Source organism: Porphyromonas bennonis DSM 23058 = JCM 16335 (assembly GCF_000375645.1).
In the GTDB taxonomy this organism is placed as follows: Bacteria; Bacteroidota; Bacteroidia; order Bacteroidales; family Porphyromonadaceae; genus Porphyromonas_A; species Porphyromonas_A bennonis.
In genome coordinates this window covers 1-57,671 of record NZ_AQWR01000001.1, presented here as the reverse complement: position 1 = coordinate 57,671, position 57,671 = coordinate 1, and the positions used below count along the sequence as shown (strand labels likewise).

The window sequence follows — 57,671 nt, the reverse complement described above, 5'->3', positions numbered from 1 at the left end:
TGGATTATATGATGGGGATGGGGCTGCTGGTGCTGGTGATCCTCTTCCAGGACGACATACGGCGCTTCCTCACCCTGCTGGGCTCGACGAATAAGTGGCTCTCTCCGGAGAAGATCTTCCGTCAGCGCAAGCGCGACCAGGCGAAGCAGCAGGAGGCCTCGTACATTGCGATGATGACCTTTGCCTGCCTCCGTATGGCGAAGAAGAAGGTGGGGGCGCTGATCGTCATTGAGAATAACGTCGACCTAACACCGATAGCACACACCGGTGAGCTGCTAAATGCGGATGTCAACTCGCGACTACTGGAGAACATATTCTACGAAGGGTCTCCGCTCCACGACGGAGCACTGATCATCCGGGATCGGCACATCCTCGCCGCAGCCTGCATCCTGCCTGTCGCCCATGGCAGCTCGCTGCCAAAGGAGATGGGCCTGCGCCATCGCTCCGGACTGGGGGTAAGTCAGCAGTCGGATGCTCGCGTCATCATCGTCAGTGAGGAGCGCGGGGAGATCACCATAGCGTACCGCGGGGAGATCGTTCGCCAGGTCGACTCCGACGGACTGCGCCGCTTCCTCTCTTCAGACTTCTCCGATCTCTCGACTATTGGACCGATACTGGCTCCGGCAGCAGCGTGAGATCTTACATTGGAACAATAACTTTTTGATACAAAGAAATGAAAGGATTTATACAGTCTGAGGAGCCGATCCTCACCCGACACTCGCAGTATGACCTCAATGACTCCCATCCTACCGGGATCGAGAAGGTGGAGGAGCTGCTGGGGAATATTCTACTCACTACCCCATCAGCCTTTAATTCTCAGCCGGTCCGTATGGTACTCCTCACCGGGGCTGCGCACCGCCGTCACTGGGATCTGATCAAGAGTCTACTCATCGAAAAGTTAGGCGAAGAGAAGTATGCCGACGGCACTGCAGATAAGATCCGAGGGTTTCGTAATGCAGCAGGTACAGTGCTTTTCTTTGACGACGAGGAGGTGACGAAGTCACTTCAGGAACGCTTCCCGACCTATGCGCACAATTTCCCCCTATGGGCTGAGCAGGTGCAGGGCTCACACCAGTATGCCGCTTGGCTGGGACTGGTTGGGCTGGGCCTTGGCGCCAATCTCCAGCACTACAATGGTCTCGATGACGATCGGGTGCGAGAGGATGCTGGGGTGCCGTCGGAGTATCGATTTATTGCTGAGCTGGTCTTTGACGGGATGAATAGCGACACGGGTGAGGAGAAGGAGAAATTGCCACTCTCGAAGACCCTCCGCGTGGTCTCCGAGTAATCCTTGTACGCTTAGCACATAGTCATCGTGCGGCGGGTATTAGTCTTAGCATTTATGGTGACACTTCTTGTCACCCTCACGCCGGCACTGCTCTCAGCAGAGACAGTGCCGGCGTCTGAGGACTACCCCGCCCAGAGGGACAGTTTCCTCATCACCACGCAGGACTCGGTGCCGCTCTCCTTCACCATACCCAATATTACCGTGGAGATGCCACGGGGGAAGTACAGGAAAGAAGGAAATCCTGCCATCGCACTGGTGCTTGATGCGATGGAGAGTGAGCGAGACAGGCGAGACAGCATCGACTACAGCTACCACCTCCGTGGGGCTGATCGGCTGACCCTCTCGCTTGCCAACTTTGACCTGAAGGCAAAGTGGCTGAATACTCTCTTCCCCTTTTTCCCTAAGTACGTCACCCGCTCCCGGTTAGATGGGAAGTGGGTCCTACCCCTCTCCATCAGAGATCGGATCTCAGACTACGGGTATAGCGCCGAGGATAGTCAGTGGCGGGAGGTGATCCGATACTCTCGCCACACTGGGCTGGACCAGACCCTTGATGACGGGACAATGACCGTAGCGATCGAGGAACTCTTCCCGGAGGTCGATCTCTATGGCAGGGATGTCCGACTGCTCCAGACTCACTTTGCCAGTCCCCTCAGCCCCGACGGGCTCAGTCAGTACAAGTACTACCTCACCGACACGCTCGTCATGCGAGGGCAGGTGGCACAGACGGTTACCTTCTTCCCCTTCGTACCGAGTGATCCCACCTTCCGAGGGCATCTCTACTTCACCGTCACTGATCCGCCGCGCCTACTGAGGAGCGAACTCATCGTCCCTCAGTCCACCAACCTCAACTTTGTCGATGCACTCTCCATCACACAGGAATACGATCCCGCTCAGCCGGATAGGAGACAGGTGAGCGAGGAGACCCTCAGTCTCTCCTTCAGACTCTACTGGCGCTTGCTCTCACTCTACGTGGAGCAGACGAGGCATTATGACAACCACGAGGTGGTCAGCCCGGGGACTCCGACAGCCGGGTCAGACACCCTTCTCTACAGCGCCCCTCAGGCGATTACCGACCTCTCGTCCGACTCCACCGCAGTGCGATACAGACCGGAGACGGAGCGGATGCTCGCCTCCGACCAGGGACTCAAGGACTTCCTTGCCGAGGTTAAGGCAATACCGCTCTACCGCTTTCTCTTAGATGCGGCGGACATGATATCGCTCGGATACATAAGGACACAGTACGACCGGTACAAGCTCTTCGGTGGAAGCCACTTCGACATCGGCCCGATCACTAAGATGATTGGCTTCAATGAGGTGGAGGGTACCCGGATCCGGCTCGGCGGTCGGACGACCGGCTACATCTCTCCGCGATTCTTCCTCGAGGGGTATCTCGCTTACGGTTTCAGAGACCGGGAGCTGAAGCACTCCCTCTCCGTCATCTGGTCGTTTCTCCCGAAGGGGTACTTCCGGGAAGAGTTTCCGAGGGACGAGCTCCAGCTCTCCTACAGCCACGACCTCTTTACCCCCGGTCAGCTCTATGCGACCGACCCACAGGACAATACCTACTACCACTTCGGCACCACCTATCTCACCAACCGCTCCTACCGGAATATCTGGCAGCTGCAGTACCTCCACGACTACGGCTCCACACTGTCGCTGAGGGTCTACCTGCAGCATGTGACCGACACCCCGGCGGAGCACGGCTTTCCTTACCTGAAGGTGCAGCGGGATGGAGACCTGCTGCGCCAGTGGTCGATCACAGACTCCGCCGCCGGAGTGGAGGTTCGCTGGGCGCCCGGAGAGAGGATCCGTCCCGGGTCGATGGAGCGACACTCGCCCTTCAAGGACCTGATCAAGCGGGAGTACCCGGTGCTCTTCCTCAAGCACGAGACCGCCGCCCGCGTACTCGGGGGGGAGTACCTCCGACACCGAACGGAGATCCGACTGGAGCAGCGGTTGCCATTGGGCATCTGGGGACGCATGGATTACCAAGCAACGGTGGGCAAGCTATGGAATACGGTTCCCTTCCCTCTCCTGTACATTCCGCCGACCAATAGGGGCTTCTCCCTCCACGACAATGGATTTAAGATCCTCTACCCACTGGAGTATGTGGCAGACGAGTGGGCGACACTCTTCGCACAATGGCATATGAGGGGACTGATACTAAATAGGATCCCGCTGCTAAATAAGCTGAGCTTACGAGGTGTCTGGAGTCTCAACTATCTCTACGGCAACACGTCTAAGCTTAATCAGCAAGCACATGCGACGGACATTTTCATCCTTCCCACGATTGCCACAGAGATGCGCCACCAGAGCTATGTAGAGGTCGGTTTCGGTCTGGAGAATATCCTAAAGCTGGGACGCATCGATGTCTATCGCCGACTGACGGCACCGGGTGCGTACAGTCAAGGATCACCTTGGGCGGTCCGCGGCACGCTTCGAGTTGACTTTTAACGTAACATTCAGATGCGCTACCCTCTCCATAGACTCACTGTCGCAGTTCTCCTCTTACTGTTGTTACCACTTGCGGCTACTGCTCAAGAGACGAATCACCTCACTCTCTCTGCTTCGGCCGGCGTTGTTGCCCCCCAACTCCACCCAATCGGCGAAGTCAGTCTTAGGGGAAGCAGCACCCTATTCACCCCAAGGCTCAATATCGACTACAACCTCTCGTACAAGGACGGGACTCAGACCGATGATGAGATGAGGGCAAACTGGACCGGGGGACTGCACAATCGCTATATCGGAAACTATCAGCTGAGACACACTAAAAGCCGTCGGATGGGGCTCTTCGCCGGAGGGACTCTCCACTGGATCGTCTCCAATCGGGACTGGGTCAACCTCAGCGGCAACCTCAAGCTTCAGGACACCTGGGATCAGCGGTATCACCTCGGGATCAATAATATCGTACCTCTTGAGGTAGAGGGTCATACCACGTACTCAGGCGAGCTGGAGCGACTGACTCGAGCCGGCGGGGCTCTACCAGACCGCTACCCCGGATGGAACGGTGCACGACTGAAGCAAAAATGGACCGGCGGGCTTACTCTCTCCGGTGACCACCGTCTGCCAAGCTCCTCGGCACATCTCTCCTGGTCGATCGACCATCAGCTCTATGAGGAAGACTGCCCCAATGAGCGGGTGGTCGCTCACCACCTGCCGGACACTGAGGTAAGGACTGAGATCGGAGCCAGACACCTCCCTCGACTATCGTATGAGGAGGTAAGCGAGCGGTCGTACGGTTTCCGCAAGATCAGTGAGAAAACAACTCACCTCGGTGAGATCAGCTACGGTGCTAAGGCAAAGCTGAATGTAGAACTGGCAGAGGGCGTTCTGACCCTCCTCCTCTCCGGTAGGCGTCTGCACGCTTCGGAGAACGACACATCTGAGAAGGTCTATCCACTGCTCGGCGCCCACTTCCCTACCTTTGCCTCCATGCCGAAGCGAGATCTCACTGATGCCGCCTACCTCGGCGGAAGAGGGGTGCTCTACAGTCTCGGCTCCCTAGTAGATCACCGATATGTGCACGACTTAGACACATGGGACGAGAAGAGTTTCTCTCGCTCGCCAAATATCCCCAGCTATCTACCTGCTAGCTTCGACGTAGTGACCAATCAGGCTGAGGGGCTGGTCGAGTGGCGACGTAACCTGCTCGCCGATCGGCTTTCCTTGACGCTCGGGAGCACCATCAGAGGCTATCGACTCAGTTATCTCTGCCACACAGTGGTGGAGAATAGAGCAGGCGATGATGTCTCCGACGCCAGGCAGTACCTTGCCCTCCTCCCCTACCTCTCCCTTGACCACACCGCCGACAGCGGCTGGCTCTCCTCTCTCTCCCTCTCCACCGATCAGGTATTGCCTCCCTACAAGGGGATGATCCCCTACAACAAACACTCGAGTACCGACCACACTGTGGAGATGGGGCAAAGGGGACTGCGACCCGAGTATCGGATGTCTATCAGCGCCGCCGTCCGTAAGGAATGGGAGGAAAACCATCTCTCTGCCTCATTCGACTGGATCGGATCGCAGGACTACCTCTACAGATATGTGGATCCGGACCTCACTCGAGAAGACTTCGGCAAGGTGATTCCTCGACAGAAGAGTGCAGTTCCCACGGATGGGCACTGGTCGCTGGAGACAATTTGTAATGCGCCCTTTGCTCAGTCTCTTGGACTGACCCTGGAAGCGCGCTACAAACTGAGCCACCTGCCCTCTCCGCTACTGAGACCGATCGGGGTGAGGCTGAAGTACCGACTTATAGGATCGGACACTTCGCCCGTAGAGACCCTACATTATGCCCGAAGAGAGCGAATCCCCCTACTTGGTATTGCGGGCCATAGCCTCATCAGCTCCATAGACTACACGACTGAACTGTGGGGCGTGACGGTCACAGGGGACTACGCCTCAGACCGGTGTGTCAGTGTGGGAGAGAGTGCCAGTGATGATCTCTACGAGAACTCATCCCTACGCCTCTCCACAGAAGCACACGCCAGATTCTCAGATCGTATCCTACTTGTCTTCCGTGGAGACAACCTACTTAATACCCCTACAAAGCTCTACCAGGGGTCAGGCAATTACCTCTATCATCTTGCCTACGACGGACCAAGGCTGATGATAGGCTTTAGCTACACCCTTCCAGACTGATCCTATGACTAATCACACACTTAGCCTGCTGGTGTCAGCAGTTCTTATCCTCCTCACGGGGTGCAAAATGGATCCCGACTACACCCTGCCTGGTGGCGAGAGTAGCGAGGCGATCCTCCTCGGCGACATCACCGAGGACTTTGTGCTCAGTACTGGGAGATACCACCTCGAGGGGACGGTTCGGGTCCGAAGGGGCGCTACACTGACGATAGAGCGAGGGACGGTGATCGGCTCGATGCCAGGCTTCGATAAGTACATCCTAGTGGAACAAGGGGCAAAGATTCGGATCCTCGGAACAGCTGAGGAGCCAGTAGTCCTATGCGCGGACAAGGGGTACGATCTCCCCGGCTACTGGGGGGGACTGATCATCAATGGGAATGCCCCCATCTGCGGTGCCACTCACCGGGTGGCGGAGGTGGATGAGGCGGAGCGCGACCAATACTATGGCGGGGACGACCCCGATGATGACTCCGGGGAGATACACTACCTGATCATCGACAGCCCCGGTGCAAGCCTGACGGCGGACGTGGAGCACAATGGACTCACACTCAATGGCGTCGGCTCCGAGACCGAAATCGACCACGTAGCGATCCTTAGTTCAGGAGATGATGGGCTGGAGTGCTTCGGAGGGACAGTGTCACCCCATACGATCCTTGTGAGAGGGGCGGAGGATGACTTGGTTGACCTGACGGACGGCTACCGCGGCTCCATCAGTCGTCTCTATGGCATCTATAGCTCGGAGAGCAGGGAGAGAGGGGAGGAGAACCTCTGCCTGATTGAGGTAGACGGCAATCTGGATGGGCGCTATCCCGATGCGGCAGGGATGACCTCAGCAACAATCACAGACTGCACTCTGGAGGTGAGAGGGAAGGGTCCTGACTATGGGGTATTCGTGCGTCGCGGGGGCGCCATCGACCTGAGCAGGTGTGAGTTCCTTGGGTCCGGCAGGGTAGGACAACTCCTCCGATGCGAGAGCGAGGAGGGACGATCCACGATCACCGGCACTTACTCCAGCCGCCTGACTGCCTCCCACCCCGGCTCCATGGTAGGCATCACGGCTCAGGAGTCTGAGCAGATCACCGGCTGCGACCTCAGCTTATTTGATTGGGTAGAGCGTTACTATCAGCGTGCAGAAGCGGCCGATCAGAGGTAAGCGACCCTTCAGGCTCAGGGATTTTTCTTTTACCGATATTAGATGACACTAATACCGGTAAAAGATTCACCTAATATCGGTATTAGATTTATCCCACATTTTCATCTGCTCGGCACGCTGAAGCAAGCGTCCGGAGGAAAGAGCGTATGCCGAAAATTGGGTAACTTTAGCCCCGGAAATAAAGGCTTGACACATGACCTCTAAGCACCCTATATATATCTACGTAGCCATCATCCTCGGTGGGGTCGTCGCCCTACTCTCCGGCTGTCATCCATTTGGGACAATCGGACCTCTGGAGAGCAACAAAACGGACTTCCAAAACGTTGCCGCCGAGGGCGATACGCTGAAGGTGATCATCTCCTCCGACCGAAAGTTCGTCCCCGTAACGGAGACTGACTGGCTATCGGCCAACCTTCCCACCGGCAGGAGTCGGAACAAGGTTACCATCAATGTACGTCCCAATCTCTCCGACAAAGAGCGTGTCGGAGAGATAGCCTTTGTAATAGCCGAGGACGAGGAGGGAGAAAAGGACAAAGTGAGCATCACGGTCCATCAGCGGGGTCGCGACCAGAGTTTTGCCATCGACAGCGTCATGTACGAGATCCCGCTCATCTTCCACGTCATCACCAATCCTGAGGACATTGCCAAGAAGGATGCTCAGAATAACGACAACGATCCGAATAATGACTATACGAAGGTGACCGGTTCGTCTCTACAAAAACTGGTCGAGCAAGTGAATCAGCTCTACTCCGGCAATCCTCCCTATCCTAAGGCTATGATGAAGGGGAAGGAGTACAACAGAGCCGGTCTTACGAACTCCAGGATCCGTTTTGTTCTCGCCACCAAAGATCCTGACGGCAAGCGACTGTCGCCCTCTGGAATCACCTCACATGATATGACTGAGCGGGCTCTCGACCCGGCCGCAGTGATGCAGGACAAGAAGGGCGGCACCTACCACTCGATGAGCTACCCGATCAGCAGATACATCAATGTCTATGTCTTCCCATTTAAGCACGGTAAAGATGTGGGTCAGATCACTCTGGGGAGCTCCCATTTGCCCTATCTTGTCACGGAGCACAAGCTGGAGGGACTCGGTACCTGGGACAGGGTTATCAAGGGATTCGACAACTATAATCACTGCATTGTGCTGAACTATCAGCAGTTTGAGAACCGCGTCAAGGAGACTCAGTCGATCAGTAGGATCCACGAGACACTCACACCTGCGGCGGTGACACTTGCCCACGAACTGGGGCACTACCTCGGACTGGGCCATGTCTTTGCGGAGAAAAAGTCGGAGGGAGAGACAAGCGTCCTACAGCTGACTGAAGAGTGTATCGACAGCGACTTTGTGGATGACACGCCGTCATATAATCGGATCGCCTACAATCGGGTGATGAGTGAGCAGATCGCGGCTCTAGAGTCAAGCCAGGGATCGACCGCCCAGTCTGTCCTCACCTCTCTACTAGCCCGCGACCTATGCGACGGGAGGTTCAATCAGACCTCCTTTAACCTCATGGACTACGAGGTCTCCTATAACGACCGCTTTACCCCGGGTCAGATATCCCGGATGAGACAGGTGCTCTACTATAGCCTCACGGTGCCGGGAGACAAACTGGTCAGCCCGACGAGATCGACTCTCAGGGCGCATGAAGTGAGTGCCATCGGTCGTCCGGTGGCGGTTGAGTGCAAGACACATATCCTTACTAAGCCAATACCATGAGACGAAGACGATCACGCGTTGTAGCACTACTCCACGGGAGGCGGGACCTACTCGTGTACCTCCTGGTGATGCTCCTCCTGGGATTCTTCAGCCTCTACGGTCTGGGAAATGCGACTCCGAAGGAGAAAGCGACAGCCGGTCTGGTGGAGCAACTGTGTCTACTGGATAAGGCCGGAGAGCTCACGACCACTGATCTCCTTACCCGAAGCACCTCACCGATCTACGAGGGCTCCGTGCTCCTGATGCATCAGATGATAGATAATGGCGATGATCCGATATCGCTCGCAGCGCTACGGATGCCGACTCTGCTTGCTGCGATTCTCCTCGGGGTCTTTTTCTTCATCTTCATCTGCCGAGAGCGCAGCCGATCTATTGCTCGAGTGTCGCTATTTTTCCTCATAGCCACGCCCCTTTTTCACTACTTCTTCATCACTGGCGGTCCGGCTATGCTGGGTGCTCTCTTCGGGACCCTCGCCCTGCTGGTCTGCCACGACGTGGTGGCAAGTAAGAGTAAGCATCCGGTGGGTCCCATACTGCTCTGCGGCATTCTCCTCGCTCTCGCCGGGCTGTCGGTGGGATCCGGGGGAGTGGTCATACCGGCACTTGCTGTGCTCATATGGGGCCTACTCGGGAGCGAAGGGGCTAAGGGGCGACTCTGGATACCTATTACATCCATTGTCTTGGCCGTACTGCTCGTAGCACTTGCCGCAATCTTACCGGGTGAGTGCCACTGGCTAACGCATGAGTCTGGACGGTGGTCCAGCCGTGGTCTCTGGGGATGCCTTCTGACACTTTTGCCCTGGGGAGTCGTGGTCCTGATGAATGAGAAGAAGCACAGTCTGCGGCACCTGTCTGCGGAGGGACTGGCTCTTCTGACGATTATCTCTGCTCTTGTCTACAACCTCGTCTCCGGGACAAGCGATCCGACGCCCTCCCTTGTCGTAGCTCCATTCATCTGTCTGATTGCCGGTGAGTCCTTCCGCTCACTTCTGAGTAGCAGAGCTAAGCGACTCAACACCTTCTCTCTCGTGATCAATGTCCTGGGACTGGTGGTGCTGGGGGTACTGATCTTTGTCCTCACTGGTCCGAGTGAGTCGGTCAACACCTTCATCTCCACCCTCAGCGGATCCCAGGGTGCTATCGGTGTCGCTGCTATGCGTGAGGCAGTCAGAGCGCACATGGCTCTCTGCCTACTCCTCATGGTAGGACCTGGTGTGGCCGCGCTAACTATGGTCTACCAGCGTGTCCGGGGGAGTGAGACAAAGCAGGCATACAGCAGTATCCTGATGGTGATCCTGATCACTCTGGCGACTGACCTGCCCCTGCTAGCTCTCATGGGTTCGCTATAGGTCCATGACCAGGTCCAGAGGTAAGATACTCTTCTCGTCTCTTCTCTTCTGTGCGATACTCTTCGTCACAGGAGGAGGCTGTCAGTCACACCGTCCTCCTCTCGGTGAGATAGTGATAGACACGGATCTACCGGTCATCTCTGAGGAACCTCTTGCTCTGGGGATCACCCTTGACATCGGGTGTGGAGGTAGAGACCTCCTGTCACCAAACTTGATCCCTAATGCTGCGTTTGAGTTGGCTCCTCCGCTGACTCATTGTGGCTACGACCCGAAGACATCCACCCTGATCACGCCAAACGGATACAAGACCTTTTACCCCACTCCAAACTCCCTCTATGGCTGGGGAGCTATCAGTGGTGAAGTATCTGTAGGGGAAGGGAGGACCTTCTACAAGGAGTCGTCACACTACCTTACCCTTAGGCCGAAAGACACGGACTCTATACCTTGCAGGATAGTGAGCACGCTTGATCCGTTAGAGGTAAAGCATGGAGAACGCTACCGACTCAGCTGTTTCCTCAGTAGTGACCTGGCGGAGCTAAGAGCGACTTTAGTCAGGGACACGACATCCATGAACCCTGTCTCATCAGTCGCTACCATCAGGGGAAATGTCTATTGGAGCCGTCAGGAAGTAGAGCTGGAGGTGACTTCCGACTCTGATACGGCATACCTGATGCTTGAGTCGAAGCCGCTGATGCGATCAGCGGAAGAGTCCGGATTTCCCCAGCCACGAGGTTATGTCTCTATTGATGAGCTTTGGCTCACAAGCATAGCAGACCATTCGGATCCTGAGGTTCCTTTGCCCAATCATCTGATAAAGCTACTCAGGGGACTTTCTCCTGCCTTTGTCCGATTTCCAGGCGGCCGGACAGCTAATGGATACTACCCCGGTAGCTATCCGATACCCCACTACGGGCGACAGGACACCTTATCGCTCTGGACCATAAGTGGCACAGAGTACACGGGAAACTTTGGTCTCTCTAAGCTCATCAAAGTCTCTGACCGCCTTAATGCCAGACCGATGGTAGTAGCCAATGCAGGAATTACCGATCCGACCGCATTCCCGAGGTACGAAGACCCATCAGAGATCGAGAAACGAGCTCAATACCTGTCACGATTAGCCATAAACCCTAAACTGCTCATCCAAATCGGCTACGGACTCTCATCGGCAGAGTATAGAAGACGCTTCCGACTCTATGCCACTACCATCGCTCAGGACAATCTTGTAGCAGCAGGTCCTCTGACAGACTCGACCACCCACTTCAGCGACTTTGCCTTCAATCTCAATCTCTCGGACATCAGTACGCCACGCCTTCTCCCCTTACTCCCTGACGCAAATAAGAGTCTACAGACCAGGAGGCAGAAGATGATGATCGGGGAAGCCACCTTTGCTGACCCGCAGTCACTGCCGGTCTTCCTTCCCCCTCTGGTCCAGAGAGCTGCATTTCTCGTAGAGGCGGAGCGGAATACTCCACTCCTGGAGGGTGTCGGCATCGCTCCCCTTCTTTCTGCTGACCCTAATGACTATCCACTGATAGTAGTAAGGGGAGCTCAGTATCATCCCACTACCATCTACGACTTTGTTTCCCTTTTCCAAGAGACCAGAGGGGATCAGGTGCACGAGATAGAGAGTCACGATGACATCTGTCTCTCACTGACCTCTGACCGCGACAGGAAGCACTACTATCTCCGAGGTGTTAATCTCACAAGACACCCACTCACATACAGGGTGAGAGTAACAGGAAAGAGACAGAAGGTCAGTAAGGTACGGATCACACGCTTTGCTCCCAGCGCCTCGACTACAACTTCTGATCTATCAAAGTACAACAACTATGTGCACACCAGTGAAGAACTCAGCCTGCCGCTCAAGAAGGGGTTTGATCTGACGCTGGATCCGTACGAAGTGGTATTGCTGGATTTATCAGAGTAGTCCATAGAAGATGCGATAATTCATGGAACAGAGATTGGCTATGTCAAAACTACTTTCTATATTTGTCCGAGTGTATTACCACTAGTTATAATCATCGTATATGAAAACTATCATTGTTTACGGTTCCTCTACCGGAACCACCAAAGACATCGCTGACCGCATCGCCGAAAAGTTTGGCGTAGCTGCTGATGACGTACGTGACGCTGCTGACTTCGATGCAGAGGATGTAGCTAACTACGACCTTCTGATCTTCGGAAGCAGCACCTGGGATGATGGCGAGCTGCAGGACGACTGGTCCGACCTCGTAGAAGACATTGCTGACCAGGATCTCTCCGGCAAGAAGGTTGCCCTCTTCGGATGCGGCGACAGCGAGGGCTACGGAGATACCTTCTGCGATGCTGTGGGTATCCTCAAGGAGGAGCTCAGCAACAGCGGCTGCACCTTCGTAGGTGCTATCAGCAAGGATGGCTACGAGTATGAGGCAAGCCGTGCCGAGGAGGGTGGCAAGCTGGTAGGCTGCTGCCTCGACGAGGACAACCAAGATGACCTCACCGACGAGCGTATCGACCGCTGGGTAGAGGCTGTCAAGAGTGCCCTTTGATAGCTGATCCGTAGATCAATCCTCTATATATAGCAAAGAGGCTGCATGCTATTAAGCATGCAGCCTCTTTTTTTTCGTCTAATCCGAGGGATTACTTCTTCTTCAGCTCATCACGGATCTCGCGGAGCAGCTGGATATCCTCAGGCGTAGGTGCCGGCTCAGCAGGCTTCTCAGCCTCCTTCCGCTTAAAGCTATTGACCGCCTTGACCATTAGGAAGATTGCCCAGGCGATGATCAGGAAGTCTACCACCGTCTGGATAAACTGACCATACATAATGGCAGCCTCAGGCTTGACGATCTCTCCATCAGCCCCAATAACAGCAGGGCTGAGGACAGCCTTCAGGTCCGAGAAATTCACCTTCCCGAGGAGCATCCCGATGGGAGGCATCAGCACGTCATCCNCAAAGGAGGAGACAATCTTACCGAAGGCTCCGCCGACGATGACACCGACAGCCATATCAAGGACGTTACCGCGCATGGCAAACTCCTTGAATTCTTTCATCATACTCATATCGTGATCTAAGTTTTGAATTAAAAAATCTTGAATCTTAGTATTATTACCCATTCCAATCAGTCATTACATCGTAAACCCTCCCTGATCGTCAGAGAAACCTCCTCCCGAGAGCGGGTCGTCGACAGACGGACCGTTTATACTTGAGGAGAAGGTAGACTGGTAGTCGTCATTGATATTGCTATCCAGTGCGGAGGAGAAGCGGATGAGATCACCCTCAAAGCGAAGGTAGACATCCCCCACCCGACCATTACGGTGCTTGGCGATGATGATCTGAGCCAGGCCTCTCATATCGCGATTGTTCTCATCCGTAAGTATGCCGTAGTACTCAGGTCGGTGGATGAAGATGACCATATCCGCATCCTGCTCGATCGCCCCCGACTCACGCAGGTCTGAGAGCTGAGGGCGGCGACCCTCCTTATTCCGCTTCTCCAGCTCACGATTGAGCTGAGAGAGAGCAATGACAGTGATGCCGAGCTCCTTAGCAAGCTGCTTCAGCGAGCGAGAGATAGTGCTCACCTCCTGCTCACGATTGGCATTATTCTTCAGCCCACTGGCTGTCATCAGCTGCAGGTAGTCGATGAAGATCACCCGCACGCCATACTTCCGCACCAGCCGGCGGACTCTGGACCGGAGGTCAAAGATCGAGATGCTTGCCGTGTCGTCGATGATTATGGGCGCCTCCTCCATCGGACCGAGTCCATAGAAGAGTGTATGCATCTGCTCATCCGTCAGGGTTCCTCTCTTGATGTCCTCATTGGGGATAGAGGTATGCATCGAGATAAGACGCTTCGTCAGCTGGTCCTCTCCCATCTCGAGTGAGAAAAAGGCGACCGGCACCTTGTAGTCCATCGCCATATTGAGGGCCATGGAGAGGGCAAAAGCGGTTTTACCCATCGCCGGACGAGCTGCGAGGATCACCAGATCCGTAGGCTGCCAGCCAAAGGTGATTTCATCCAAGTCCCGGAAGCCGGTATTCACACCGCTCATACCATCCTTCCTCTCTGCAGCATTGCGGATCTCCTGCAGGGTATTAGGCAACAGCTCCTTGATGGTCTTCATCTCGTTGCTATTGATCCCCTGAGAAATATTGAAGAGCTCCTGCTCCGAGTCCTGCAGGAGATCCCCTACCCCGATCTCCTCATCGAAGGAGTTTTGGATCACCCGGTTACCGAAGGAGATAAGGTTACGCTGCACCATCTTATCATAAAGAATGCGTGCGTGATAAGGCAGATCAGCGGTGCTATTGACGATCGAGGCGAGCGTCGCGATATAGCCCATCCCCCCGACAGAGCGTAGCGTGCCATTGAGCTTCAGCTTCTCCACCACCGTCTGCGTGTCCACCGGGCTATCCTCCAGCGTCAGCTGCTGGATGGCCTCGAAGATCATCGCATTCTTTGGGTCGTAGAAGCAGTCCTTCACCAAGACCTCATCGATCTGGGCAAAAGCCGACCGCTCAAGTATCAGCGCGCCAAGTACGGTACGCTCCAGCTCAAGGTTGTGCGGTGGCACACGACTGGCGAGGATGCGCGAGAGACCCTCCCTCACGAAGGTCGAGTCCTGCGGTGTCGCCTCCCCTTGGGGCGGGACCGGTGCCGATGGCGTAGCAGTTGTATCCTGATCAGACATAGTTTTCTCTCAGTCTTCGTCCAGTTTAAGTACGGTGAGGAAGGCCTTCTGTGGCACCTCCACCTTACCGATACGCTTCATCCGCTTCTTTCCCTCCTTCTGCTTCTCGAGGAGCTTACGCTTACGGCTCACGTCACCACCGTAGCACTTTGCGGTCACATCCTTGCGCAGCGCCTTGATCGTCTCTCGGGCAACCACCTTAGCACCGATGGCAGCCTGCACGGCGATATCGAATTGCTGCCTCGGGATCAGCGTCTTGAGTTTCTCACAGAACTTCCGTCCCATCGTCTGAGCATTGCCGCGGAAGGTCAGCATACTGAGGGCATCGACCGGCTCACCATTGAGGAGAATATCCACTCGCACGAGGTCTGAGGTGCGAAGGTCGGTGACGTGGTAGTCAAAGGAGGCATACCCACTGGAGACGCTCTTGAGCCGGTCGTAGAAGTCGATCACGATCTCCCCGAGCGGCATATCGAAGAGGAGCTCCATCCGATTGCCATAGAGGTAATTTTGCTTGATGAGGATCCCCCGCTTAGCGAGGCAGAGTTCGATGATCGGACCAATGTAGTCCATCGTCGTGATGATCGATGCGCGGATATAGGGCTCCTCGATGTGGTCGATCTCTGCGGGATCGGGGAGACCGGATGGATTGTGCACCTCCATCACATCTCCCTTACGGGTGTAGACCATATAGGAGACGTTGGGGACCGTAGTGATGACGGACATATTGTACTCGCGGTCAAGGCGCTCCTGGACGATCTCCATATGGAGCAGCCCGAGGAAACCGCATCGGAAGCCAAAGCCAAGGGCAGCGGAGCTTTCGGGCGAGAAGGTCAGCGAGGCATCGTTGAGCCTCAGCTTATCGAGTGAGGTCCTGAGGTTTTCATAGTCCTCCGGGGCGACCGGATATACACCGGCAAAGACCATCGGCTTCACCTCCTCAAACCCCTTGATCGGTGCCTGAGCAGGACTTTCCACAGAGGTGATGGTGTCGCCCACCTTCACCTCCCCTGAGTCCTTGATCCCCGAGATGATGTAGCCCACGTCTCCACACTTCACCTCCTCTTTCGGGACCATATCCAGCTCCAGAGTACCCACCTCATCGGCATCGTACTCGGTATCGGTCTGCATAAATTTCACCCGCTCACCGGAGTGGACCGATCCATTCACCACCTTATAGTAGGCAATGATCCCTCGGTAGGCATTGAATACGGAGTCAAAGATGAGCGCCTGCAGCGGAGCCTCCGGATCACCCACAGGAGCGGGGACCTTCTCCACGATGGTATCAAGGATCTCCTTTACACCCACTCCGGAGCGACCACTGGCGAGCAGGATATCCTCCCGGTCACAGCCCAGGAGATCTATCACCTCATCCCCGGCGAGGTCGACATTGGCACTATCGAGGTCAATCTTATTGAGCACCGGGATGATCGTCAGGTCGTGCTCGATCGCCATGTAGAGATTGGAGATCGTCTGCGCCTGTACCCCCTGTGAGGCATCGACCACAAGGAGCGCTCCCTCACAGGCCGCAATGGAGCGCGAGACCTCGTACGAGAAGTCGACGTGTCCGGGGGTGTCGATGAGATTGAGTATATACTCCTCACCCTGATACTCATACCGCATCTGTATCGCGTGGCTCTTGATCGTGATGCCACGCTCACGCTCCAGATCCATATTGTCCAGCACTTGATCCTCAGAGCGATTGGCGACCGTATTGGTGTAGTCCAGCAGACGGTCGGCAAGCGTACTCTTACCGTGATCGATGTGAGCAATGATGCAGAAGTTTCGTATATGTTTCATGTAAGGGTCTAATGTATATCAGCTACAAAGTTACCTAATTTCCGACTGGCCGCAGATCGACTGAGACAGGGCAATTGAGGAGAGTAAGGCGACAAACAAATCGTCACTCAAGAGTTTGGTTTTCATTAAAATGCTATCCGTCCCTTATATTACCGATATTAGTCTTGTCTATTACCGGCATTAGTGTTCACTATTATCGGTAATAGTTTTACCTAATACCGACATTAGTCTGAGGTCACCAATATGTGATTCGAATCCTCTTGTTCTGTGTGCGGAGAGTGGCGTACCCATTAGAAACAATTTAGCGAACTTTGTCTCTGAGTAAAAACCAATCCACAAACCAAGTAACGATGAGAAAGAGAATAACCGCTCTCCTGGCAGGACTGCTGTCCCTAACGACCGCATATGGTCAGTATCCCGTGGAGAGCTATCAGGAGCTACCCAATCCCACACCGACAGACCGGTCCCTCTGGCAGTCGCTTAGCGATCCCGTCATCGGCTGGGGAAGCATCGACATCCGTTACCCCAAGGAGCGACCGGCCGAGGGGCTGACTGCCGGGGAGCTTCAGCTCAGAGGATGGCGTGGCGAGCGTGTCTATGCCCAAGCGGTAGTGAGTAGCTCCTCTCCTCTCACCGCACTCACGTACGAGATCTCCGACCTGAGGAGCAACGACGGTGCACTCATCCCCTCACCTCAGGGCAAGTCGGGTACCGGCTTTGTCCGCTATGTGCTGACGGATGAGCTCAATAAGGACGGCCTCGGAGGCTGTGGTGAGCGACCGGATCATTCCCTTTTTGACTCCACCCTGGTAGCTGACGGGATCGACCACCTTGCTCGCTCACTGGATCTCACGCCCTGCACAACACGCCCTATCTGGTTCTCAATAGACATCCCGAGGGATGCAAGAGCGGGAAGCTATCGGGCAACGGTCACGGTACGTAATGGTGATCGGACGCTGGCGACCCTGCCCCTGTCGGTGGTGGTGGACGAAAGAGCACTGCCCGAGAAGAGTGACTTCTTCCTTGACCTGTGGCAAAATCCCTACGCTATCGCGAGATACTACGGGGTGACCCCTTGGTCTGAGGAGCACTTCAGCATCATGCGCCCCTATATGGAGATGTACCGGGACGCAGGGGGCAAGGCGATCACCGCCTCGATCATATACAAGCCCTGGAATGGTCAGACCCACGACCCCTTTGACTCCATGATCGACTGGAAGCTCGGGAGGGATGGCAAGTGGCACTTCGACTACACCCACTTCGACGAGTGGGTCAGCTTTATGATGGATCTCGGGATCGACAAGGCAATCACCTGCTTCTCCATGGTCCCGTGGGAGCTCTCCTTCCGCTATCTTGATGAGGCGAGCGGGGAGTACAGGTTCCTCAAGGCTGAGCCGGGAAGCGAGCCCTACACGGAGCTCTGGTCTGCCATGCTTCGCTCCTTTGCGCAGCACCTGCGGGCAAAGGGGTGGATCGACCGGACATACATAGCTATGGATGAGCGGTCTCCCGAGGTGATGGAGGAGTGCTTCCGCCTGATCAAAGAGGCGGACCCGGAGCTGAAAGTGCATATGGCCGGGGCGCTGCATGAGGAGCTGTCGGATCACCTCGATTACTACTGCGTGGGGCTGGCTGCCAAGTACTCGGAGGAGCTCAAGGCAAAGCGGCGTAGCGAGGGGAAGATCACCACATTCTATACCTGCTGTGCCGAGCCACGACCCAATACTTTTACCTTCAGCGCCGCTGCTGACGGAGAGTGGTATGGATGGTATGCGGCTCGCGCGAGGCTGGACGGCTACCTACGTTGGGCATACAATAGCTGGGTGGAGCAGCCCCTTCTCGACAGCCGATACAGCAACTGGGCTGCCGGTGACACCTACTTAGTCTACCCCGGTGTACGCTCTTCGATCCGCTTCGAGCGGCTGCGGAGGGGGATCCAGGCTTTTGACAAGATCAAAGCCCTGAGGAGTCAGTACGCGGGAGACCGACAGGCGCTCGCCAAGATCGATGAGGCGCTCTCGCTCTTCGATGAGGGTAAGCTCAGCCCCTCTTACACCTCCGACCGGATCATCAATAAGGCTCGAGAGATCATAGAGACACTCTGAGCCCCCCTTCTGAGCATAAAAAAACCTCCGAGCCGTACGGTTCGGAGGTTTTTACTTGTCAGTGATTAGAAATTGGCATTCTTAGGTGTGCGGGGGAAGGGGATGACGTCCCTAATATTGGACATCCCTGTGACGAAGAGCACCAAGCGCTCAAAGCCCAGCCCAAATCCACTGTGGGGGCAGGCGCCGAAGCGACGTGTATCAAGGTACCAATTCATCGCCTCCAGAGGGATGCCGACCTCCTCGCAGCGCTTGGTCAGCTTATCGAGGTCTGCCTCACGCTCAGATCCGCCCATGATCTCGCCGATGCGAGGGAAGAGCACATCCATACCGCGGACAGTCTTGCCATCCTCATTTTGCTTCATGTAGAAAGCCTTGATCTCCTTCGGGTAGTCGGTGACCATCACAGGCTTTTTGTAGTGCTTCTCTACGAGATAGCGCTCATGCTCGGCTGCTAAGTCGCAGCCCCAATAGACAGGGAACTCAAATTTTACCCCGTCCTTGATCGCCTGCTCCAGAACCTCCACACCTTCGGTGTAAGTGATGCGGGCAAAGCGCTGATTGTCGACAAACTGGAGTCGCTCGATGAGAGTGTCATCGTAGGTGTCGTTGAGGAACTGCACATCGTCTGCGCACTCTGTCAGAGCCCAGTGGATGAGGTACTTGACGAAGTCCTCCGCCAAGTCCATATTGTCGTTATTGTCGTAGAAGGCCATCTCCGGCTCGATCATCCAAAACTCTGCCAGGTGGCGAGGGGTATTCGAGTCCTCTGCGCGGAACGTCGGACCAAAGGTGTAGATCTCGCCCAGACCCATAGCAGCAAGCTCGCCCTCCAGCTGGCCGGAGACGGTGAGATTGGTCTCCTGACCGAAGAAGTCCTGGCTGTAGTCTACGGCACCCTCCTCGGTGCGGGGAGGATTGGCTACATCCAGAGTCGTCACCTGGAACATCTGCCCGGCTCCCTCAGCATCGGAGGCTGTGATCAGCGGAGTATGGAAGTAGACGAATCCCTTGTCGTGGAAGTACTTGTGGATCGCATAAGCCATATTGTGGCGGATACGGAAGACTGCACCAAAGGTATTGGTCCTCGGACGGAGGTGAGCCACCTCCCGAAGGAACTCAAAGGTGTGCTCCTTTTTCTGTAAGGGATACGTATCGGGGTCTGCCGTACCGTAGATCTCGATAGCATCAGCTTGTACCTCTACGGTCTGCCCCTTGCCCTGACTCTCTACCAGCTTGCCGTCTACAGAGAGACAGGCACCGGTGGTGATCTTCTTGAGCAGCTCCTCATCGATCTTGCTCTTATCTGCAACGATCTGGAGGTTGTACACTGAGGAGCCGTCATTCATCGAAATGAAGGCGACATACTTACTGCCTCTCTTCGTGCGGACCCATCCCTTGACATTGACCTCCTGACCGATGTACTTAGGTTCCTTGACGAGGTCGACTATCTTTACTCTTTTCATAAGATTTTCTTATCTGCTTACTCAAATGCTCCCATCTTGAGGTTATCCACCTCCTCCTGTGTCAGGTAGCGCCACTTGCCGCGACCGAGATTCTTCTTAGTCAGACCGGCGAAGTAGACCCGATCGAGCTTCACTACTCGGTAGCCCAGTGCCTCAAAGAGTCGGCGAACAATGCGGTTGCGACCTGAGTGGATCTCTATACCCACCTGAGTGTGATCGTCATCGGTGACGTAGCTGATCGCATCAGCATGCATCTCGCCGTCCTCGAGCTCGATCCCATCTGCCAGCTTCTGCATATCCTCGGGAGAGACCTCCTTATCGAGCCAGGCGTGGTATATCTTCTTTTTCTCAAAGGAAGGGTGGACCAGCTTTGCAGCTAGCTCTCCGTCGTTTGTGAGGAGGAGTACACCGGTCGTATTTCGGTCAAGACGACCCACCGGATAGATACGCTCCTTGGCAGCTGAGCGGACAAGATTGACTACTGTCATACGCTCCTGTGGATCATCTGACGTGGTGACACAGTTGCGTGGCTTATTGAGCAAGACATAGACCTTGCTCTCCGGCTTCACCTCCTGGCGATTGACTTCGACGCGGTCATTGATCGTCACCTTGGTACCAAGAGTGGTTACAGGAGAGCCATTAACCAGGACGGCACCGGCTGCAATGAGATCATCTGCTTCACGTCGGGAGCAGACACCGGAGTTGGCGATATACTTATTGAGTCGGATCGGCTCATCTGCACTTATCTCAGGCTGATCGTATGTAGGCTGTACAGGCTTTCTCCTTGGACCCTTAGACTGGCGAGAGGAGTTAGCACCCTTGGGAGACCGATTATTCTTGGACCCAAAGTTGCGTTTTGTATCACGGCGACCGCCACCGTCCTGATCATCAAACGATCTGCGAGATCTCTGAGCATAAGAGGGGCGATCATCTTGGTCGCGACGATAGGAACGTCCGACCGACTGGCGACGCTGGCTCTGATCGTTATCATAAGAGCGGTAACCAGACCTGCCTCTACCCGAGTGATCCTCCTCACGAGTATCTGAGGTGCGACGATAACGAGCACTCTCTCTGACGCCATCATCTGAGTCATTGTAGTGCCTGCGATTACTCTCAAATCTTTGCCTATATCTCGCCCTGTAGTCAGTGTCCGGTTCCTCCCGCCGATAGTCTGCAACGCTCGAGGAGCCACCATCACGCCGCTCATATCGGTCATAAGAGCGGGATGCACGGTATGAGTCAAAGTCGTCAGGGGAGTCATTCCTATCACTTCGGAAGTCCTGAGGTGCAGATGGAACCTCCTCAGGACGCATCTCTCTGATACGACGGCGACGCCTCATACCTGTCTGCTGATCGTCATCGGTAGAGTGATGTCTGCCGCGAAAATCTGAGCGTGTACGGTCAGCATAGCCCCTGCGCGAAGCAGGGTAACGCTCATCGAAGCGATCTGAAGGGTCTGTATCTTGCGCTGACCCTCTATCCATGTAGTCGTCTTTAATCATTCTAGACTTTTCTATCTCCCTCACGGGAGGGTGACGCAGCCTCACGGCTGCATGTACTGTAAATATCTAATATTTAACGGTGTAAAGGTACGAAGAATCGGTCACTTACTATACACACCGGTGTAGTTTCGAGGAGTAATCTTCTTCATCTCCTCCTTCACCTCCGGGTTCACATCGAGATGATCGATGAAGTCCTCCAGATGCTCTAGGGTAAGTTTTTCATTGGTGCGAGTCAGCTTCTTCAGCGCCTCATAGGGCTTTGGATAGCCTTCTCGACGGAGTATTGTCTGCAGCGCCTCCGCTACGACCGGTAGTGCATCGTCTAAGTCTGCAAGTATGGTCTCCTCGTGGAGGATCAGTTTATCGAGCCCCTTAAGAATGGAAGAGAAAGCGATCATCATATGAGCCACCGGCATACCGAGGTTACGCATCACGGTAGAGTCGGTGAGATCCCTCTGCAGACGGGAGATCGGGAGCTTGTGCGCCAGGTGCTCCAAGTAAGCCACCGCAAAGCCGAGGTTGCCCTCAGCATTCTCGAAGTCAATGGGATTGACCTTGTGTGGCATGGCTGAGGAGCCCACCTCGCCCTCCTTGATCTTCTGCTTGAAGTACTCCATCGAGACATACATCCAGATGTCCCGGCAGAAGTCTATCAGGATCGTCGAGATCCGCTTGAGACCATCCAGAAGCGCCGCAAGGTTGTCGTAATTAGAGATCTGGGTCGTATACTCCTCCAGCCCCATCCCGAGGTGGTGTGCAAAGTGATTGGCAAAGTTACGCCAGTCGATCTCGGGGTAAGCGACATGATGGGCATTCATATTACCCGTAGCGCCTCCAAACTTTATCGTCTGCGGGACAAGGTCGAGCAGCGCCAGCTGTCTCTCGAGACGATAGCTATAGACTCTCATCTCTTTACCGAGCGTGGTGGGCGAGGCAGGCTGACCATGGGTCCGTGCCAGCATGGGTATGTCTGCCCACTCCTCAGCACGCTGATTGATCTCATGCACCACCTTGTCCAGTCGAGGGCGCCACTGGTCGTGGAGCGCCTCCTTGAGAGCCAGCGGTTGTGCGCTATTATTGATATCCTGCGAGGTGAGGCCGAAGTGGACAAACTCGAGCACAGGGCCAAACTCATCATCGCTAATCTGCTCCTTGATGAAGTACTCGATGGCCTTGACATCATGGTTGGTCGTCCTCTCGATCTCCTTTACTCGCTCGGCGTCTTGGAGCGAGAAGTCTTCATAGAGAGCTCTCAGTCGACGACGATCCTCGTCATTACGTATCTTCTCCAGCTGAGGAAGGACATCGGAGAGACAGATAAGATACTCGACCTCAATCCGAATGCGATATCGGATCAGAGCTGCCTCGGAGAAGTAATCACTCAGTTCCTCTACTTTGTTGCGATAGCGACCATCTATGGGAGAGATGGCTGTCAGTGGATTCAGCGTCATATGATTGTTATTGGTTTAGTTGCCCAAATGTACCCATTCTTGCTCATTTTTCCATCACGATCCGTGTGCTAAGCCATCCGAGGAAGCACCATGGGCCTACCGGAGATGGGATGAGGCGTAATGCTCACCGGCATCCTATAGACCTCTCCGATATGCTCTTCTGTCAGCACCTCCTCAGGACTCCCTTGGGCGTAGACCTGCCCTTTCCTCATCAGGACGAGATAGTCACAGTACTCTGAGGCCATGGTGAGATCATGGAGGACGGCGATGATCGTCAGGGGACGCACCTTGTCCTGCGCAAGGGACCGGACAAGACTGAGCACACGCACAGTGTGAGTGATATCAAGGTGAGCCGTAGCCTCATCGAGTAGCAGCAGCCGAGGCTCTACGCAGAGCGCTTGTGCTATAGCTCCCATCTGCTGCTCACCGCCCGACAGCTCGGTCATATACCGATCAGCCAAGGACTCTAAGCCGACCAGGCGAATGGAACGCTCCACCACCTCCTGATCCGCCAAGCTCTCAAAGTAATAGAGTGGCGGATGATGTGGAAGACGTCCCATAGCCACATAATCCCTGAGCGTGATGGCGATCGGATCGATCATCTGAGACACAACAGAGATGGCACAGGCACGCTCCCGCCGGCTTAGTTGCTTAAGGTCCTTCTCGCCGAGAGAGATGGAGCCACTCATCGGGGAGAGATCTCCCATAACCGTCGAGAGGAGAGTAGACTTTCCCGAGCCATTGGGACCAATAATGCCAACCACAGTGCCCGGCTTCACCTCGAGACAAACGTCTCTTATCGTGAAGCCTCCGGCGTATCCCGAGGACAGGTGACTGATCGAGAGGAGACTCATAGCAGAGGCTTACGACTGCGAGGTCGTGTCAAAAGGACAATGAAGAGGAGACCTCCGACGATCCCGGTGATGACTCCGATGGGGAGTTCATTCGGAGCAATGATCGTCCGCGCAACCAGGTCGCAGAGAAGGAGGAAGAGTCCGCCGAGGAGGAAGGAGGCAGGGATCACAACCCTATAATCATTGCCAATAGTGATCCGAACCACATGAGGAATCACAAGTCCCACAAAGCCAATCACCCCAGCAACAGCGATCGAGCACCCAGTCGCCAAGGATGAGATGACAAAGAGCCATCGGACTGTCCGGCGAGTGTCCAGTCCTAAGTGCCCAGCCCCTCTCAGCCCCAGCCGCATGGCATTCATCGGTGTGGCAAAGAGGCAAGAGATCAGCAGGAGCAGAAGAGAGAGGACTGCCATGCCGATCACCATGCCATTGTCGGACTGTGTCAGCGAGCCCATCGACCAGAGGATGATCTTCTGGAGATCCTCAGGATGGGCTATAGCCTCTATAAAAAGGACTGCAGACGAGGTGACAAAGCTGATCATCACGCCGATCAAGAGCATCCGCTGCACCTCGACCGACCGGCGCCTCAGACTGAGCGAGTAGATCACCCCCATAACAGCCAGCGAACCGATAAATCCGCTCAACGGAAGCCAGATATACTGCAACGAAGAGACGCCAAAAACGATGCAGATCGCGACACCGAGGGAAGCCCCACCCGATAGGCCCATGGTATATGGCTCCACGAGCGGATTACGGAAGACTCCCTGCAGGAGGCACCCGGCCAAACTTAGGGATCCTCCCACAGAGAGGGCAAGGATCATACGCGGGAGCCTTATGTAGCGAAGCACACGGTACTCGATGGAGTCACCCCGCATTATGGTGGGCAGATCTCCAAGACGGATGGGCATCTCCCCCACAGTGAGGGAGAAGACTGCGGTGATGAGAGACAGGACCAGAAGTCCGAGGAGCAGAGCAGTCCACTTGGTCCACCTATTCATCCTCATCTACTCCTTTAGACCCAGGTCGTGAGCCATCTTCCTCAGAGCAAGGACATAGGTGATCGGCGTAGGCTGTGAGACCTCATTAGCCTCCAGCTCATAGAGATGATCGAGCCTAACCGCCTTGAGGTCGGGGAAGGACTGCCACCTCTTGATCATCGGCTGCCGATCCTCACCCATTCCTATAATAAAGATATAGTCAGGATCGCTCCGCAGCACATACTCCCTGCTGAGGGTCCCCTGACCAAGATCCTCACAGATATTGATACATCCGAGCCGGGTGATCATCTCGCCCATATAGTTTCCTCCCGTCACACCATATAGGGGGTCATCCCCGAGCTGCATCAGTATGGTTCGACCGGTTAGCCCCTGTGCACTCATGCGCTGTCTGAGGTCCTCAGCCACCACCTTGGACGCCTCGGCGAGCTTAGTCGCCTCAGCCACCTTACCGACCCTCTTACCCAGGTCGACAAATTGGTCACATATCTCATCCAGTGTAGTCCCGGATCGATAGGTGACCACCTCGAGTCCAAGCTTTCGCAGGGTCTCCAAGTCACTCTGTCGAGTCAGCGTGGTGGCGATGATCAGGTCAGGCTTTAGTGCCACGATGGCCTCGGGGCTTGTCTTGACTGCACTAGCTATCACCGTTACCCCCTTGCGTCCAGCCGCCATACAGTAACTGGTGCATCCGACGATCTCATCAGCCGCATCCAGGTAGTAGAGTGATCGTGTGAGGGAGGGAGCGAGGGAAACAATCCTCCTCGGAGTGGATGCCATCAGGGAGAAGCACCCTACGAAGAGGCAGACTAAGAGAGAGAGGATTCGTCTCATAGCTATGATTATCTAGGTTAGAAGCGGTAGAGTACGTAGGTACGCACATCGATCACCTGCTCGGAGGAGGTTCCAAAGAGCGAAGTCCTACTGTTGTCAAAGAGCTCCCCCAGATTATAGAGATAGCTTCCTCTCAGTCCGACCACGAGGTGACGCATATGGTACTCCGCTCCTACACCACCACCGACACCCCACCAGAAGTTATGATCCAGCTTATGTCCGTGATGCTCCCGATAGACACGACGCATGGTAGAGGGGTCAAAGTTCTCCTCGATCCGCTCATCCTCACGTTCGCCCAACTTGTACCCGAAGTGGGAGCCGGCATCGATGGTTATCTTGAAAGGGCTTCGGGCTCCACCGATCATGAAGTGCGTCATAATCGGCACATGCACGTAGGAGAGGTGGCGCCTATAGGTGTACTGCGGGTAGTCCTCAGGTGCCTCGACCCAGCCGCGTTTCCAGTAATTCAGCTCCACCAGCACCCCGGCATAGCTCTCCACGTCATACCTCAGTGCCACCCCACCGCTGTAGCCGAGGTAGGGCTTCTGATTGATGATGGGGCGAAAGGTGACCGTGGAGAAACTGACTCCACCGGTCGGTCCAATGAGCAGCTTTCCCCATTCCTCCGCTCCCATTCTCAGAGGAGACAGGCTCAGGAGGGTCAGCAGTAAGGTGAGAGCAAGCCTTTTCATCAGAAGCGCGACACACTATTATCCTTATTATACCGGACGAAGAAGACCCCCTGGTTACTCTTGACGCCCCTCGACATCGTACCGCTTGCGCTACCGCCAAAGTCCAGCAACGACTGCACGCCCTTGTAGGCGGAGTCAGACCCCTTATCTTTCCGCAGGAAATAGCTGCCAGTATCGTACCCAAGAGCCGAGTAACGGGGGAAGGTATTACCTGTACCGTGACCAAACCACTTCATATAGTCCGCAGAGAAGCGCTGGTAGGCACTGTCTCGTGGATAGATAAAAAATGTGGTAAAGAAGGTAGCCTCTGCGCGATACATCTGTCTCCCAAGCGAGGAGGCATAGGTCTGCCACTCAGGATAGCCAAAGGCAGTGACCACAGAGCTCTCCGTAAGGTCCTCCTGCGCACTGTCGATAGCACTCAGCACCTGACGAGCTGCCTGTAGGGACGAAGAGGACGGTACGACCACCATCCTCAGATGACCTAAGCTCTGTCGCGACACATCCTCGCCGCTCATAAAGTCTGACGAGGCGCACTCCGAGTAGGAACTCCCGGCAAGACGCAGCCTATTCTTGAGCGCCATAACGAAAGGACTCTCCTCCTCTCCCGGCATAGGATTGACAAAGAGCACATGGTACGAACCATAGGTCTGGATAAAGCGTTCCGCTGCCTGATCATAGAGCAGGGCAGCGGGGGTATTGATCTGATAGACACGCCCAGAGAGCGACGAAGCCACCTCCTTAGAGGAGAAGGGGATCACATAGGTGGCTTGCTTGTACCTGGCGAGCTCGCTCAGCTGACGGATCGTGGAGACCGAGACACCACCGATGATCAGGTCGACATCAGGAAGGTTGCTGATCGCCACCTTAGTGGACGGCATCTCTACATCGTCACAGCTATAGACATAGAGATTAATATCTCGCCCCTCCCGCTTCGCATCGAGCACGCTCATCAGGAATCCCTCGTAGTAGTCAGCAAAGCGCCTCTCCCTGTCGAGCCTGAAGGGGAGAGCCAGCACCACATCCAGGGTACCGGAGCCGGTGGAGGGACGAGTGGCGACAACGCTCCGAGCAGCGAGGTTATTGGGGATGCTGCCATCGGGGAGGAAGACAGACTCCCCTGCTCTCAGTCCCCGATCCAGCACCTGAGGATTGTACCGGTAGAAGTCCTCCTCGCTCCAGGCAGTACCCTTGACGAGAGAGTAAACGGTGGCACCACCGGAGACTGTCTCCAGTCGGATACCATTGAGGCTGTCCGCAGCAGCAGGCTCCACACGCTTGGCTTCGGGCGACGAGGAGACCCCCGAGGAGTAGCCGGGTAGCTTGATGATCATACCTGCCGCAATGTCATCGGGAGACTTGAGGAAGGAATTAAGAGCCATCAGCTCCTTGACCGTCGTGCCGGCTCGTCGCGCAATACTGTAGAGGGTATCCCCTTTCTTGACCGCATAAAACTCCTGATCCGAGGAAACACCTGAGCCGGCGCCGGCCGGCAGCACCAGACGCTCACCGACACGTATGCCCTGACGGGCAGAGGGATTGAGCCGGTAGAGGTCTGCCACGGTGACACCGTACTGCTTACCTATCCGATACAGGGTCTCTCCGGACTGGACCACATGGACACGGTTGTTTGTCTGAGCCTGCGCCGATCCACCGACGGAGAAGAATAGTGCCAGACACATCCACAGGATGATATGTCTCACTCGTTTTCCCCCATTATTCCGCTTCATCTTAGATACTATACTAATGAGATAGGTACACGGCGCACGAGCGCCACTCTTCGGTAATGGCACAAAGGTAATCAATTGCCCCCTTTCCGCCACAATTCTATTACTGGTATTAGTGACAACTATTACCGGTAATAGTAAATACTGATACCGGTAATAGCAATTCCTATTACCGATAATAGATCGAAGCGAGAAGACACAGGCGAATATTGGTACCTTTGTGTAGGGATCCACAGGAGTTCTTTTACTTCGATACCAATTCAACTTAATAGACAAACCATGGGACGTTCTTCACGACTGATCTTAGCTACTCTCGCCCTCATCCTGAGCCTTTCCACCCAGGCTCAGACGGTCACACGATGCGAGCCAACAGGTCCATCCACGATCACCATCACGATGGATAACGGGCAGACGAGAGTACTCGACTTCTACAGCGATCATATCGTCAGGATCTATCAGGACCCCAAGGGCAGACCCCTGCAGGAGCCTGTCTCGGAGCCTCCGGCAGTGATCTTAGCCAGTCGTCCGAGGAGCGCCACTCCATTTAGGATCTCCACGGCGACAGACCGGTCGGGTAATCCTGTGATCTACACCGATGCGATCTCCATAACCACCGAGCTGAGTACAGGTCTCATGAGTGTGACCGACCTTCGGAGTGGCAAGAGCGTTGTGAGGGAGATGAGAGCACCGGTATTTAAGGAAGCATCTAGCACAATCTTCCTCTCCATAAGAGAGAACGAATACTTCTATGGCGGCGGAGTGCAGAATGGTCGTTTCTCTCACCGAGGTCAGTCTATTGCTATCGAGAATACCAATAACTGGGTCGACGGAGGTGTTGCCTCCCCTACCCCATTCTACTGGAGTACAGCCGGCTATGGGATCCTTGCCTATACCTTCCGCCCCGGGCGATATGACTTTGGCGAAGAAACCAAGGATCAGGTCGTCCTGCAGCATAGTCAGGACTACCTGGACCTCTTCCTGATGGTGAGCGACACGCCGGACAAGCTCATCTCGGACTACTACACCCTGACTGGGAGACCCGCACTGATACCGAAGTTTGGCTACCTCGAGGGTCATCTCAATGCCTACAACCGCGACTACTGGCTCGAGACCACTGAGCCGGGTAAGGGGATCCTTATGGAGGATGGGAAGCGCTACGTGGAGAGTCAGAAGGACAATGGCGGCATCAAGGAGTCGCTCAATGGCGAGCGGGATAACTACCCCTTCTCCGCCCGCGCCGTGATCGACCGCTACGCCCAGCACGACATGCCGCTCGGTTGGGTGCTGCCCAATGACGGCTACGGAGCCGGCTACGGGCAGGAGGACTCACTGGACGGTAACATAGAGAATCTGAGACAGTATGGCGCTTATGCGCACAAGCATGGTGTAGAGATCGGTCTCTGGACTCAGAGCGACCTCCATCCGGTCGAGGGCATCGAGCCACTTCTGCAGCGTGACCTCAATAAAGAGGTTGGGACCGCAGGCGTGAGGGTACTCAAGACCGACGTGGCGTGGGTCGGTGCAGGATACTCTTTTGGTCTCAATGGGATCGCCGATGCCGCCGAGATCATGATCCGTGAGGGCGGAGGAGCTCGCCCATTCATCATAACCCTAGACGGATGGGCAGGCACTCAGCGCTACGGCTCGGTCTGGTCGGGTGATCAGACCGGTGGTGACTGGGAGTACATCCGCTTCCACATACCTACCTATATCGGCAGTGGCCTCTCCGGCATGCCCTTCATCAGCTCCGATATGGACGGGATCTTTGGCGGGGGTAACCTCCCGGTGAATGTCCGAGACTACCAGTGGAAGGCTTTTACCCCCATACAGCTCAATATGGACGGCTGGGGAACCAATCCCAAGTACCCCATGGCACTGGGAGAGCCGGCCACCTCGATCAACCGATCTTACCTGAAGCTCAAGTCTGCCCTGCTTCCGTACATGTACAGCTGTGCCTATGAGACGCTGGAGGGTACACCACTGATGCGTCCGATGTTTTACGAGGAAGCATCACCCTATACCCTTGGGAGTGCAACGAAATACCAGTTCCTCCTTGGACCGAGCCTCCTCATTGCACCTATATATAAGGAGACAGCTCCCGACAAGGAGGGGAATGACCTCCGCCACGGCATCTATCTGCCGATCGGTCTATGGTACGACCTCTTCACAGGGGAGCCCTATGAGGGCGGACGGGTGATCAATTGCTTTGATGCTCCTCTCTGGAAGCTCCCTGCCTTCGTCAAGGCCGGTGCAATATTTCCGTACGCTCATCCCTTCAATCAGATAAGTGAGATCCCCAAGGACTTCCGAGGCTACGCACTCTATGGAGGAGCAGACGGCTCTTTCGTAGAGTACGATGAGGATGGTCGCACAGTAGCCTATATGGAGGGAGCCTCTGTCCGCACGCCATTGTCACTTAAGATAAGTGGGGACCGACTTACGTTCGACATTGGTTGCACGGAAGGGAGCTATGACGGCTTCGAGCCCTACAAGGCGACTGAGATCAGACTGAATGCCTCACAGAAGCCCTCTGCCATATCCGTCTCTGTGAGTGGTCGACAGATCACTCTGCGGGAGGTGACCGATCGGAAGGATTACGAGGAAGCCAAGGGAGGGGTATTCCTCTACGAAGAGTCTCCGGAGCTCAATCGCTACAGCACAAAGGGATCCGAGGCTGCTCAGATCAGCATCAAGGGGAATCCGATCCTGCTGGTCAAGCTGGGTAAGGTTGACACCTCCTCTGAGCCGATCCGGATGACGGTCGATGGCTACGCACTCTCGCAGCCGAACCACCTATATCGCCATACCGGTCTGCTGCAGGCACCCACACCCTCTCCAAACGAGAGCGAGGTAGAGGCTTATGCCATTACCCCGCACTGGAGCGCAGTGGATGGAGCAGACTTCTACGAGATAGAGCTGGGTTCGATGCTTTACTCCACGATCCTTGGGGAGCACTTCACTCTCGAGGAGCTGGAGCCGGAGACAGAGTACACCCTGAGACTGAGGGCTGTCAATAGCGACGGCGCATCAGACTGGTCACTGCTGACACTCCGCACAGCCAAGGATCCGTATGAGAATGCGATCAAGAACATCGCCGCCACCACCTCCGTCCCTAATCAGTCCGGACAGTCTATCTCCAAGCTCTTCGACGGAGACAAGACCACTACCTGGCATACCGAGTGGGGCAAGGAGGCGACACCATTTGACCTTATCATAGACCTCCGAGGCGTTGCACGTCTCGACTCACTGGAGTACTCCCCGAGACCCGATGCCGGCAATGGCACACTTCTCGAGGGAACCATCGCCTACTCAGAGGACAGGAAGAGCTGGTCGGAGGAGCAGCCCTTCAGCTGGACCCGCGATGGGTCGATGAAGACCCTCACCTTCGCTGATAAGCCACAGGCTCGCTACCTCCGTCTCCACATCACAGAGGGGGTGGGCAAGTATGGATCTGGTCAGGAAATGTACATCTACAAGGTGCCGGGAAGTACCATGCAGCTACAGGGCGACATCAATCGCGATGGAAGGATCGACGAGAACGACTTCACTTCCTATATGAATTATGTGGGTCTGAGAGCCAAGGATGCCGACTTTGGGTACATCTCCATCGGGGATATCAATAAGAATGGTCTCATCGACGCCTACGATATATCCACAGTAGGGACAGTCCTCGACGGCGGCGTCTACCCGTCAAGCAAGGTGGTGAGCGGTCGACTGACACTCTCGACCAATAAGACCTCCTTTACCGAGGGGGAGGAGATCAAGATCCTCGTCTCCGGTAGTGAGCTGAAGCAGGTCAATGCGCTTAGCCTTGCCCTACCCTATGATGCGACGCTTGTCCGCTATGTCGGCATGCGACTCATCGGGATGAAGGATCTGGTCAATCTCTCCTACGACCGACTCCACAGCGATGGATCTAAGGAGTTCCTCCCCACCTTTGTCAATAGAGGGAATAACTTCCTCCTCGAGGATGGCGAACTCTTTGAGATCACTTTCCGCGCCCTTAAGGCTGGTAACTGGACACCAAAGGCAGTGGATGGACTGCTTGTGGATCGGAATCTCAATAGCATTGATGCGCTATCTGACTCGGAGTGACAGAGAAGATACTGCAATACTGCTGGAGCAATCGGCTCTTCGATGACCTCACCGTCCAAGGGCAGAGGGTCGACGTGGAGAGTGTCGGGGTGCAAAATAGCTCCGATGGTCCCGACTTCACGATGGCACGCATCCGTCTGGGTGACATCCTCTGGGTGGGAAGTGTGGAGCTGCACCTACGTGCCTCCGATTGGTACGCCCACGGTCACGACACAGACCCACGCTATACCGACCTCATACTCCACGTCGTGCTGGAGGATGACCGAGAGGTGCACGACCTGAGAGGTGAGACAGTGCCCTGCGGGGTGCTGCGGCTCAGTAAGGAGGCGGTAGAGCGAGTAACCGATCTGGAGGTGAGCCGGCGCTCCCTCAGATGCACACCGGAGATCACCGAGATAAGCATAGATGAGATCAGGAGCTGCTTCCGCCCGCTCATCCATGAGCGGATGCATAATAGAGTAGAGCGCATAGCGGCAGGACCGGTCAACGAGGGCGGAGTCAATGCCTTCCTCTTCCGATCCATCATGCGCTACCTCGGCTGCCACCGCAACAATGGCCCTATGGAGGAGACAGCCCGAAGTATCCCCTACAGAGCTCTCAAGCGTCACGCCTCTGATCCGATGGCGTTGGAGGCAATACTGTTAGGACAGGCAGGACTTCTCCAGACGACCGCTCCTCGAGACGAGTATGAGGCGCAGCTGGTCGAGGAGTATCTCTTCTACCGCTCCGCTTTTGATCTCACACCGATTGAGCAGGGGAAGTTTCGCAAGCTAAGACTGCGACCTGCCGCCTACCCGACCAGGATGCTCTCCGTAGCGGCTCAGATCTTTCACCACGAGGACGAACTGATGGGTGCCATCACCACGAGAGACTGGAAGAGGCTGGATCAGCTGCTGCGGGTAGAGCCATCCCCTTACTGGCAGACCCATCTCGACTTTGGGCAGGCGTCGAGCCGAAGGCTGAGGGCGATAGGTGACAGTCTGATCCAGATCCTGATGATCAATGCCGTCATCCCCACCGTCTATTACTATGCGGAGTGGAGCGGCTCGCATGCGGGCAAGGAGGCTGCACTGGACCGCCTGAGAAAGCTTCCTCCCGAGCGAAACAGCTATATCGACCTCTTCCGTCAGTATGGCATCACCGCCACCAACGCCCTCGACACTCAGTGCATGCTTGAGCTCTACACCAACCACTGTATCCCCTACCACTGTCTTAGTTGCCCGATGGCAGTCCGGCTATTCGAGCTGCTTCGCACTCTTCCGCAGAGCAACTGATCAGCACAGACTGAAATAGAAAAAGCGACCCCACCGCATCTGCAGTTGGGTCGCTTCGTCAGTTGTCCTATAAGGACTCGAACCTTAAATTCAAGAGCCAGAATCTTGCGTGTTGCCAATTACACCATAGGACATTGTGTCTCTCTTTGACGTTGCAAAGGTAAGACTATTTACCGACTTCGCCAATAGCTGCAAGCAAATATTTTCTGAATGCTTGCCCTTAGGCAGGGTTGACGCATCTGAGTGGTGCGAAGGACCATTCAGATCATTGTGCAGAACGTGTATAAAACACCCGTTAGAGCTTGACTTATCCGGAAGCTTTAGTGGTGCAAAAATACCACCTTCGTACGGAGCAATTGTCTCACAGAGTCTCTTTATGTCTCTTACCGCCTCTTTCTGTTGAAAAATAGGAATACTAATACTCTCCATCTGTTGAGACTTGAGTCTGCAAGTAAGACGACCCATGGACGATTGTTGTTTCTCCCCTAAGAGATCGGTAGGAGGAAGCATCAAGTGAGGGTTATCACTTCTATTGCTGCTATGCTCAAATGCGTCACCCATCGCCCTTAGGAGAAGGTGAAAGACAGAGTTAGCGAAAAGTGGTAAATTTGGCACACTAAATAGGGATCTCCATGTGGGATCCTATGAATTAGAATGGACTTATCCGCCTCAAGCACGGATACTTGATATACTCACAGTCATCGTCATGTCACAAGGCTTCAAAAAGTTTATCACCTGGCTCTGGATCATCTTCGCTGCCGGAGTCGTTGCTGTGATACTCCTCTTTTTCCTCATCTCCAAAGGGGTCATCGGCTATATGCCCCCGATCGAGGATCTGCAAAATCCGATCGACCGCTATGCCTCACAGGTGATCAGCCAGGATGGTCAGGTGCTGGGGACATTTGCCATGCAGGACAATAATCGCATCCATACGGACTACAACGACCTCGCTCCCTCGCTCGTTCACGCGCTGATCGCCACGGAGGACAAGCGATTTACCGACCACAGTGGCATCGATATGATGGGCGTGCTGCGAGCCTTCTTCCGCACCATCATCATGGGCGACAAGGACTCCGGCGGTGGTAGTACGATCACCCAGCAGCTCGCTAAGCAGCTCTACTCCCCTCATGCAGACAATATTATGGAGCGAGCACTGCAGAAGCCTATCGAGTGGGTCATAGCGGTGGAGCTGGAGCGACGCTACTCCAAGGAGGAGATCATCAGCCTGTATCTCAATCAATTTGACTTCCTCTATAATGCCATCGGGATCGAGCAGGCCTCCCTCACCTACTTCAGCAAGCTACCCAAGGATCTGGAGGTGGAGGAGTCGGCCCTCCTCGTGGCTATGGTCAAGAACCCCTCCTACTACAACCCCCGTCGCCATGAGGAGCGCGCTCGCAGCCGGCGCAACCTGGTAATGGACCGAATGGTAGACAAAGGCTTCCTCACCAAGGAGGAGGCTGCCAAGCATAAGGAGACACCGATCAAGCTGGTCTTCAATCGTCGCACCCACAATAACGGAGCTGCACCCTACTTCAGAGAGTACATCCGTAAGATCATGACAGCCAAGGAGCCCCATCGAAGCGATTATCCGGACTGGCAGAGGGATCAGTACAGCCGCGACTCCATCGCTTGGATCAATAATCCGCTCTATGGCTGGTGTGCTAAGAATAAGAAGGAGGACGGATCCAACTACGACATCTACACGGACGGGCTCAAGATCTACACCGGGATCAATACCCGAATGCAGGAGCACGCCGAGGCGGCTATGATCGAGCACCTGGCCTCCACTCTTCAGCCCGCCTTTGATCGAGAGAAATCGGGTCGCGCCAATGCGCCCTTCTCCAATAGCATCACGCCCCAGGAGCGAGACAAGATCATCGACAGGTCAATCCGTCAGAGTGGACGCTACTTCACTATGCGAGCAGCCGGGGTACCCGAGGAGGAGATCATCGCCTCCTTTGACAAGCCCACCGACATGCAGGTATTTGCTTACGAGCGGAGCGGAGACAGCTACATCACCACCCTTCGTGACACCGTGATGACCCCGAGGGACTCCATCATATATGCCAAGACCTTCATCCGATCCGGCTTCATGGCAATGGACAGCGAGACGGGCGAGGTACGCGCCTATGTCGGCGGACCGGACTTCCTCACCTTTAAGTACGACATGGTCACTCAAGGGCGCCGTCAGGTGGGGTCGACGATCAAGCCTTATCTCTACTCCATGGCGATGAACGAGGGCTTCACACCATGCGACCAATTGCTTCACGTACAGCCGGCACTCCGCAATCCTGACGGCTCCATCTGGACACCGAGAAACGCCGGCTCCTCCATGATCGGCGAGATGGTCTCTATCGGGTGGGGACTGAAGCACTCGGATAACTGGGTCACCGCCTGGCTTATGGGTCAGCTGTCAAGTGATGGTTACTCAAATAGCTTCGTCAATTACCTCCACAGTATGGGCGTCACCGGCACGATAGAGCCGACCCTCGCCCTCTGTCTCGGCTCTTGTGACATATCGGTAGAGGAGATGGTGGGAGCCTTCACCACTTTTAGCCAAAAAGGAATGCGGCAGGAGCCCCTCTACGTCACTAAGATTGTGGATAAGTATGGAAATGTGGTGGCTAACTTTACCTCCAAGGTCCACGAAGTACTCCCGGAGGATGCCGCCTACAAGACTCTCTACATGATGCGCGAAGTAATGAATGGTGGTACCGGCAGCAGGGTGCGCTTCCGTTACGGCATCGATGCCGATATGGGAGGAAAGACCGGCACGACACAGAATCATTCGGACGGATGGTTTATGTGCTTTACTCCTAAGCTCAGCACCGGCTGCTGGGTAGGCGGTGAGGACCGATCGATCCACTTCGATGGCATGCGCATGGGTCAGGGTGCGAGCCTGGCACTGCCGGTGGTGGCGAGGTTTTTCCAGAAGATCTACGGAGACAAGGAGCTACAGAAGGACACCTCCCTCGGCATTGATCCCGGGCTAAAATTCACCTTCCCCGAGGGCTTTGAGCCGTGTCGCCGAGACGATGCTGTCGGGGTGGCGTACGACAGAGAGGATGTCACGGAGCCACACAGTCAGCAAGCCCCAAAGGAGATCGACGACCTCTTCTCCTAATCGGTAGAGGACAGTACCAAAAAGTCGGATCCCGCACCTGATCAAGTGCGAGATCCGACTTTTTTCGGATCAGTAAGGTACCCTATTACTTAAGACTGCCCACCATATCCTCGGGGCGAACCCACTGGTCAAACTCCTCGGAAGTGAGGAAGCCGGACTTTACAGCCTCCTCGCGGAGAGTGGTCCCGTTGTGGAATGCAGCCTTGGAAATCTTGGCCGCCTTCTCATACCCGATGTGGGTATTGAGTGCCGTGACCAGCATCAGAGAGTTATTGAGCAGGGTATCGATGCGCTCCCTATTGGGCTCGATGCCGGCAACACAGTGCTCCTCCAGCGAGATGCAGGCATCGCCAAGCAGCTGAGCAGACTGGAGGAAGTTGGCAGCCATTACAGGCTTGAAGACATTCAGCTCGTAGTTACCACTTGCTCCGGCCATCGTGATCGTAGTCTGGTTGCCAAAGACCTGCACGCAGACCATTGTCATCGCCTCACACTGGGTAGGATTGACCTTACCGGGCATAATCGAGGAGCCCGGCTCATTCTCCGGCAGGTGGATCTCACCGATACCGCAGCGGGGACCGGAGCCGAGGAGACGGATATCGTTGGCGATCTTGAAGAGAGAAGCGGCAAGGCCATTAAGAGCTCCATGAGCCGCTACCACAGCGTCGTGAGCAGCAAGGGACTCAAACTTATTGGGCGCCGTCACAAAGGGCTCCCCGGTAAAGTCTGCGATGTACTTAGCCACCAGCTCGGCGTATCCCTTGGGCGTATTGAGACCGGTGCCGACAGCAGTCCCGCCAAGCGCCAGCTCAGCGAGGTGGGGCAGGGTCGCCTCGATCGCCTTGATTGCATAACCCAGCTGTGCAGCGTAGCCGGAGAACTCCTGACCGAGCGTCAGAGGGGTGGCGTCCTGCAGGTGGGTCCTGCCGATCTTGACGATGTCCTTGAAGTCCTCAGCCTTCTTTTCGAGGCTCTTCTGGAGCTTCTTCACCGCCGGGAGAGTATGCTGCACCACCTTGGTGTATGCAGCGATGCTCATCGCAGTAGGGAAGGTGTCGTTGCTGGACTGCGACTTATTGACATCATCATTGGGGTGGATCAGACTCGGCTCGCCCAGCTTGCCACCATTGAGGACGTGGCAGCGATTGGCAACCACCTCATTGACATTCATATTGGACTGCGTGCCACTGCCGGTCTGCCAGATGACGAGAGGGAACTGATCATCCAGCTTGCCCTCGATGATCTCGTCGCACGCCTGAGCGATGAGGTCACGCTTCTCCTGAGGGAGGACCCCCAGCTCGCTATTGGCATAAGCGGCCGCCTTCTTCAGGTACCCAAAGGCGGTGATGATCTCGTGTGGCATAGAGGCTGCGGGACCGATCCGGAAGTTATTGCGGCTGCGCTCTGTCTGGGCAGCCCAGTACTTATCAGCGGGGACCTTCACCTCGCCCATGGTATCATGCTCGATACGATACTCCATAATTGGCTTGACTATTTACTTTTAGTATTCTACTTACCTAACTTTCTTCCAAAGTTACCCAAAATCGAGTCTTTCGCAAAGACATCTCGCTCTGCGTACAGGACTAGGAAGTGACACCCCCATACTATTACCGGTATTAGTCGAAACTATAGTCGGTATTAGTGCGCACTAATACCGGTAATAGTGACATCTAATATCGGATATATAATCAGCCAACCGCTTTACATTGATAATCAGTCTACTGCAGATCTATCTATTTAGCACCAAGATCAAGGTCGTAAGTCCTCCGACTTATCCGGGTAGACTCTAATGCGTTTAACCGTTAGTCAGTTGTAGATACAATGCTTCCAAGCACAAAATTTCCTACCTTTGTCGAAAGGATAAAATCACTCAATAAGTAACTACATTGTATGAAAAAAGGTATTGTACCATCCGCCGTGGCGATGGCCCTGCTGGCTGTCAGTGCCATTGGCTGCGACGGGAACAAGAAGACCGAGGACACTGCGGCAGCCGACCAAGTACCGGCGATCGACACGCTCGCCATGGACCGCACGGTCTCTCCGCGAGAGAATTTCTTCCTCTACGCCAATGGCGGCTGGATGAAGGCTCATCCGCTCACGCCTGAGTACTCTCGATTTGGCGCTTTCGACGAGCTATCCCTCAAGTCTGAGGTGGCTGCACACGAGATCATCGAGAGCCTGAAGGACGCTGCAGAGGGCACGGATGAGGCCAAGGCGTACCTCCTCTATGCCCTCAGCACCGACTCAGCTAAGCTGGAGTCCGATGGAGCCAAGCCGATCCTGGCTGACCTCGCTGAGATCGATGCTCTTCCCGACAAGGATGCACTCGTTGACTACATAGCTAAGTCTGACAACCAGGGTGGTGGATCTTTCTTCAACACCTTTGTCGCAGCCGACGAGAAGAGCAGCGACGTCAATATCCTCAACCTCTATCAGGCGGGGCTCGTGATGGGCGTCCCGGACTACTACTCCGATGAGGCCGCCTATAAGGGCAATCAGGAGGCCTACCGCACCTACTTTACCCGTGTCTTTGACCTTGTCGGGATGGAGGAGGCTTCCGCTCAGGCTGATCGACTCTTTGGCTTAGAGAAAGATCTCTCCAAGATCCTCTACACGATGGTCGAGCTGAGAGACAGCCAGCGGAATTACAATAAAATGTCTCTCGAGGACTTCTATGCTCAGCACACTTTCCCCTGGAAGCGCTACATCGATGGTCGCGAGGGTTACGAGTCCGTGAAGGAGCTGAATGTCGCACAGAAGGACTACTTCGACCGCTTCGACAAGTGGTTTGCAGCCACCTCGCTGGAGGATCTGAAGCTTTTCCTCAAGGGACAGCTCATTGATGGTGCCAGCGATCTCCTCAGCAACGACTTCCGCGAGGCAGCCTTTGCACTCCACGGCAAGTCTATCGCCGGCAAGGAGGAGATGAAGCCGCTCTGGAAGCTGGGCGTCAACCGCGTGGACAATTGCCTCGGTGACGTGATCGGCAAGCAGTATGTCGCCAAGTACTTCCCCCCGGAGGCAAAGGAGCGTATGACAGAGCTGGTAAATAATCTTGTCTCGGCTCTCAGCTCCCGCATCGACAACCTCTCCTGGATGACCGATGAGACGAAGGAGAAGGCGCAGGAGAAGCTTGGTGCCTTCACGGTCAAGATCGGCTACCCGGATAAGTGGCTCACCTTTGAGAAGCTGAATACCAACAATGAGTCACTCTATGCTTACAGCAAGGAAGTAGGCACCTTCCTCACCCGTCGCAACACTGCTGACCTCGAGAAGCCTGTTGATCGCGATCGCTGGCTGATGAATGCTCATCAGGTGAATGCCTATTACAATCCGACAACCAACGAGATCTGCTTCCCTGCAGGGATCCTGCAGCCACCTTTCTTCAATCTCAACGCAGACGATGCGGTCAATTATGGCGCCATCGGCGTCGTGATCGGTCACGAGATGACTCACGGATTTGACGACCAAGGCTGCAACTACGACGCTAAGGGCAATATGGAGAATTGGTGGACGGAAGAGGATCGGAAGACCTTTGACGCTGCCACGCAAAAGCTCGCCGCTCAGTTTGATCAAGTAGAGGTAGCTCCCGGTCTGATGGCCAATGGTCAGATGACTCTCGGTGAGAATATCGCAGACCAGGGCGGGCTCCTCGTCGCCTACGACGCTATGGTCAAGGCCACCGAGGGCAAGGAATACCCGGAGATTGATGGGCTCAGCCGTGACCAGAGATTCTACCTCGGCTATGCCCGCGTATGGGGACAAAATATCCGTCCTGAGGAGATCATCCGTCGCACGAAGACGGATGTCCACAGTCTTGGAAAATTCCGTGTCAATCAGACTCTGAAGAACATCGACACCTTCTACACCGCATTTGGTATCCAGGAGGGAGACTCTATGTACATCGCTCCTGAGGAGCGTGTGGAGATCTGGTAAGCCGCACATCCTATAACGTAAGATCAAGAGAGGGTGTCACGCTGATGAGCGTGGCACCCTCTCGATCTCTTATGCCTGACTCATTCACCAGCCCTTGTATCCACATCCGGGCAATCGAGACCATAAGAATAAAGCCGATAAACCCTGCAAGTGAAATATGAGTAAGAAAATCCTTGCACGTATGAAATGTAGTGGTAGATTTACCAAGCAACCTTTAGTAAATCATAAATGGAAGCACATTTAGCTCATATCCGGGAAGAGGAAATGGGATGCTATGTAGAGCAAAGCATTGAGGAGCATTGCCTAAACGTGTCAAGGCTGGCACGAGAGCTGATCTACGAGCACGAGGACTCCTGTGGGCTGAAAGACTTAGCCTACAATGCCGGTCTACTTCACGACTTCGGGAAGTACAGACCGGACTTCCAGAGATACATCCTCGCCGTCTCTGGAGCTAACCCGTCCGGCAAGGTGCCCCCCAAGACACCGCACGCCATAGTGGGTGCCATAGAGGCACGGCGACTATTTGACGACCCCATGATTGCAGACACTCTTGCCTACTGCATCAGCGGGCATCATCCTGGACTCTACGACCACAATGAGATGGAGAGACGGCTGCGCCACGGAGAGTACAAGAGGTGGTGCGATGCGTGTGAGAAGCTCACAAGCGTTGAGGATCTCGGGACGACCGATTGCGATGATGTAGGCGAGCCCTACGATCTCCAGATGGCGATCCGCATGCTCTTCTCCGCCCTCGTGGACGCCGACCGACTGGACACCGAGCAATTTATGACTCCGGATCTCAGTGCGGAGAGATTGCGGAAAAAGGGCAACTACGCCTCACTCTGTACCCTTCGAGAGCGACTGAGAGCGAAGACAGAGAGCTTCCGATCCGCCCCAGACACGCCTGTCAATCGGGCGCGAGCATACTTCTTAGAGAGCTGTCGGACCCACGGTGCAGAGAGTGATCCCGGCATCTACACCCTCTCGCTCCCCACCGGAGCGGGTAAGACCATCTCCTCCATGGCTTGGGCGCTTGAGATGGCGATCCGTAACCACCACGACCGGATCATCTACGTCATCCCTTACACCTCTATCATCACTCAGACAGCGATGGTCTTCAGAGAAATCTTTGGCAAAGAGAATATCCTGGAGCACCACTCAGAGGTCGTGGTGGAGCAGCAGACCGAGGGCGACAGTGGCGATGATCAGATGTCCCGACTGAAGTTCCTTACAGAGAATTGGGATGCTCCCATCATCTTGACGACAAATGTCCAGTTCTTCGAGAGCCTCTTTGCCTCCAAGCCGGCCAAGTGTCGTAAGGTCCACAGCATCGCCAACTCTGTCATCGTTATGGATGAGGTGCAGGCTCTCCCGGAGGGCTTTCTGAGTCCCATACTCTCCGCCATAGATACGCTCTCCGAGGCCTTTCACTGCTCCATACTTTGCTGCAGTGCCACTCAGCCGGTATATGACGAGGACCTAAACTCGCCTGATGACGGGTCTGACTACTACACTCCCCTTGACACCAGGGGCGATCTGGTGCCGAGAGAAGCGAAGTACTTTGTCCCATTTGACCGTGTCGACTACCACTTGGAGCCACAGACGGTGACCTCGCAGGAGCTGGCCGATAGACTCGCTGCAGAGCACTCCGTCCTCTGCGTCGTCAATAGCCGGAAGGACGCCGGTCAAGTGTACCGCGCCCTTAGAGATCTACCTAAGGTCAAGGCAGACGAGGTGATCCACCTCTCACGGTCGATGTGCTCTGCACACTTACGAAAGGCGATCGAGACGATCAAGGAGCGGATGAGAGACGGAGAGCCGACTAAGGTAATCTCTACGCAACTCATCGAGGCAGGGGTTGACCTCGACTTCCCCTGCGTCTGGAGAGCCCACTCCGGACTCGGCTCGATCATACAGGCGGGTGGGCGGTGCAATCGTGAGGGAAAAATGGAGCGGAGAGGTCAGGTCTTTGTCTTCAGTCTCGCTGATGGCAGTAGACCCTTCGGCAATATCGCCCGAGGCTGCAATGCGACAAATGATCTACTTTCTGAACTATCGGACAAGAAAACAAGCCCAACCGATCCTGAAGTAATCGCCGAATATTACCGTAGATACTTTGGCAGGATCACTAGCTTTGACACACAGAGCATTGCTCAAGATCTGACAGAGGATCCTGAGGACATTAACTTTGAGTCCGCAGCCGAGCGATTTAAGCTTATTGATGATGAGGGGACTTTCCCAGTCATCGTTCCCTACATGGAGGAGGGCAAGGCGCTTGTCAGAAAGATCCGCAACCATGAGATCCTCACGAGGAAGGACTACCACCGGATGCAGGAGTACAGCGTCTCCCTCCGACAGGGCGACTACAGCACCCTACTCAGTCACGGCAATATTGAGCAGATCCCGTGGGGTGAGGACTTCATCTCGGTCTTGGTGGACGACGAGTGCTACGATAGTGTAGCCGGAGTAGTCATCTCCAACCACTGGGTTGAGGAGACACAGACCGCATAAGAGTATAACTACTAATCACAATATTACTACCTATGACAGAAAAACCAATGTCCAAGGAGTATTGCCTCGAGTTAAGTGGGGACTTCGCCTGCTTCACTCGGCCGGAGCTTAAGGTGGAGCGCGTCAGCTATGACGTGATCACCCCCTCGGCAGCACGCAATATCTTCCAAGCCATCCTCTGGAAACCGGCCATACGCTGGGAGGTGAGCCGCATCGAAGTGCGTAAGCCGATCAGACACATCTCCGTCAAGCGCAACGAGGTGGGAGCTCTGGCACGACCCGGTGGCAAGGAGATACTTATCGAAGAAGCCCGTCAGCAGAGGACCTCCTACATCCTCAGGGACGTAGAGTACAGGATCTTTGCGCGGCAGGTCTTCATCCCCGTCTCCGATCGCTCCGAGGAGGAGAGGCGAGACTTTGAGTCACGGAGCGAGGCCGAGAAGCAGTCCGAGTGCCCCGGCAAGTACCAGGGGATGTTTGAGCGCCGCGCCTCTAAGGGACAGTGCTTCTCGACGCCCTACTTAGGGTGCAGAGAGTTCAGCTGCTACTTTCGCTACATCTCCGATGCCCCTCACAGCGAGGGCATAGATGAGACTCGGGACCTCGGGCTGATGCTGTATGATATGGACTTTGAGAACAACCCGAAGAGCCCCGAAGCGATGTTTTTCCGCGCCAGGATGGATCACGGTGTGATCAAGGTCCCTGAGCCCAATAGCGAAGAGATACTGCGATGATACTACAGTCACTATACGAGCGGGACAAAGCACTGGGGGAGAAGCTTCCGGATGGCTTTGTCTGGAAGGAGATCCCCCTCATCATCGTGATCGATCTAGCTGGCAACTTCGTATCAATGGAAGGGCTCGATAGAGAGCCTAAGGATAAGGGTAAGCCTTATATGATCCCCACACCCGTGACCAGGACATCCGGGGTGTCTCCCAATCTCTTCTGGGATCACTATGGTTATGTGCTGGGTCTCGCTAAGAAAGACACCGATAAAGAGCGTGCCAAGTCAAGGAGACAGATGGATGCCTTTGTGGAGCAGGTCAGGCAGTTTGCCGAGAAGTTTCCATCCAACTCGGTCTTCCAGGCGGTGAAAGCCTTCTACGACAAAGAGGAGTACCTCAGGATCACACAGGACGAAGATCAGGTATCCGCCATCACCAAGAAGCCGGGAGCAAACATGACCTTCTGTGTCTCTTCTCCCGGCGACAGTGACAGACTCGTCACCAGTGAACAGGATCTCAAGGACTACCAGAGCGCTCACTACTACGCTGGTCAGACCGATGGTGAGGAGGCTGTCTGCCTGATCACGGGACGCAAGGGCCCCATCTCTAGGCTTCACCCGGGGATCAAGCTGAGCGGGATGCCACTCTCGCTCGTCAATTTTCAGGTAAATAGCGGCTACGACTCCTACGGCAAGTCCCAGGCATACAATGCCCCTGTCTCACCGCAAGCCGCTGAGGGATACGCCAGTGCACTCAATGATCTGCTTGGCAAGGGCAAGGACACCAATTACTTCCTCGCCGGCATCACCTATGTCTTCTGGACCAGCCATGCAGACGAGGACAAGCTGGCAGGCGACTTCAAGTCAGCCACATTTAGCCCCCCCTTAGCACCTAAGGAGGAGAACGGGAAGAAGAGAAAGCCCACTAAGGGCAAGGGGAAAACTCCCTTACAGATTGATCGATCGAAGTGCAAGAAGGTGCTGAGCACCCTTCGAGCCATTAGAGGGGATAAGAATGCACTACCACAGCGTGAGTCTGAGGAGCGCTTTTACCTCCTCGCCCTGGAGCCGGGGAGAGGTCGTATATCGGTCAAGCTCTTCGTCGAGGGGACGATACGGGAGATCTTTGCCCATACCCTCCAGCACCTCGAGGACCTCAAGATCTATGGGAGAGAGGTGAAGAGGATGGACGATGACCCTGCCATACCCTCTCTCTACGCACTCGTCGGGGCACTCATGCCGGCTGCCCTCAAGGCGGACAAGTGGCCCAAGCGCCCCATCGAAGCACTCGTGAGGAGCATCACCACCGGAGCGCCCTACCCAGCGGATCTCTACGCCTCCTGCCTACAGCGCATCAAGGCTGAGCGAAACGTCTCCGAGCTGCGTGCTGCCTACATCAAGGGCTATATCAATAGAGACTACCGGTACAAGCATCATACAGAAGGAAATATCATCACTATGTCACTCGACAAAAAACAAACCAACAAGGGATATCTCGCCGGACGGCTCTTCGCCGTACTCGAGTCTCTCCAGCAGATCGCCAATAGTAAGGCGACCATCACCGACAGCTACTTCGGCAACGCCATGACCTCGCCGGCAGCTGTCTTCCCATACCTCATCAGACTCTCCATACACCACCAGAAGAAGGCGAAGCGGGATAATCCCGCGCTCTACACCATCTGTGCCAAGCAGCTGGACGAGATCATGGCATTACTGGGCGGTAACGAGTCCCCCTACCCCATGCACTTCACACTGGAGGAGCAGGGGTTCTTCAGCCTCGGCTACTACCATCAGAAGCAGTACCACTACTCATCCAAGGAAGAAAAAGAAGCAATAGATAATAACTCATCAGAAGACTAATCATTATGTCAACGAAAGAACCAGTAAAAAACAGGTACGACTTCGTCTACCTCTTTGACGTCACGGACGGCAACCCCAATGGTGACCCCGACACCGGCAACCTCCCTCGGATCGACATCGAGACTGGTCACGGGCTGGTCACCGACGTCTGCCTAAAGCGCAAGGTCCGTAACTATGTCCTCCTTGCCTCCGAGGAACGCGAGGAGCTGAGAGACGGCACACACGACATCTTTGTGATGGAAAATGCGATCCTCAATGACGCCATCGCAGATGCGGTCAAGCAGGTTACCGAGGATAAGCAGACGAAGAATGCACAGGACCGGCAGAAGTCCCAGGAGATCATGTGCCGGAGATACTACGACATCCGCACATTCGGTGCCGTCCTCACCACCGGAGCGAATGCCGGTCAGGTCCGTGGAGCGGTACAGATGACCTTCTCCCGGTCCATCGACCCCATCACCTCGAGCGAGCATACCATCACACGCATGGCAGCTACCGACGCCAAGGAGGCTAAGTCAAACGAAGCCGCAGATGATGGCGGAGGGAACCGGACCATGGGGCGCAAGGCGACGGTGCCTTACGGACTTTATCTCTGCCACGGCTTCGTCACCCCCGCTTTTGCTCAGAAGACCGGATTTACCGAGGACGACCTGGCACTCTTCTGGGAGGCACTCCACCGGATGTTTGACGTCGATCGCTCCTCCTCTCGCGGACTGATGGGGCCGAGAGGTCTTTATATCTTCCGCCACGACTCGAAGCTGGGTAATGCCTCGGCACAGGAGCTCTTCGACAGGATCAGGGTGGAGAGACAGTCTGACCTCCCGAGGTCCTTCGCCGACTACAGAGTGACTATTGATGACAGCAATATGCCGGAGGGTGTCACTCTGATCCGTGAGATAGATGCCAAGTAAAGCCCTCTTCACTAATTACTGACAACCAACTATGACACCCCCTGCACACTCATCTCCACTCACTCGAGGAAGGATCGTGTAGGGGGTGTCCTATTTTTTCCGTCGGCCGGCTCAGACTTATATCGGTATTAGTGAAGTCTAATATCGGTATTAGATATTTCTTTTACCGCTAATAGACTTCACTAATACCGGTAAAAGAATTGCCCCTCAGCCACAGGCCATTACACTTAGACCCCAGATGCACTCACCCCTACCTCGGGGAGAAGATGCCGATCGGTCTCCTGCCCTACATTCAGGCGACGCTGCTCGCCAGATATCTGCGAGGTGAGATTGATGATTACCCCGCCTTCCTCATGACCTAAGCCATGTATATCCTTATCACATACGATGTCAGCACCACAGATGCTGCGGGACGGAGGAGACTGCGACAAGTGGCAAAGACCTGCCAAGACTATGGTCAGAGGGTACAGAACTCGGTCTTTGAGTGTCTGGTTGACCCGGCTCAGAAGGTCGTCCTTGTTGAGAAGCTGCTCAGCATCATTGATAAGACAAAGGATAGCCTGCGGATCTATCACCTCGGGAAGGACTACAAAGCTCACATAGAGAGCTATGGGAGGAAGACAAGTTACGAGGCGGAGGGAGAGCTGATCATCTGACCGGAGGACTGATCGTAGCCTGCAAGGTAAAGTGATCAACAATTAGCGAGACACTCGCAAGCGCTCATAGACATACGATTATAGGGATTTATGTACTCGCGGCACCGGATAGAAGGGATAATTTGAGTACCTTCGCTAAAGCAGGTCTGTAGAGGCAGCTCCACAGCCACCTCCCCATCCCTGCAGTCGCACCCCTCGCGGGTGCGTGAATTGAAACCTCTTCCGTGGCTTCGTTTAGGTGCTTCATTTCGTGTCGCACCCCTCGCGGGTGCGTGAATTGAAACTGCCCCTTTGCCTTGATTCCGGTGGAGACGTAATGTCGCACCCTTCGCGGGTGCGTGAATTGAAACTGGAGGGGGTACCCCGTGTAACCCCGCCCTCAAGTCGCACCCCTCGTGGGTGCGTGAATTGAAACGTTACCCCCTTGAGGTGCCAGCTCCGAGTGAGGTGTCGCACCCCTCGTGGGTGCGTGAATTGAAACTTCCTCTTCTCGGAGGAGGACAAGCAGCTCATCTCGTCGCACCCCTCGCGGGTGCGTGAATTGAAACTGCTCTTGAGCGGAGACGACACCATCGAGCTCAGGTCGCACCCCTCGTGGGTGCGTGAATTGAAACATCAACAAGATGCGCCGGCTGCAAGGTGTTCGCAGTCGCACCCCCGCGGGTGCGTGAATTGAAACTTCCTCTTCAGCGAGGAGGACAAGCAGCTCATCGTCGCACCCCTCGCGGGTGCGTGAATTGAAACCTCTTTGCCCCTTCGCTGACCCTCTTCAGCTCGCGTCGCACCCCTCGAGGGTGCGTGAATTGAAACGAGCGGGGGCAACAGCCTTCTAAGCTGTAGGTCATTGCACCCCTCGCAGGTGCGTGAATGGCGTCACAAGACGCTTGGCAATGGCGTACTGATATGTGGTTTCACTTCTGGTCGGGACAATGTACTGCTGCGTGCACGAAACTCAAGGGTTTTGCTAACTGTTGCTGAGGTCACAAGGTCAGGAAACTACTGTTGGGATTCCAGGTCATATAGATATCACTGGGTTCGAGGATACTTGAACTAGAGCCAGTTTGTTCTCTCTGCACTTACAGCTACGGGGGAAAAGAGGTGGACAAAACTTGCCATTCCATTTTTTATGGCTAAGTTTGCCCTATTGGAAGCCATAGAGAGGACCTTAACTAATTACTTTAGAGCAATAGTCTCCCTTATATGACTTCACCACATAACCTATAGCGGGTCATAACCATTATGGAATCAAAGAAAACTACGACTGGTAAAGCGAGTGATATTACCATCGTGATCGGTGTGATCGGTGCCGATGCCCATGCAGTGGGGAACAAAATTATCGATTATGCACTTAATGATGCGGGCTACCACGTCATCAACCTCGGTGTGATGGTAAGCCAAGAGCAGTACATCGAAGCTGCCATCGAGACCAACGCCGATGCGATCCTTGTCTCGTCCATGTACGGACAGGGGGAGATTGACTGCCAGGGGCTGCGAGATAAGTGCAATGAGGCGGGTCTCAAGGGGATCCCTCTCTTTGCCGGTGGCAACTTGGTGGTAGGTAAGCAGAAGTTTGAGGACGTCCTTGAGCGGTTCAAGAAGATGGGCTTCGACTATGTCTACCCACCGGGTACGCCGATCGAGACGACCATTGCGGACATCGACAAGACATTCGGGATCAAGAGATAATCCTACTCGCCCCGACGATCCACCCATACACAAGTAGGATCGCCCTTTTGCGTCATCATCATGAGATATCTTACAGCAGACTTTGGTAGTACCTATACCAAGGTAACAGCCATTGACACAGACGTCCCTGAGATAGTGGGTACAGGCGCTGCCTTTACCACGATCGAGACGGATGTGATGGAGGGGCTCCACAATGCATTCAGTGAGCTAGAGAAAGAGATCGGCAAGGAGTGGACACCGGATAAATTCCTCTGCTGCAGCAGTGCGGCGGGAGGACTTAAGATGGTGGCCAGTGGCTTGGTCCCCGACCTCACCGCCAAGGCAGCACGTATGGCAGCAGCCAGTGCGGGTGCCAAGGTGATGAAGACCTACTCCTACGAGATCACGCACACCGAGGCAGAGGAGATCGAGCGACTTGATCCTGACCTCTTCCTCCTCTGCGGGGGTACCGATGGAGGCAACGTGGAGAATATCATCCACAATGCGGAGGTCATCGGTCGGATCCCGGGTCACTTCTCTACCGTCGTGGCGGGGAATAAAGCTGCTGAGGAAGAGGTGGCACGTATCCTCACAGAGGCAGGCAAGCCCTTTGTGATCACGGAGAACGTGATGCCCAACTTCAACTCCCTCAATATCGCTCCCGCCAAGAAGTGCATCATGCAGCTCTTCATCGATCGTATCATCGAGGCTAAGGGTCTCTCCAAGGCTCAGGAGCGAGCTGACAACGAGATCATCCCTACCCCTCTGGCTGTACTCAATGCCTGCAATCTGCTCAGTGACGGCACCAAGAACAGACGAGGGCTGGGAGAGCTCCTGGCCATTGATCTCGGTGGTGCCACTACCGATGTCTACTCAGTAGGCGATGGCGAGCCTCATGAGGCCAACATCATGCATCAGGGTATCCCCGAGCCGTATAGCAAGCGTACCGTAGAGGGCGACCTCGGCATGCGGTATAGCCTCACGGCGCTCTCAGAGCAACTGGATCTCGATGCCGTGGCGGCTAAGGTGGGTCTCACGGGTGATAAGCTCAGGGACTGGGTCGCTCGGTGCGATGCTGACAAGTCTACTCGTGCGGAGACAGAGGATGAAATACTCTGCGAGAAAGCCCTTGCCAAGGGAGCTGTGAGCCTGGCGACAGATCGCCATGTAGGTCACACACACAAGGTCTACTCCCCTATGGGAGAGTTCTTCACCATCAACGGCAAGGATCTTACCCTCACGGACCACGTCCTCGGCATTGGAGGAGCGCTGATACACAGCGCTGACCCTACCTTTATCTTAGATGGTGCCACATTCAACATCTCTAACTACGACAAAGCCAAGCCACTGAAGCCAGACTTTTACCTCGACAGCCACTACATCATGGCGTCGATGGGTCTCCTGAGTGAGCAGATGCCTGACGTTGCCCTCGAGCTGATGCAGAAGGAGCTCGTCAAGGTCGGGACGAAGAAGAAAAAACAATAATCTCGAGGAGGGACACTTAGCGAGTCAACCACCTCGAATACACCCACGAAACGAATAGAAAACATATATTATTATGGAGGTCAAAAACGTCAAAATCCCAATGGACGACTTCCTCAAAGAGCGTGAGGAAGTGCTGGCTAGCTGGCCCACGGGTAAGGATATCGACATTGAGGAGGCGGTAAAGTACCAGCTCTCCATCCCTGAGGAGAAGCGCTTCGGTGCCAAGCTCTGGAAGGCTGACGAGGAGAAGAGGACATTGATCCAGCCTCGTGCCGGTGTCGCCCTCTACGATGAGCACATCAAGCTGCTGCAGTTCCTTGAGGATATGGGAGGTGCAGATCTTCTGCCCTCTACCATCGACAGCTACACGCGTCTCAATAGATACGAGGAGGCTGAGATCGGTATCAAGAAGAGCCAAGAGGCCGGCCGCTCTCTCCTGAACGGATTCCCGGCTGTCAACTATGGCGTCGACGTCTGCCGCACCGTCACCGAATCCGTCAAGAACCCGGTACAGGTACGCCACGGGACCCCGGACGCAAGACTCCTGACGGAGATCGCCATCGCAGGTGGTTTCACCTCCTACGAGGGTGGAGGCATCTCCTACAACATCCCCTACTCCAAGGATCACCCCATCGACAAGGTCATCAAGTATTGGCAGTACACCGATCGTCTCTGCGGTCTCTACGCTGAGCGCGGTGTGGATATCAATCGTGAGCCCTTCGGTCCTCTTACCGGTACTCTGATCCCTGCATGCATCTCCAATGCCGTCGCCATCATCGAGGCACTCCTCGCTGCAGAGCAGGGTGTGAGCGACCTGACAGTGGGCTATGGTCAGTGCGGTAACCTGATCCAAGACGTTGCCGCTATCCGCGCACTAAGGGAGCAGTGCCGCGAGTATCTGGAGATGTATGGCTACGATAAGGTCCACCTCACCACCGTCTTCCACCAGTGGATGGGAGGATTCCCGGAGGATGAGGCTAAGGCATTTGGCGTGATCAGTTGGGGCTCTGCCACCGCTGCCCTCGCCAAGGCGACCAAGGTGATCGTCAAGACGCCTCACGAGGCTGTCGGCATCCCGACCAAGGAGGCCAACGCTGCAGGTCTCCGCGCCACCAAGCAGGTCATCTCTATGCTGAGAGACCAGGATCTGACAATGATCCCCGCCGTAGAGCAGGAGGCCACGATCATCAAGCAGGAAGTCAAGGAGATCATGGACAAGGTCTTTGAGCTCGGGAAGGGCGACCTCGGTGCAGGCGTCGTGAACGCTTTTGCAGCCGGTGTGCTTGACATCCCCTTCGCTCCAAACAAGTACAATGCCGGCAAGGTAATGCCTGCACGCGACAACGATGGTGCCATCCGCATCCTCGACTGTGGTAATATGCCTTTCTCTCAGGAGACGAAGGACTTCCACCGCCAGAAGCTGGAGGAGAGAGCCAAGTGCGAGAATCGCGAGGTGAGCTTCCAGATGGTCATCGACGATGTCTATGCGATCAGTAAGGGCTTCCTCGTTGGTCGTAAGAATCTCAAGTAATCGAGTACAATCAATCCAACAATAAACATCTAAACTTCAATCCATTTCTTCTATGAAAATTAAGAAGGTAGTATGTGCCCCCGGTAAGACCGGCTTTTACTTCGATGACCAGCGTGCCATCAAGAAGGGTGCTGAGAATGACGGTAACTTCTACGTCGGTGAGCCTGTCACTGAGGGCTTCACCGGCGTACGTCAGGCAGGAGAGTCCATCTCGGTACTCTTCGTGCTGGAGAATGGTGCCATCGCTCATGGCGACTGCGCTGCCGTACAGTACTCCGGAGCCGGAGGCCGTGATCCGCTCTTCCTCGCTGAGGACTTTATCCCTGTGATCATGAAGGAGATCGCCCCGCTCTATGAGGGTAAGGAGATCACCAACTTCCGCGAGATGGCTGATCTGGTCGACAAGCACACAGACGCCAATGGTAAGAAGTATCACACCGCCATCCGCTACGGCGTGACACAGGCATGCCTCGATGCAGTCGCTAAGGCAGAGGGCAAGCTGATGGCTCAGGTCATCGCCGACGAGTATCACACCACTCTGTCTGACAAGAGGATCCCGATCTTCGCACAGTCTGGTGACGATCGCTACAACAACGTCGATAAGATGATCATCAAGCAGGCAGACATCCTGCCCCATGGACTCTTCAATCACGTAGAGAAGAAGGTCGGTCTCAAGGGCGAGAAGCTGCTCGAGTACGTCAAGTGGCTGCGTAACCGCATCCTCGATAAGCGCACCTGCGAGGACTACAAGCCGATCTTCCACATCGATGTATATGGTACCCTGGGTATCGTATTTGACAACGACTGGGAGAAGATCGCTGATTACATTGGCGAGCTAGAGGAGGCTGCTAAGCCCTTCCACCTCCGTATCGAGGGCCCGGTAGATGTAGAGGAGCGCGAGGCTCAGATCAAGGCTCTTGCTGCTATCCGCAAGCATATGGACGACAAGGGCATGGATGCCGAGATCGTAGCTGACGAGTGGTGCAATACCTTTGAGGATATTGTCGACTTCTGCAAGGCTAAGGCCGGCCACATGGCTCAGATCAAGACTCCTGACCTCGGCGGTATCAATAACTCCATCGAGGCTGTCCTCTACTGCAAGGAGCATGGGATGGGTGCATACCTCGGCGGTACCTGCAACGAGACCAACCGCTCCGCTGAGTGCTGCGCTCACGTAGCTATGGCCACCACCCCGACCCAGACCTTGGCTAAGCCCGGTATGGGTGTCGATGAGGGCTATATGATTATGTTCAATGAGATGAGCCGCATCCTGGCACTCAAGGACGTCCTCTAATCAAAGAAGGAATTAAGCTAAATCATTCGTTACCATGAAAGAATTCAGAGTACTCTCTCCGTCAGCGATCCTGGGATACGGTTTCCCTAAGGAGTCGTTTGAGGAGGGCATGAAGCGCCACCCGGACGTGATCGCCTGCGATGCAGGATCCAGCGACCCGGGTCCCTACTACCTCGGCGCAGGCATATCCTTTACCGATGTCGCAGCTGTCAAGCGTGACCTCTCCATCATGATCCCTGCGGCTATCGAGGCAGGTATCCCGGTCATCGTCGGCACCTCCGGCGGATCAGGCGCTACCCCTCACCTCGAGATCAATCGTCGCCTCGTCATGGAGATCGCTAAGGAGCATAATCTTAGCTTCAAGTATGCTGAGATCTCCTCAGAGTTTGACAAAGAGACGATCCACTACAATCTCAAGGAGGGTCGCATCAGCCCGCTCGGTCCCGTACCGGAGCTGACGGACAAGGACATTGACGAGTCCATCCACATCGTCGCTCAGATGGGTGAGGAGCCCTTTATGGAGGCTCTCGAGGGCGGTGCCCAGGTGATCATGGCCGGTCGCTCCTACGACCCCGCTGTCTTCGCCAGCCTCGCTATCACGAAGGGCTTCGACAAGGCTCTCGCCCTCCATATGGGTAAGATCCTCGAGTGTGCAGCCATCTGCGCCCTCCCCGGTAGCGGTAGTGACTGTATGTTTGGCTACCTCTACGAGGATCACTTCGAGGTAGAGACCCTCTCTCCTGCGCGCAAGTGCACGACTCTCTCTGTCGCTGCCCACACGCTCTACGAGAAGTCCAATCCCTACCTCCTCCCCGGCCCGGGCGGACGTCTCAATCTCCACAACACCACCTTCAAGCAGGTGGCAGACAATCGTGTAGCTATCGCAGGTACAGTCTTCGAGCCCACTGACGGCTACTTCATCAAGCTCGAGGGTGTCAAGAATACCGGCTACCGCACCATCGCCTGCGCCGGCTGCTCTGACCCGATCCTGATCTCCAAGATCGATGAGGTGAAGGAGGATGTACGTGCTCGCGTCGAGGATAACTTCCGCGATATGGATATGGGTGACTTCTTCCTGGACTTCAAGATCTATGGTAGAGGCGCTGTGATGAGTATGTTCCCGAATATCAAGAATGCTACCGGCGAGGAGCTCCTGATCATCATCGAGTGTGTCGCCAAGACGCAGTCCATCGCTGATACGATCTGCAGCTTCGCCCGCAGTACGTTCCTCCACTTCGGCTATCCCGGACGCATCTCCACGGCCGGAAACCTTGCTTTCCCATTCTCCCCGTCAGATGCCCACATGGGTGCGGTGTACGAGTTTAACGTATACCACCTGATGCAGGTAGATGATCCGAAGCAGTACTTCCCTGTCACCTTCCATGATGTCAAGGACGGCAAATGCAGTGACTTTGATTAAGAGAAAGAGATGAAAACATATAAGCTTATCGACATGGCAGACGTGATCCGGAGCAAGAATTCGGGTCCGTACGAGCTAACGTTTGACGTTATCTTCAAGACGTTTGACGACTACAATTTCTTCAAGGAGCACAAGCCGATCACAGCTGAGTCCTTCTCCAAGCTCTATGGCATCAAGGAGGAAGACGTATTCAATGTGATCTATTTTGATCCGGCTAAGGCGGTCAAGGTGACGATTAAGCGCCCGATCCCTAGCGGTGCCCTTGGTGAGGTAGACGTCTACGGCGCGCAGCAGCACGCCCCTCTGGTCCACTTCACTTTTGATGCTTGACGAGAGCACCAATAGCGTAAGACTTCACGCCACGCCCAAGCGAGTGCAGGAGTCCTGGGTAGAGACCCAGTACTTCGCCCCGCGTGGGCGTGAGCGTTTATTACAGCTTGGCGAGCGGATCAGCCAGCTTCATCTCAGCTTCACCGATCGACTGATCGGCATCATAGGCGCTGCCGGCTCCGGTAAGTCCTCCCTCATCCACGGGATGTTCCCTGGTCTCGAGCTCTCCAATGATGACGATGCGATCCTCACGCGGAAGATCATGCAATTCCGTGGCGGATTTGCCGACCTACACTCTGCGACCACCTTCCACCTGGACATGCGGTTTCAGCTCGCATTCACCCAGATGTATGAGATCGTCGACTTCGTCAATCAAGCCTTGGCTGCTAGGAAGCGGCTTGTCATCGAGCACTTCGACCTGCTCACCGACGCCCTCGGGCGCAATGCCGACCTGCTGATAGCGATCGGCGAGCAGATCATCATCACGAGACCCTCCATCTTTGGCCCCGAGCCCCACACGCTCTCCCGGATGGTGGAGTCCTCGCTGATCTACCGCAAGATGGCTCACTCCGCTGAGGAGGTGACGACGCTCGCCCTTGCAGAGCTCTTTAACCTCCATGAGGATCACTTCTACTCCGCTGATATTGCGAAGGGATATGTCCTGAAGTTCAATGAGGATCCCAATCTCTCCAGAGAGGATCTATGCCGTCTCGAGCAGAGGATCCTGGATCTCATCAAGGCAGACCTCCCGATAAGCTATATCGATGAGGACCACATCAAGGTCGGAGAGAGGATACTCCCCTGTGAGGGTCCCCGTATCCATGTCCGGTCCACCGGAGAGATCGAGGACTTCTCTCTCCACCACTCACTCATCTACGACGGACGATACGATGCCTGGTGCCTGGTAGGTCTGCTGGGAGCGACGGAGGAGGAGAAGGAGAATCTCAATAACCGCAACGCCAGATACTTCTTAGGAGTCTCTTAAACTTAGATATATCAACATATGAGAGAAATAAAAGCGCAGGACATCACCGAGCTGGTCTCCCGACTCTGTATTGATGCCTGCTACAACCTATCACCCGACATCTACAACGCGCTCAAGGATGCTAGCGAGCGGGAGAGCTCTCCCCTCGGTCGTGGTATCCTCAAGACCTTAGTCAAGAATGCCGACATCGCTCACGACAAGGAGAAGCCCATGTGCCAGGACACCGGTATGACGGTAGTCTTCGTCCGCCTTGGGCAGGAGGTCCACGTCGTGGGGGGCAATCTCACCGATGCGATCAATGCCGGTGTGCGTGATGGCTACCAGAAGGGGTACCTCCGCAAGTCTGTGGTCAATGACCCGATCCTACGAGAGAATACCGGGGACAACACCCCTGCCATCATCCACTACGACATCGTCCCGGGCGAAAAGATCGAGATCACCGTCAGCCCCAAGGGCTTCGGCAGCGAGAATAAGAGCGACCTCCGCATGCTGCAGCCCAGCGATGGCGAGGAGGGAGTCAAGGACTACGTCATGGAGGTGGTCAAGCATGCCGGCCCCAACCCCTGCCCACCTACTATCGTGGGAGTAGGTATCGGTGGCAACTTCGAGGAGAGCGCACTCTACGCCAAGCGCGCCCTACTCCGCCCCGTAGGCGACCGCAACCCCAAGCCCCACCTCGCTGCTATCGAGGAGGAGCTCCTCAGCCGGATCAATGCCCTCGGCATCGGTCCTGCCGGGATGGGAGGTGACACGACGACCCTTGACGTCCACGTGGAGGCCGGTCCGACACACATCGCCGGACTTCCTGTGGCGGTCAATATCAGCTGCCACGCCACCCGTCACTCCGAGGGTAGTCTCTGATCCAATCATTCGACCAAGAAAGAAACGCACGACTTATTATGCATACAAGTGATACAGAGAAGCGTATCATCTCGGCACCCCTGACCGACGAGATCATCAAGACGCTCCACGCAGGGGAGATGGTTTACATTACCGGGACCATCTACACCGCTCGTGATGCTGCTCATAAGCGTCTCTGCGAGATGCTCAAGCGTGGTGAGGAGATGCCCTTCGACTTTGAGGGACAGATCGTCTACTACGCTGGTCCTGCTCCTGCTAAGCCCGGTGAGCCGATTGGCTCTGTAGGACCCACCACTGCGGGACGCATGGATGCCTACACCCCCACCCTCGTGGAGCATGGCCTAAGAGCCATGATCGGCAAGGGAGCACGCAATCAGGCCGTCATCGATAGTCTGAAGGACCACTGCGGAGTCTACTTCGCTGCCATAGGAGGTGCAGCAGCACTGATGTCTCTATGTGTCAAGGAGGCTGAGGTAATCGCCTTCGACGAGCTGGGGACGGAGGCCATCCGTAAGCTCCGTGTTGAGGAACTGCCCGTGATCGTTGCTGTCGACTGCTATGGCGGCAATGTCTACGACCGAGATTAAGGCGTAGTCAGATAATCCCCTAAGCTTAAGGCTGTGCTACCTATCCGAAGGTAGCACAGCCTTTTCTTTTTATAGAAGTCCGATAGACGAAGCACAAAAAAACCAGATCACAGAAGGCAAACACAGTGGTTGTCAAACGAATACGTCCAAGCTTACTCCACATAATCC

40 protein-coding genes, 1 tRNA gene, 1 pseudogene and 1 CRISPR repeat array (1 of these 43 running past the window's edge) are annotated in these 57,671 nt (G+C 55.1%); of the genes and pseudogenes, 29 read left to right on the top strand and 13 right to left on the bottom strand.

All coding sequences use genetic code 11. The annotated features are described in order from the left end of the window. The 9 genes from cdaA to B088_RS00165 form a co-directional block, all read left to right on the top strand. Nucleotides 1-635, top strand: partial view of a diadenylate cyclase CdaA gene (gene cdaA / locus B088_RS00205; protein ID WP_018106388.1) — the 3' portion only. 187 nt of this gene lie to the left of the window's left edge; 635 of the gene's 822 nt are visible here — the last part of the coding sequence; the start codon falls outside the window, past its left edge; the stop codon is at nucleotides 633-635. Nucleotides 636-673: 38 nt separating this feature from the next. Continuing rightward, entirely contained in the window at nucleotides 674-1,288 is a 615-nt protein-coding gene (locus tag B088_RS00200) for a nitroreductase family protein (protein WP_018106387.1), read from the top strand. Nucleotides 1,289-1,342: 54 nt separating this feature from the next. Then, entirely contained in the window at nucleotides 1,343-3,745 is a 2,403-nt protein-coding gene (locus B088_RS00195) for a DUF5686 family protein (RefSeq protein ID WP_018106386.1), read from the top strand. 12 nt (nucleotides 3,746-3,757) lie between these two features. After that, nucleotides 3,758-5,932, top strand: coding sequence for a hypothetical protein (locus tag B088_RS00190; RefSeq protein WP_155802222.1), 2,175 nt, complete (start codon nucleotides 3,758-3,760; stop codon nucleotides 5,930-5,932). A gap of 4 nt (nucleotides 5,933-5,936) precedes the next feature. Then, nucleotides 5,937-7,085: a hypothetical protein gene (locus B088_RS00185; protein WP_155802220.1), complete on the top strand. Its 1,149-nt coding sequence runs from the start codon at nucleotides 5,937-5,939 to the stop codon at nucleotides 7,083-7,085. A 193-nt stretch (nucleotides 7,086-7,278) separates the two neighbouring features. After that, the gene (locus B088_RS00180; RefSeq protein ID WP_018106383.1) at nucleotides 7,279-8,805 is read left to right on the top strand and encodes a zinc-dependent metalloproteinase lipoprotein; all 1,527 of its coding nucleotides are present in this window, start codon (nucleotides 7,279-7,281) and stop codon (nucleotides 8,803-8,805) included. Next, nucleotides 8,802-10,154, top strand: coding sequence for an ArnT family glycosyltransferase (locus tag B088_RS00175; RefSeq protein WP_026170397.1), 1,353 nt, complete (start codon nucleotides 8,802-8,804; stop codon nucleotides 10,152-10,154). Before B088_RS00180 ends, B088_RS00175 begins: the two co-directional genes overlap by 4 nt. Nucleotides 10,155-10,158: 4 nt before the next feature. Further along, nucleotides 10,159-12,081, top strand: a complete 1,923-nt coding sequence (locus B088_RS00170) for an alpha-L-arabinofuranosidase C-terminal domain-containing protein (protein WP_155802218.1) — start codon at nucleotides 10,159-10,161, stop codon at nucleotides 12,079-12,081. A gap of 100 nt (nucleotides 12,082-12,181) precedes the next feature. Beyond that, on the top strand, nucleotides 12,182-12,682 hold the full coding sequence (locus B088_RS00165; RefSeq protein WP_018106380.1) for a flavodoxin: 501 nt from the start codon (nucleotides 12,182-12,184) through the stop codon (nucleotides 12,680-12,682). 91 nt (nucleotides 12,683-12,773) lie between these two features. On the opposite strand, the gene mscL is transcribed toward B088_RS00165, so the two are convergent. The 3 genes from mscL to lepA form a co-directional block, all read right to left on the bottom strand. After that, nucleotides 12,774-13,193, bottom strand: a complete 420-nt coding sequence (gene mscL, locus B088_RS00160; RefSeq protein WP_018106379.1) for a large-conductance mechanosensitive channel protein MscL — start codon at nucleotides 13,191-13,193, stop codon at nucleotides 12,774-12,776. A 66-nt stretch (nucleotides 13,194-13,259) separates the two neighbouring features. Continuing rightward, complete coding sequence (dnaB, locus tag B088_RS00155; RefSeq protein WP_018106378.1) at nucleotides 13,260-14,822, bottom strand: replicative DNA helicase; 1,563 nt, start codon at nucleotides 14,820-14,822, stop codon at nucleotides 13,260-13,262. Nucleotides 14,823-14,831: 9 nt separating this feature from the next. Beyond that, on the bottom strand, nucleotides 14,832-16,622 hold the full coding sequence (lepA, locus tag B088_RS00150) for a translation elongation factor 4 (protein ID WP_018106377.1): 1,791 nt from the start codon (nucleotides 16,620-16,622) through the stop codon (nucleotides 14,832-14,834). A gap of 350 nt (nucleotides 16,623-16,972) precedes the next feature. Between lepA and B088_RS00145 the strand changes: the two genes are divergently transcribed. After that, entirely contained in the window at nucleotides 16,973-18,727 is a 1,755-nt protein-coding gene (locus B088_RS00145; protein WP_018106376.1) for a DUF4091 domain-containing protein, read from the top strand. Nucleotides 18,728-18,792: 65 nt separating this feature from the next. On the opposite strand, the gene asnS is transcribed toward B088_RS00145, so the two are convergent. From asnS to B088_RS00105, 8 genes are all read right to left on the bottom strand, one after another. Beyond that, nucleotides 18,793-20,193: an asparagine--tRNA ligase gene (gene asnS, locus B088_RS00140; RefSeq protein ID WP_018106375.1), complete on the bottom strand. Its 1,401-nt coding sequence runs from the start codon at nucleotides 20,191-20,193 to the stop codon at nucleotides 18,793-18,795. Between the two features lie 17 nt (nucleotides 20,194-20,210). Next, a complete protein-coding gene (locus B088_RS00135; protein WP_018106374.1) occupies nucleotides 20,211-21,533 on the bottom strand; it encodes a pseudouridine synthase in 1,323 nt (440 codons plus the stop codon). 263 nt (nucleotides 21,534-21,796) lie between these two features. Then, nucleotides 21,797-23,146 (bottom strand): adenylosuccinate lyase, encoded by a 1,350-nt coding sequence (gene purB / locus B088_RS00130; protein ID WP_018106372.1) that lies wholly within the window; start codon nucleotides 23,144-23,146, stop codon nucleotides 21,797-21,799. Between the two features lie 68 nt (nucleotides 23,147-23,214). Next, on the bottom strand, nucleotides 23,215-24,000 hold the full coding sequence (locus B088_RS00125; RefSeq protein WP_018106371.1) for an ABC transporter ATP-binding protein: 786 nt from the start codon (nucleotides 23,998-24,000) through the stop codon (nucleotides 23,215-23,217). Then, nucleotides 23,997-25,001, bottom strand: coding sequence for a FecCD family ABC transporter permease (locus B088_RS00120; RefSeq protein WP_245546709.1), 1,005 nt, complete (start codon nucleotides 24,999-25,001; stop codon nucleotides 23,997-23,999). Before B088_RS00120 ends, B088_RS00125 begins: the two co-directional genes overlap by 4 nt. Before the next feature lie 6 nt (nucleotides 25,002-25,007). Next, nucleotides 25,008-25,832 carry an ABC transporter substrate-binding protein gene (locus tag B088_RS00115; protein WP_018106369.1) on the bottom strand — a complete coding sequence of 275 codons (825 nt, stop codon included), beginning with the start codon at nucleotides 25,830-25,832 and terminating at the stop codon, nucleotides 25,008-25,010. 17 nt (nucleotides 25,833-25,849) lie between these two features. Continuing rightward, on the bottom strand, nucleotides 25,850-26,524 hold the full coding sequence (locus B088_RS00110; protein ID WP_018106368.1) for a porin family protein: 675 nt from the start codon (nucleotides 26,522-26,524) through the stop codon (nucleotides 25,850-25,852). Next, nucleotides 26,524-28,227, bottom strand: coding sequence for a LysM peptidoglycan-binding domain-containing protein (locus B088_RS00105; protein ID WP_162137986.1), 1,704 nt, complete (start codon nucleotides 28,225-28,227; stop codon nucleotides 26,524-26,526). The genes B088_RS00110 and B088_RS00105 overlap by 1 nt, the downstream gene beginning before the upstream one ends. A 303-nt stretch (nucleotides 28,228-28,530) precedes the next feature. Here B088_RS00105 and B088_RS00100 point away from each other — a divergent pair, with 303 nt between their 5' ends. Continuing rightward, entirely contained in the window at nucleotides 28,531-32,346 is a 3,816-nt protein-coding gene (locus B088_RS00100; RefSeq protein WP_018106366.1) for a TIM-barrel domain-containing protein, read from the top strand. Further along, nucleotides 32,343-33,620, top strand: a complete 1,278-nt coding sequence (locus tag B088_RS00095; protein ID WP_018106365.1) for a DUF2851 family protein — start codon at nucleotides 32,343-32,345, stop codon at nucleotides 33,618-33,620. Before B088_RS00100 ends, B088_RS00095 begins: the two co-directional genes overlap by 4 nt. Nucleotides 33,621-33,682: 62 nt before the next feature. Here the strand turns inward: B088_RS00095 and B088_RS00090 are convergent. Beyond that, a tRNA-Gln gene (locus B088_RS00090) sits at nucleotides 33,683-33,754 on the bottom strand. 572 nt (nucleotides 33,755-34,326) lie between these two features. Here B088_RS00090 and B088_RS00085 point away from each other — a divergent pair. Further along, entirely contained in the window at nucleotides 34,327-36,747 is a 2,421-nt protein-coding gene (locus B088_RS00085; protein ID WP_018106364.1) for a transglycosylase domain-containing protein, read from the top strand. A gap of 85 nt (nucleotides 36,748-36,832) precedes the next feature. Here B088_RS00085 and fumC read toward each other — a convergent pair whose 3' ends face one another. Further along, the gene (fumC, locus tag B088_RS00080) at nucleotides 36,833-38,227 is read right to left on the bottom strand and encodes a class II fumarate hydratase (RefSeq protein WP_018106363.1); all 1,395 of its coding nucleotides are present in this window, start codon (nucleotides 38,225-38,227) and stop codon (nucleotides 36,833-36,835) included. Nucleotides 38,228-38,637: 410 nt separating this feature from the next. Between fumC and B088_RS00075 the strand changes: the two genes are divergently transcribed. The 16 genes and pseudogenes from B088_RS00075 to B088_RS00005 all read left to right on the top strand — a co-directional run bounded on the left by B088_RS00075 (nucleotide 38,638) and on the right by B088_RS00005 (nucleotide 57,503). Continuing rightward, a complete protein-coding gene (locus B088_RS00075; protein WP_025081419.1) occupies nucleotides 38,638-40,683 on the top strand; it encodes a M13 family metallopeptidase in 2,046 nt (681 codons plus the stop codon). A gap of 228 nt (nucleotides 40,684-40,911) precedes the next feature. Beyond that, a complete protein-coding gene (locus B088_RS00070) occupies nucleotides 40,912-43,194 on the top strand; it encodes a CRISPR-associated helicase/endonuclease Cas3 (RefSeq protein ID WP_026170394.1) in 2,283 nt (760 codons plus the stop codon). 32 nt (nucleotides 43,195-43,226) lie between these two features. Further along, nucleotides 43,227-43,928, top strand: coding sequence for a type I-C CRISPR-associated protein Cas5c (gene cas5c / locus B088_RS00065; RefSeq protein WP_038973765.1), 702 nt, complete (start codon nucleotides 43,227-43,229; stop codon nucleotides 43,926-43,928). Beyond that, entirely contained in the window at nucleotides 43,925-45,778 is a 1,854-nt protein-coding gene (cas8c, locus tag B088_RS00060; RefSeq protein WP_018106359.1) for a type I-C CRISPR-associated protein Cas8c/Csd1, read from the top strand. The genes cas5c and cas8c overlap by 4 nt, the downstream gene beginning before the upstream one ends. A 5-nt stretch (nucleotides 45,779-45,783) precedes the next feature. Next, on the top strand, nucleotides 45,784-46,689 hold the full coding sequence (gene cas7c / locus B088_RS00055) for a type I-C CRISPR-associated protein Cas7/Csd2 (protein ID WP_018106358.1): 906 nt from the start codon (nucleotides 45,784-45,786) through the stop codon (nucleotides 46,687-46,689). Nucleotides 46,690-46,934: 245 nt separating this feature from the next. Further along, a pseudogene (locus B088_RS08535) lies at nucleotides 46,935-47,051 on the top strand (type I-C CRISPR-associated endonuclease Cas1c); the annotation flags it as partial. A gap of 3 nt (nucleotides 47,052-47,054) precedes the next feature. Then, entirely contained in the window at nucleotides 47,055-47,345 is a 291-nt protein-coding gene (cas2, locus tag B088_RS00050) for a CRISPR-associated endonuclease Cas2 (protein ID WP_018106356.1), read from the top strand. Between the two features lie 185 nt (nucleotides 47,346-47,530). Continuing rightward, nucleotides 47,531-47,959: a CRISPR direct-repeat array (repeat unit 32 nt; unit sequence GTCGCACCCCTCGCGGGTGCGTGAATTGAAAC). A gap of 625 nt (nucleotides 47,960-48,584) precedes the next feature. Then, a complete protein-coding gene (glmS, locus tag B088_RS00045; protein ID WP_050560097.1) occupies nucleotides 48,585-49,031 on the top strand; it encodes a methylaspartate mutase subunit S in 447 nt (148 codons plus the stop codon). A 60-nt stretch (nucleotides 49,032-49,091) separates the two neighbouring features. After that, nucleotides 49,092-50,495 carry a methylaspartate mutase accessory protein GlmL gene (glmL, locus tag B088_RS00040; RefSeq protein WP_018106354.1) on the top strand — a complete coding sequence of 468 codons (1,404 nt, stop codon included), beginning with the start codon at nucleotides 49,092-49,094 and terminating at the stop codon, nucleotides 50,493-50,495. Between the two features lie 73 nt (nucleotides 50,496-50,568). Beyond that, nucleotides 50,569-52,026 carry a methylaspartate mutase subunit E gene (locus B088_RS00035; protein ID WP_018106353.1) on the top strand — a complete coding sequence of 486 codons (1,458 nt, stop codon included), beginning with the start codon at nucleotides 50,569-50,571 and terminating at the stop codon, nucleotides 52,024-52,026. 52 nt (nucleotides 52,027-52,078) lie between these two features. Continuing rightward, on the top strand, nucleotides 52,079-53,320 hold the full coding sequence (locus B088_RS00030) for a methylaspartate ammonia-lyase (protein ID WP_018106352.1): 1,242 nt from the start codon (nucleotides 52,079-52,081) through the stop codon (nucleotides 53,318-53,320). Nucleotides 53,321-53,354: 34 nt separating this feature from the next. After that, a complete protein-coding gene (locus B088_RS00025) occupies nucleotides 53,355-54,740 on the top strand; it encodes an acyclic terpene utilization AtuA family protein (protein ID WP_018106351.1) in 1,386 nt (461 codons plus the stop codon). Between the two features lie 9 nt (nucleotides 54,741-54,749). Continuing rightward, the gene (locus tag B088_RS00020) at nucleotides 54,750-55,070 is read left to right on the top strand and encodes a DUF4387 domain-containing protein (RefSeq protein WP_018106350.1); all 321 of its coding nucleotides are present in this window, start codon (nucleotides 54,750-54,752) and stop codon (nucleotides 55,068-55,070) included. Further along, entirely contained in the window at nucleotides 55,063-56,055 is a 993-nt protein-coding gene (locus tag B088_RS00015) for a hypothetical protein (RefSeq protein ID WP_018106349.1), read from the top strand. The genes B088_RS00020 and B088_RS00015 overlap by 8 nt, the downstream gene beginning before the upstream one ends. A gap of 18 nt (nucleotides 56,056-56,073) precedes the next feature. After that, entirely contained in the window at nucleotides 56,074-56,916 is an 843-nt protein-coding gene (locus B088_RS00010) for a fumarate hydratase (protein ID WP_018106348.1), read from the top strand. Between the two features lie 38 nt (nucleotides 56,917-56,954). Further along, entirely contained in the window at nucleotides 56,955-57,503 is a 549-nt protein-coding gene (locus tag B088_RS00005; RefSeq protein ID WP_018106347.1) for a Fe-S-containing hydro-lyase, read from the top strand. Nucleotides 57,504-57,671 lie beyond the last annotated feature (168 nt).

Bases quoted from the DNA above. Each gene is read 5' to 3' on its own strand.
- asnS (WP_018106375.1), bottom strand. From the start codon at position 20,193: ATGAAAAGAGTAAAGATAGTCGACCTCGTCAAGGAACCTAAGTACATC.
- B088_RS00025 (WP_018106351.1), top strand. From the start codon at position 53,355: ATGAAAGAATTCAGAGTACTCTCTCCGTCAGCGATCCTGGGATACGGT.
- B088_RS00180 (WP_018106383.1), top strand. From the start codon at position 7,279: ATGACCTCTAAGCACCCTATATATATCTACGTAGCCATCATCCTCGGT.
- B088_RS00110 (WP_018106368.1), bottom strand. From the start codon at position 26,524: ATGAAAAGGCTTGCTCTCACCTTACTGCTGACCCTCCTGAGCCTGTCT.
- B088_RS00015 (WP_018106349.1), top strand. From the start codon at position 55,063: ATGCTTGACGAGAGCACCAATAGCGTAAGACTTCACGCCACGCCCAAG.
- B088_RS00120 (WP_245546709.1), bottom strand. From the start codon at position 25,001: ATGAATAGGTGGACCAAGTGGACTGCTCTGCTCCTCGGACTTCTGGTC.
- cas8c (WP_018106359.1), top strand. From the start codon at position 43,925: ATGATACTACAGTCACTATACGAGCGGGACAAAGCACTGGGGGAGAAG.
- B088_RS00185 (WP_155802220.1), top strand. From the start codon at position 5,937: ATGACTAATCACACACTTAGCCTGCTGGTGTCAGCAGTTCTTATCCTC.
- fumC (WP_018106363.1), bottom strand. From the start codon at position 38,227: ATGGAGTATCGTATCGAGCATGATACCATGGGCGAGGTGAAGGTCCCC.
- glmS (WP_050560097.1), top strand. From the start codon at position 48,585: ATGGAATCAAAGAAAACTACGACTGGTAAAGCGAGTGATATTACCATC.
- B088_RS00020 (WP_018106350.1), top strand. From the start codon at position 54,750: ATGAAAACATATAAGCTTATCGACATGGCAGACGTGATCCGGAGCAAG.
- B088_RS00100 (WP_018106366.1), top strand. From the start codon at position 28,531: ATGGGACGTTCTTCACGACTGATCTTAGCTACTCTCGCCCTCATCCTG.
- B088_RS00170 (WP_155802218.1), top strand. From the start codon at position 10,159: ATGACCAGGTCCAGAGGTAAGATACTCTTCTCGTCTCTTCTCTTCTGT.
- glmL (WP_018106354.1), top strand. From the start codon at position 49,092: ATGAGATATCTTACAGCAGACTTTGGTAGTACCTATACCAAGGTAACA.
- B088_RS00010 (WP_018106348.1), top strand. From the start codon at position 56,074: ATGAGAGAAATAAAAGCGCAGGACATCACCGAGCTGGTCTCCCGACTC.
- B088_RS00005 (WP_018106347.1), top strand. From the start codon at position 56,955: ATGCATACAAGTGATACAGAGAAGCGTATCATCTCGGCACCCCTGACC.
- B088_RS00175 (WP_026170397.1), top strand. From the start codon at position 8,802: ATGAGACGAAGACGATCACGCGTTGTAGCACTACTCCACGGGAGGCGG.
- B088_RS00115 (WP_018106369.1), bottom strand. From the start codon at position 25,832: ATGAGACGAATCCTCTCTCTCTTAGTCTGCCTCTTCGTAGGGTGCTTC.
- B088_RS00030 (WP_018106352.1), top strand. From the start codon at position 52,079: ATGAAAATTAAGAAGGTAGTATGTGCCCCCGGTAAGACCGGCTTTTAC.
- B088_RS00190 (WP_155802222.1), top strand. From the start codon at position 3,758: ATGCGCTACCCTCTCCATAGACTCACTGTCGCAGTTCTCCTCTTACTG.
- B088_RS00165 (WP_018106380.1), top strand. From the start codon at position 12,182: ATGAAAACTATCATTGTTTACGGTTCCTCTACCGGAACCACCAAAGAC.
- lepA (WP_018106377.1), bottom strand. From the start codon at position 16,622: ATGAAACATATACGAAACTTCTGCATCATTGCTCACATCGATCACGGT.
- dnaB (WP_018106378.1), bottom strand. From the start codon at position 14,822: ATGTCTGATCAGGATACAACTGCTACGCCATCGGCACCGGTCCCGCCC.
- B088_RS00070 (WP_026170394.1), top strand. From the start codon at position 40,912: ATGGAAGCACATTTAGCTCATATCCGGGAAGAGGAAATGGGATGCTAT.
- cas5c (WP_038973765.1), top strand. From the start codon at position 43,227: ATGACAGAAAAACCAATGTCCAAGGAGTATTGCCTCGAGTTAAGTGGG.
- purB (WP_018106372.1), bottom strand. From the start codon at position 23,146: ATGACGCTGAATCCACTGACAGCCATCTCTCCCATAGATGGTCGCTAT.
- cas7c (WP_018106358.1), top strand. From the start codon at position 45,784: ATGTCAACGAAAGAACCAGTAAAAAACAGGTACGACTTCGTCTACCTC.
- B088_RS00135 (WP_018106374.1), bottom strand. From the start codon at position 21,533: ATGAGGCGTCGCCGTCGTATCAGAGAGATGCGTCCTGAGGAGGTTCCA.
- B088_RS00035 (WP_018106353.1), top strand. From the start codon at position 50,569: ATGGAGGTCAAAAACGTCAAAATCCCAATGGACGACTTCCTCAAAGAG.
- B088_RS00075 (WP_025081419.1), top strand. From the start codon at position 38,638: ATGAAAAAAGGTATTGTACCATCCGCCGTGGCGATGGCCCTGCTGGCT.
- cas2 (WP_018106356.1), top strand. From the start codon at position 47,055: ATGTATATCCTTATCACATACGATGTCAGCACCACAGATGCTGCGGGA.
- B088_RS00085 (WP_018106364.1), top strand. From the start codon at position 34,327: ATGTCACAAGGCTTCAAAAAGTTTATCACCTGGCTCTGGATCATCTTC.
- B088_RS00145 (WP_018106376.1), top strand. From the start codon at position 16,973: ATGAGAAAGAGAATAACCGCTCTCCTGGCAGGACTGCTGTCCCTAACG.
- B088_RS00195 (WP_018106386.1), top strand. From the start codon at position 1,343: ATGGTGACACTTCTTGTCACCCTCACGCCGGCACTGCTCTCAGCAGAG.
- B088_RS00125 (WP_018106371.1), bottom strand. From the start codon at position 24,000: ATGAGTCTCCTCTCGATCAGTCACCTGTCCTCGGGATACGCCGGAGGC.
- B088_RS00200 (WP_018106387.1), top strand. From the start codon at position 674: ATGAAAGGATTTATACAGTCTGAGGAGCCGATCCTCACCCGACACTCG.